Annotated in this window: 58 protein-coding genes and 1 pseudogene (1 of these 59 cut by a window edge); 25 read left to right on the forward strand and 34 right to left on the reverse strand. The window is 73.8% G+C overall.

Features of this window, described 5'->3' with window-relative positions:
• From C5507_RS05085 to gcvP, 7 genes are all read left to right on the forward strand, one after another.
• Window positions 1-805: DUF881 domain-containing protein (locus C5507_RS05085; protein ID WP_249027809.1), on the forward strand; the 805-nt coding region annotated here is incomplete at its 5' end.
• 88 nt (window positions 806-893) lie between these two features.
• Window positions 894-1298, forward strand: a complete 405-nt coding sequence (gcvH, locus tag C5507_RS05090) for a glycine cleavage system protein GcvH (RefSeq protein ID WP_104527458.1) — start codon at window positions 894-896, stop codon at window positions 1296-1298.
• A gap of 262 nt (window positions 1299-1560) precedes the next feature.
• Entirely contained in the window at window positions 1561-2073 is a 513-nt protein-coding gene (gene odhI / locus C5507_RS05095) for an oxoglutarate dehydrogenase inhibitor Odhl (protein ID WP_104527459.1), read from the forward strand.
• Window positions 2074-2078: 5 nt separating this feature from the next.
• The gene (ftsR, locus tag C5507_RS05100; RefSeq protein ID WP_104527604.1) at window positions 2079-2801 is read left to right on the forward strand and encodes a transcriptional regulator FtsR; all 723 of its coding nucleotides are present in this window, start codon (window positions 2079-2081) and stop codon (window positions 2799-2801) included.
• 114 nt (window positions 2802-2915) lie between these two features.
• The gene (locus C5507_RS05105) at window positions 2916-3407 is read left to right on the forward strand and encodes a bifunctional nuclease family protein (protein WP_104527460.1); all 492 of its coding nucleotides are present in this window, start codon (window positions 2916-2918) and stop codon (window positions 3405-3407) included.
• 202 nt (window positions 3408-3609) lie between these two features.
• Entirely contained in the window at window positions 3610-4185 is a 576-nt protein-coding gene (locus C5507_RS05110; RefSeq protein ID WP_104527461.1) for a MerR family transcriptional regulator, read from the forward strand.
• Window positions 4186-4467: 282 nt separating this feature from the next.
• Window positions 4468-7494: an aminomethyl-transferring glycine dehydrogenase gene (gene gcvP, locus C5507_RS05115; protein ID WP_104527462.1), complete on the forward strand. Its 3027-nt coding sequence runs from the start codon at window positions 4468-4470 to the stop codon at window positions 7492-7494.
• A 147-nt stretch (window positions 7495-7641) separates the two neighbouring features.
• On the opposite strand, the gene C5507_RS05120 is transcribed toward gcvP, so the two are convergent.
• A complete protein-coding gene (locus tag C5507_RS05120; protein ID WP_104527605.1) occupies window positions 7642-7845 on the reverse strand; it encodes a DUF5999 family protein in 204 nt (67 codons plus the stop codon).
• A gap of 206 nt (window positions 7846-8051) precedes the next feature.
• Window positions 8052-9014 (reverse strand): type I pantothenate kinase, encoded by a 963-nt coding sequence (gene coaA, locus C5507_RS05125; protein WP_104527463.1) that lies wholly within the window; start codon window positions 9012-9014, stop codon window positions 8052-8054.
• Between the two features lie 114 nt (window positions 9015-9128).
• Between coaA and C5507_RS05130 the strand changes: the two genes are divergently transcribed.
• Window positions 9129-9953, forward strand: coding sequence for a GNAT family N-acetyltransferase (locus C5507_RS05130; RefSeq protein ID WP_104527464.1), 825 nt, complete (start codon window positions 9129-9131; stop codon window positions 9951-9953).
• 16 nt (window positions 9954-9969) lie between these two features.
• Here C5507_RS05130 and C5507_RS05135 read toward each other — a convergent pair whose 3' ends face one another.
• Window positions 9970-10515, reverse strand: a complete 546-nt coding sequence (locus tag C5507_RS05135; protein ID WP_104527465.1) for a YbhB/YbcL family Raf kinase inhibitor-like protein — start codon at window positions 10513-10515, stop codon at window positions 9970-9972.
• Window positions 10516-10686: 171 nt separating this feature from the next.
• Between C5507_RS05135 and C5507_RS05140 the strand changes: the two genes are divergently transcribed.
• Together C5507_RS05140 and C5507_RS05145 are read left to right on the forward strand one after the other, a co-directional pair.
• Window positions 10687-11433 carry a beta-phosphoglucomutase family hydrolase gene (locus tag C5507_RS05140; protein ID WP_104527466.1) on the forward strand — a complete coding sequence of 249 codons (747 nt, stop codon included), beginning with the start codon at window positions 10687-10689 and terminating at the stop codon, window positions 11431-11433.
• A complete protein-coding gene (locus C5507_RS05145; protein ID WP_104527467.1) occupies window positions 11430-13790 on the forward strand; it encodes a glycoside hydrolase family 65 protein in 2361 nt (786 codons plus the stop codon). The genes C5507_RS05140 and C5507_RS05145 overlap by 4 nt, the downstream gene beginning before the upstream one ends.
• A 212-nt stretch (window positions 13791-14002) precedes the next feature.
• On the opposite strand, the gene C5507_RS05150 is transcribed toward C5507_RS05145, so the two are convergent.
• The gene (locus C5507_RS05150; protein ID WP_242611020.1) at window positions 14003-14707 is read right to left on the reverse strand and encodes a M50 family metallopeptidase; all 705 of its coding nucleotides are present in this window, start codon (window positions 14705-14707) and stop codon (window positions 14003-14005) included.
• A gap of 125 nt (window positions 14708-14832) precedes the next feature.
• Between C5507_RS05150 and C5507_RS05155 the strand changes: the two genes are divergently transcribed.
• The gene (locus tag C5507_RS05155) at window positions 14833-15429 is read left to right on the forward strand and encodes an antibiotic biosynthesis monooxygenase (protein ID WP_104527468.1); all 597 of its coding nucleotides are present in this window, start codon (window positions 14833-14835) and stop codon (window positions 15427-15429) included.
• A gap of 82 nt (window positions 15430-15511) precedes the next feature.
• Window positions 15512-15754, forward strand: coding sequence for a dihydrodipicolinate synthase family protein (locus tag C5507_RS05160; protein WP_104527469.1), 243 nt, complete (start codon window positions 15512-15514; stop codon window positions 15752-15754).
• A gap of 6 nt (window positions 15755-15760) precedes the next feature.
• Here C5507_RS05160 and C5507_RS05165 read toward each other — a convergent pair whose 3' ends face one another.
• Together C5507_RS05165 and C5507_RS05170 are read right to left on the reverse strand one after the other, a co-directional pair.
• The gene (locus C5507_RS05165) at window positions 15761-15946 is read right to left on the reverse strand and encodes a hypothetical protein (RefSeq protein ID WP_104527470.1); all 186 of its coding nucleotides are present in this window, start codon (window positions 15944-15946) and stop codon (window positions 15761-15763) included.
• Between the two features lie 258 nt (window positions 15947-16204).
• Window positions 16205-16795, reverse strand: coding sequence for a hypothetical protein (locus C5507_RS05170; RefSeq protein WP_104527471.1), 591 nt, complete (start codon window positions 16793-16795; stop codon window positions 16205-16207).
• 559 nt (window positions 16796-17354) lie between these two features.
• Between C5507_RS05170 and C5507_RS05175 the strand changes: the two genes are divergently transcribed.
• Entirely contained in the window at window positions 17355-17591 is a 237-nt protein-coding gene (locus C5507_RS05175; protein ID WP_104527472.1) for a hypothetical protein, read from the forward strand.
• Between the two features lie 13 nt (window positions 17592-17604).
• Here C5507_RS05175 and C5507_RS05180 read toward each other — a convergent pair whose 3' ends face one another.
• Entirely contained in the window at window positions 17605-18012 is a 408-nt protein-coding gene (locus C5507_RS05180) for a hypothetical protein (RefSeq protein ID WP_242611021.1), read from the reverse strand.
• 140 nt (window positions 18013-18152) lie between these two features.
• Here C5507_RS05180 and C5507_RS05185 point away from each other — a divergent pair, with 140 nt between their 5' ends.
• The 5 genes from C5507_RS05185 to C5507_RS05205 all read left to right on the forward strand — a co-directional run bounded on the left by C5507_RS05185 (window position 18153) and on the right by C5507_RS05205 (window position 22519).
• A complete protein-coding gene (locus tag C5507_RS05185; protein ID WP_207225695.1) occupies window positions 18153-18929 on the forward strand; it encodes a glycerophosphodiester phosphodiesterase family protein in 777 nt (258 codons plus the stop codon).
• A complete protein-coding gene (locus C5507_RS05190) occupies window positions 18914-19816 on the forward strand; it encodes a lysophospholipid acyltransferase family protein (protein WP_242611022.1) in 903 nt (300 codons plus the stop codon). Before C5507_RS05185 ends, C5507_RS05190 begins: the two co-directional genes overlap by 16 nt.
• A gap of 52 nt (window positions 19817-19868) precedes the next feature.
• Window positions 19869-21224: an MFS transporter gene (locus C5507_RS05195; RefSeq protein WP_104527609.1), complete on the forward strand. Its 1356-nt coding sequence runs from the start codon at window positions 19869-19871 to the stop codon at window positions 21222-21224.
• Window positions 21221-21973 carry a thymidine kinase gene (locus tag C5507_RS05200; RefSeq protein WP_104527474.1) on the forward strand — a complete coding sequence of 251 codons (753 nt, stop codon included), beginning with the start codon at window positions 21221-21223 and terminating at the stop codon, window positions 21971-21973. The genes C5507_RS05195 and C5507_RS05200 overlap by 4 nt, the downstream gene beginning before the upstream one ends.
• Window positions 21974-22174: 201 nt before the next feature.
• On the forward strand, window positions 22175-22519 hold the full coding sequence (locus tag C5507_RS05205; RefSeq protein ID WP_104527475.1) for an RNA polymerase-binding protein RbpA: 345 nt from the start codon (window positions 22175-22177) through the stop codon (window positions 22517-22519).
• A gap of 65 nt (window positions 22520-22584) precedes the next feature.
• Here the strand turns inward: C5507_RS05205 and C5507_RS05210 are convergent, their stop codons facing one another.
• The 4 genes from C5507_RS05210 to C5507_RS05225 all read right to left on the reverse strand — a co-directional run bounded on the left by C5507_RS05210 (window position 22585) and on the right by C5507_RS05225 (window position 27592).
• On the reverse strand, window positions 22585-23088 hold the full coding sequence (locus C5507_RS05210) for an FxsA family protein (RefSeq protein ID WP_104527476.1): 504 nt from the start codon (window positions 23086-23088) through the stop codon (window positions 22585-22587).
• 61 nt (window positions 23089-23149) lie between these two features.
• Window positions 23150-23923 (reverse strand): polyprenol monophosphomannose synthase, encoded by a 774-nt coding sequence (locus C5507_RS05215; protein WP_104527477.1) that lies wholly within the window; start codon window positions 23921-23923, stop codon window positions 23150-23152.
• Window positions 23920-25545 carry an apolipoprotein N-acyltransferase gene (gene lnt / locus C5507_RS05220; RefSeq protein ID WP_242611023.1) on the reverse strand — a complete coding sequence of 542 codons (1626 nt, stop codon included), beginning with the start codon at window positions 25543-25545 and terminating at the stop codon, window positions 23920-23922. Before lnt ends, C5507_RS05215 begins: the two co-directional genes overlap by 4 nt.
• A 532-nt stretch (window positions 25546-26077) precedes the next feature.
• Window positions 26078-27592, reverse strand: coding sequence for an amidohydrolase (locus C5507_RS05225; protein WP_104527479.1), 1515 nt, complete (start codon window positions 27590-27592; stop codon window positions 26078-26080).
• 177 nt (window positions 27593-27769) lie between these two features.
• Here C5507_RS05225 and C5507_RS05230 point away from each other — a divergent pair, with 177 nt between their 5' ends.
• Window positions 27770-28330, forward strand: coding sequence for a dihydrofolate reductase family protein (locus C5507_RS05230; protein WP_104527480.1), 561 nt, complete (start codon window positions 27770-27772; stop codon window positions 28328-28330).
• Between the two features lie 38 nt (window positions 28331-28368).
• The gene (locus C5507_RS05235) at window positions 28369-28893 is read left to right on the forward strand and encodes a GNAT family N-acetyltransferase (protein WP_104527481.1); all 525 of its coding nucleotides are present in this window, start codon (window positions 28369-28371) and stop codon (window positions 28891-28893) included.
• 18 nt (window positions 28894-28911) lie between these two features.
• On the opposite strand, the gene C5507_RS05240 is transcribed toward C5507_RS05235, so the two are convergent.
• Together C5507_RS05240 and C5507_RS05245 are read right to left on the reverse strand one after the other, a co-directional pair.
• Window positions 28912-29772 (reverse strand): lysophospholipid acyltransferase family protein, encoded by an 861-nt coding sequence (locus C5507_RS05240; RefSeq protein ID WP_104527482.1) that lies wholly within the window; start codon window positions 29770-29772, stop codon window positions 28912-28914.
• A gap of 73 nt (window positions 29773-29845) precedes the next feature.
• Complete coding sequence (locus C5507_RS05245) at window positions 29846-30997, reverse strand: carboxylate-amine ligase (protein ID WP_104527483.1); 1152 nt, start codon at window positions 30995-30997, stop codon at window positions 29846-29848.
• A 219-nt stretch (window positions 30998-31216) separates the two neighbouring features.
• On the opposite strand from C5507_RS05245, the gene C5507_RS05250 reads away from it, so the two are divergent.
• The gene (locus tag C5507_RS05250) at window positions 31217-32071 is read left to right on the forward strand and encodes a hypothetical protein (RefSeq protein ID WP_104527484.1); all 855 of its coding nucleotides are present in this window, start codon (window positions 31217-31219) and stop codon (window positions 32069-32071) included.
• Window positions 32072-32080: 9 nt separating this feature from the next.
• On the opposite strand, the gene C5507_RS05255 is transcribed toward C5507_RS05250, so the two are convergent.
• Genes C5507_RS05255 through C5507_RS05265 form a run of 3 tightly spaced genes read right to left on the reverse strand, consistent with a single transcriptional unit; the run spans window position 32081 to window position 34847 of the window.
• Window positions 32081-33208 (reverse strand): Rv2578c family radical SAM protein, encoded by a 1128-nt coding sequence (locus tag C5507_RS05255; RefSeq protein ID WP_104527610.1) that lies wholly within the window; start codon window positions 33206-33208, stop codon window positions 32081-32083.
• 45 nt (window positions 33209-33253) lie between these two features.
• On the reverse strand, window positions 33254-33727 hold the full coding sequence (locus tag C5507_RS05260) for an Lrp/AsnC family transcriptional regulator (protein ID WP_104527485.1): 474 nt from the start codon (window positions 33725-33727) through the stop codon (window positions 33254-33256).
• A complete protein-coding gene (locus C5507_RS05265; protein WP_242611024.1) occupies window positions 33702-34847 on the reverse strand; it encodes a M24 family metallopeptidase in 1146 nt (381 codons plus the stop codon). Before C5507_RS05265 ends, C5507_RS05260 begins: the two co-directional genes overlap by 26 nt.
• A gap of 76 nt (window positions 34848-34923) precedes the next feature.
• On the opposite strand from C5507_RS05265, the gene C5507_RS05270 reads away from it, so the two are divergent.
• Complete coding sequence (locus tag C5507_RS05270; protein ID WP_104527612.1) at window positions 34924-35841, forward strand: 5'-3' exonuclease; 918 nt, start codon at window positions 34924-34926, stop codon at window positions 35839-35841.
• A gap of 38 nt (window positions 35842-35879) precedes the next feature.
• Here C5507_RS05270 and C5507_RS22130 read toward each other — a convergent pair whose 3' ends face one another.
• Window positions 35880-36056 carry a hypothetical protein gene (locus tag C5507_RS22130; RefSeq protein ID WP_158657513.1) on the reverse strand — a complete coding sequence of 59 codons (177 nt, stop codon included), beginning with the start codon at window positions 36054-36056 and terminating at the stop codon, window positions 35880-35882.
• A 49-nt stretch (window positions 36057-36105) separates the two neighbouring features.
• Window positions 36106-36489: pseudogene (locus C5507_RS23475) on the reverse strand (hypothetical protein); the annotation flags it as partial.
• 270 nt (window positions 36490-36759) lie between these two features.
• On the opposite strand from C5507_RS23475, the gene C5507_RS05280 reads away from it, so the two are divergent.
• Window positions 36760-38172, forward strand: coding sequence for an HNH endonuclease signature motif containing protein (locus C5507_RS05280; RefSeq protein ID WP_423191802.1), 1413 nt, complete (start codon window positions 36760-36762; stop codon window positions 38170-38172).
• Here the strand turns inward: C5507_RS05280 and C5507_RS22135 are convergent.
• The 8 genes from C5507_RS22135 to C5507_RS05320 form a co-directional block, all read right to left on the reverse strand.
• On the reverse strand, window positions 38151-38516 hold the full coding sequence (locus C5507_RS22135; RefSeq protein WP_158657514.1) for a DUF4333 domain-containing protein: 366 nt from the start codon (window positions 38514-38516) through the stop codon (window positions 38151-38153). The two genes, C5507_RS05280 and C5507_RS22135, sit on opposite strands and share 22 nt — an antisense overlap.
• Before the next feature lie 433 nt (window positions 38517-38949).
• The gene (locus C5507_RS05290) at window positions 38950-41784 is read right to left on the reverse strand and encodes a DEAD/DEAH box helicase (RefSeq protein WP_104527488.1); all 2835 of its coding nucleotides are present in this window, start codon (window positions 41782-41784) and stop codon (window positions 38950-38952) included.
• 114 nt (window positions 41785-41898) lie between these two features.
• A complete protein-coding gene (locus C5507_RS05295; RefSeq protein WP_104527489.1) occupies window positions 41899-42795 on the reverse strand; it encodes a diacylglycerol/lipid kinase family protein in 897 nt (298 codons plus the stop codon).
• Between the two features lie 4 nt (window positions 42796-42799).
• Window positions 42800-43717 (reverse strand): twin-arginine translocase subunit TatC, encoded by a 918-nt coding sequence (gene tatC, locus C5507_RS05300; RefSeq protein ID WP_242611025.1) that lies wholly within the window; start codon window positions 43715-43717, stop codon window positions 42800-42802.
• Between the two features lie 25 nt (window positions 43718-43742).
• Window positions 43743-44075, reverse strand: a complete 333-nt coding sequence (tatA, locus tag C5507_RS05305) for a Sec-independent protein translocase subunit TatA (RefSeq protein ID WP_104527491.1) — start codon at window positions 44073-44075, stop codon at window positions 43743-43745.
• A gap of 88 nt (window positions 44076-44163) precedes the next feature.
• On the reverse strand, window positions 44164-44364 hold the full coding sequence (locus C5507_RS05310; protein WP_104527492.1) for a hypothetical protein: 201 nt from the start codon (window positions 44362-44364) through the stop codon (window positions 44164-44166).
• A gap of 10 nt (window positions 44365-44374) precedes the next feature.
• Window positions 44375-45358 (reverse strand): helix-turn-helix transcriptional regulator, encoded by a 984-nt coding sequence (locus tag C5507_RS05315; protein ID WP_207225696.1) that lies wholly within the window; start codon window positions 45356-45358, stop codon window positions 44375-44377.
• A gap of 73 nt (window positions 45359-45431) precedes the next feature.
• Window positions 45432-46421 (reverse strand): helix-turn-helix transcriptional regulator, encoded by a 990-nt coding sequence (locus C5507_RS05320; RefSeq protein WP_104527493.1) that lies wholly within the window; start codon window positions 46419-46421, stop codon window positions 45432-45434.
• A 76-nt stretch (window positions 46422-46497) separates the two neighbouring features.
• Here C5507_RS05320 and C5507_RS05325 point away from each other — a divergent pair, with 76 nt between their 5' ends.
• On the forward strand, window positions 46498-47658 hold the full coding sequence (locus C5507_RS05325) for a DUF3866 family protein (RefSeq protein ID WP_104527494.1): 1161 nt from the start codon (window positions 46498-46500) through the stop codon (window positions 47656-47658).
• 49 nt (window positions 47659-47707) lie between these two features.
• On the opposite strand, the gene pafA is transcribed toward C5507_RS05325, so the two are convergent.
• From pafA to dop, 7 genes are all read right to left on the reverse strand, one after another.
• On the reverse strand, window positions 47708-49066 hold the full coding sequence (gene pafA / locus C5507_RS05330; RefSeq protein WP_104527495.1) for a Pup--protein ligase: 1359 nt from the start codon (window positions 49064-49066) through the stop codon (window positions 47708-47710).
• A 55-nt stretch (window positions 49067-49121) separates the two neighbouring features.
• Window positions 49122-49439: a hypothetical protein gene (locus tag C5507_RS05335; protein WP_207225697.1), complete on the reverse strand. Its 318-nt coding sequence runs from the start codon at window positions 49437-49439 to the stop codon at window positions 49122-49124.
• 28 nt (window positions 49440-49467) lie between these two features.
• Window positions 49468-50334, reverse strand: a complete 867-nt coding sequence (gene prcA, locus C5507_RS05340; protein ID WP_104527496.1) for a proteasome subunit alpha — start codon at window positions 50332-50334, stop codon at window positions 49468-49470.
• Between the two features lie 3 nt (window positions 50335-50337).
• The gene (gene prcB, locus C5507_RS05345; RefSeq protein ID WP_207225698.1) at window positions 50338-51195 is read right to left on the reverse strand and encodes a proteasome subunit beta; all 858 of its coding nucleotides are present in this window, start codon (window positions 51193-51195) and stop codon (window positions 50338-50340) included.
• Window positions 51196-51369: 174 nt separating this feature from the next.
• The gene (locus C5507_RS05350) at window positions 51370-52032 is read right to left on the reverse strand and encodes an endonuclease VII domain-containing protein (protein WP_104527497.1); all 663 of its coding nucleotides are present in this window, start codon (window positions 52030-52032) and stop codon (window positions 51370-51372) included.
• Between the two features lie 31 nt (window positions 52033-52063).
• Window positions 52064-52273 carry a ubiquitin-like protein Pup gene (locus tag C5507_RS05355; protein ID WP_104527498.1) on the reverse strand — a complete coding sequence of 70 codons (210 nt, stop codon included), beginning with the start codon at window positions 52271-52273 and terminating at the stop codon, window positions 52064-52066.
• Between the two features lie 115 nt (window positions 52274-52388).
• Window positions 52389-53894, reverse strand: coding sequence for a depupylase/deamidase Dop (gene dop / locus C5507_RS05360; RefSeq protein ID WP_104527499.1), 1506 nt, complete (start codon window positions 53892-53894; stop codon window positions 52389-52391).
• Window positions 53895-53992: 98 nt separating this feature from the next.
• Between dop and C5507_RS05365 the strand changes: the two genes are divergently transcribed.
• Complete coding sequence (locus C5507_RS05365) at window positions 53993-54853, forward strand: hypothetical protein (RefSeq protein ID WP_104527500.1); 861 nt, start codon at window positions 53993-53995, stop codon at window positions 54851-54853.
• A 63-nt stretch (window positions 54854-54916) separates the two neighbouring features.
• Here C5507_RS05365 and arc read toward each other — a convergent pair whose 3' ends face one another.
• Window positions 54917-55891: the 3' portion of a proteasome ATPase gene (gene arc, locus C5507_RS05370; RefSeq protein WP_104527501.1), read on the reverse strand. The gene runs 804 nt beyond the window's last position; only the last 975 of its 1779 coding nucleotides appear in the window; its start codon lies off the right edge, out of view — the gene reads right to left on this strand; its stop codon occupies window positions 54917-54919.

A 55891-nucleotide genomic window follows, 5' to 3' on the forward strand; every position in this document is an offset into this window, starting at 1 on the left:
CGAGCCGGCGGTACCCCCGCCGGGGGCGCCGCCGGAGCCGGCCCGGCCCGCGGCGACGGACCCGGCCGAGCCGGCGGTCGCACCGGGGGAGGTCGGACCCGGCCCGCTGCGCACGGCCCGCCGCCGGCGGGACCTGGTCGCTGCCGCGCTCATCGGCGTCCTGTCGCTGCTGCTGGGCTTCGCCCTCGCCGTGCAGGTCCGCAACGCCGACGAGGCCCAGGTGCTGGCCGGCGCGCGCGAGGAGGACCTCGTGCGCATCCTCGACGAGCTCAACCTGCGCGAGGACCGGCTCCGCCAGCAGCTCTCCGAGCAGCGTTCGGCCCTGCAGGAGCTCAACGGGTCCGGCAGCCGCACCGGGACCGCCCTGGAGGAGGCGCGGCAGCGGGCGCAGGAGCTGGGCATCCTCAACGGCACGCTGCCCGCGCAGGGGCCGGGGATGACGCTCGCCATCCGCGATCCCGCCGGCGACGTGCGGGTCACCGACCTGCTCGAGGTGATCCAGGAGCTGCGCGGCGCGGGGGCCGAGACGATGCAGGTCGACGGCGTCCGGATCGGGCTGTCCTCGGCGGTCACGGGGAAGGCCGGGGACCTGCAGGTGGACGGCACGGACCTCAGCTCGCCCTACGAGTTCGTCGTCATCGGAGAGCCCCAGAACATGGCGACCGCCATGAACATCCCCGGTGGGGTCGTGCAGCTGATCGGCGGCCGCGGTGGCAGCGTGCAGATCAGCCAGTCCGACCTGCTGGTGGTGGACGCGTTGCGGCCGCTCGACCGACCTCAATACGCTGCCCCCGACACCGAGTAAGGACCTCGGTGCCCCCCACCTCTCGCTCCGCTCGAGGCGGGCCCCTGCACCGACGCCGTTCCATTCCCTCACGAGGAGACGCCGCCGCATGAGCACGCCCGACGACCGCCGCTACACCGACCAGCACGAGTGGGCGCTGGTCCAGGGCACCGACGGCACGTCGACCGTCGTCCGGATCGGCATCACCCACCACGCGCAGGACGCGCTGGGGGACATCGTCTTCGTCCAGCTGCCCGAGGTCGGCGCCCAGGTGGCGCCGGGGACGGCCATCGGCGAGGTGGAGTCGACCAAGTCCGTGTCGGACTTCTACGCGCCGGTCGCCGGCACCGTCGCCGCGGTCAACGAGCGGCTCGCCGACGCCCCCGAGACCGTCAACTCCGATCCCTACGGCGAGGGCTGGCTGGTCGACATCGCCGTCCCCGGCGAGGGCGGTGACCCGCTGGGTCAGCTGCTCGACGCCGCCGCCTACCAGGCCCTGGTCGACGGTTCGTGACCGGGCAGCCGGGAGGCTGACTCCCGGTCGGCCTCACTATGATCTCGAAAGGGGCGGATCCACCCGGGTCACCTGCGGGAAACCCATCCGCCCCGCACTGCACGTCCGGTTGACCCTCGGGCCGACCGGCTGGTTCCATGACCCACGGTCCGCCGCTCCCGCGGCGGCCGACCACGGAGGGCTGACCGGCCCACCGTCCGCCGGCCGCCCGCGGCCCGTACCGAGGCCCGCGGCGGGCCCCTCGCACCGGAGGAGAAGCAACGTGCACTGCACTCGCTGTGGCCACGAGAACCCCGAGGGCAGTCGCTTCTGCGCGCAGTGCGGCTCGGCTCTCGCTCCCGAGCGCGTCGGCGAGTCGACCAGCGTGATCCCCAAGGTCGGCGGTGACGACTCCGGCGAGCAGCCGGAGGCGACCGAGACCCCGGAGGCGCACGCCGCCGTCGAGTCGCTGCCCGCCGGGTCGGCGCTCCTGGTGGTCAAGCGCGGCCCCAACGCCGGCAGCCGCTTCCTGCTCGACCAGGACGTGACGACCGCAGGGCGCCACCCCGACAGCGACATCTTCCTCGACGACGTCACGGTGAGCCGCCGGCACGTCGAGTTCCACCGCGAGGGCGGTGGCTTCTCGGTGCACGACGTCGGCAGCCTCAACGGCACCTACGTCAACCGTGAGCCGGTGGACGTGGCGAACCTGGCCGGCGGCGACGAGGTGCAGATCGGCAAGTTCCGGCTCGTGTACCTCACCGGCCCGCGCACCGGCGAGCCGGCCGCTCGCTAGTGGGCGTGCCCGAGCGCGACCGCGCGCTCGGGGACGCCGCCGACCAGCACACGCCACGCCTGACCATCGGTGAGGTGCTGGCTGTTCTTCGCGACGACTTCCCCGACGTGACGATCAGCAAGATCCGCTACCTGGAGTCCGAGGACCTGGTCCACCCGCAGCGCACGCCGTCGGGGTACCGGAAGTTCTCGCGGGCCGACGTGAGCCGGCTGCGCTACGTGCTGACCGCGCAGCGGGACCACTACCTGCCGCTGCGGGTCATCAAGGACCACCTGGACGCGCTGGACCGCGGTGAGCCGCTGCCCGGCACGTCGGCCGCCGCCCCGCCACCCCCCGCCTCGACGGGGGAGGGGGAGGAGGCGCCGCTGACCCCGGAGCAGTTCGCCCGGGCCGCCGGTCTCGAGCCCGGGCAGCTGGCCGACTGCGTCCAGTTCGGGCTGCTCTCGACCGACGCCGACGGGCGGCACCCGGCCGGCGACCTGCCCATCGCCCGGGCGGCCGCGGGGCTGGCCCGGCACGGCATCGAGCCCCGCCACCTGCGGGTCTACCGCAGTGCGGTGGAGCGCGAGGCCGGGCTCGTGGAGCAGCTCGTCGCACCGGTCCTGCGGGCCCGGTCCGAGGAGGCGCGCACGCGCGCCACCGAGAAGCTGACCGAACTGGCCGCGCTGTCCGCGCAGTTGCACACGGCGTTGCTCGAGACGCGCCTGCGGGACCTCCTGCGCCCCTGACCGGGCGTACCGTGGAGCCGTCGCCGTCCGATCCCGTCGACGGCCCGACAGTGACCGGCCGCCTGTCCAGACCGTCCCGCCCGACCCCCCGGGCCGCAGCCGAGGAGCCGCACCGTGCAGGAGCTTCGAGTCGTCGGCGTCCGCGTCGAACTGCCGGGCAACCAGCCCATCCTGCTGCTCAAGGAGACGCAGGGTGAGCGCTACCTGCCCATCTGGATCGGCGCCGTCGAGGCAGCCGCCATCGCGTTCGAGCAGCAGGGTGTCCGCCCGGCCCGCCCCATGACGCACGACCTGCTCCGCGAGGTCGTGCGGACGCTGGGCGCGGAGCTGGAGGCGGTCAACATCACCGAGATGCGCGACGGCATCTACATCGCCGAGCTGGTCTTCGGTGACGAGCGCGTGGTCAGCGCCCGGCCTTCCGACGCGGTGGCGCTGGCGGTGCGCACCGGCGCACCGATCTACGGCGCCGACGACCTCCTCGACGAGGTGGGGATCGAGATCCCCGACGAGCAGGAGGACGAGGTCGAGAAGTTCCGCGAGTTCCTCGACCAGATCTCGCCGGAGGACTTCGGAGCCGGTTCCGGCTCCGGTGGCAACCCCACCTGAGCCCAACAGGTTCCTATCGGCAGGTGCGCCCCGGACCATCACTCCAAATGGGGCAGGTGTGGCGACACGCCGCCCCGCTCAGTTGACCGGCCTCCTGGCCCGGCTTACCGTCGGCGGACAACAACGGTGTGACACCTGGGTTCCCGGGCGATGGACCGTCGACCTGCTGCTGACGGTGGCGGGACAGAGGAGGACGCTGGACGTGAGCGACCAGAGCAACGGCTCCCAGGGTCAGCTGTTCAGCGACGCCGCCGTCGGGGCACCGCAGTACGACGAGGTCGACACCGACCTCGTCGGTTACCGCGGCCCGACCGCCTGCGCCGCTGCCGGGATCACCTACCGACAGCTGGACTACTGGGCCCGCACCGGCCTCGTGGCCCCGTCCGTGCGCAGCGCCACGGGCTCGGGCACCCAGCGGCTGTACTCCTTCCGCGACATCCTCGTGCTCAAGGTCGTCAAGCGGCTGCTGGACACCGGGGTCTCGCTGCAGAACATCCGCAAGGCCGTCGACCACCTGCGCCAGCGCGGCGTGAAGGAGCTGGCCAACGTCACGCTCTTCTCCGACGGCGCCACGGTCTACGAGTGCACCTCGGCCGAGGAGGTCGTCGACCTGCTGGCCGGCGGCCAAGGCGTCTTCGGCATTGCCGTCTCGGGCGCGCTCCGGGAGCTGTCCGGCGAGCTGGCCGAGCTGCCCGCCGAGCGCATCGACGGCGGCCAGGTCGTGCCGTCCGACGACGAGCTCTCCATGCGCCGTCGTCGCCGCGCCGCCACCGCCTGAGGTTCGCGGCTCGGGCACGGGTTCCGGCCCCGTGACGCCGGGCCGCACCTGAGCCGCGCTCCTGCGGCAGCACGCCGACGCCCGGTTCCACCTGCGCTCGCTGCGGGTCTCCGACCGTCGTCCCGCCGCTGCCACGGGTCGGTCCCCGCGCCACTCGGACGCCGCCGCCGGCGGGCGGGCCCATGGCCGCCGAGCTGCCCGGCTGACGCCCGGACGGGCGCGCCCCGGGGCGGTCGATCGACGCGGCCGGATACGACAAATGTCGCTGGTAGCGTCGGACGAATGGTGCACCGTGCCGAGGCCGCGGGGGAGGCGACGGGGAAGACCCCTCCGCCGCTCGCCGGGCCGTTGCCTTCCCTGACCTCCCTGGACACAGCCGGATCCTTCGCCGGCCGGCACATCGGGCCCCGCCCCGGCGAGACCGCCGAGATGCTCGCCGTCGTCGGCCATCCGTCGCTGGAGTCGCTGGTCGACGCCTGCGTGCCCGAGGGCGTCCGCGACCGGGAGCCGCTCGCCCTGCCGCCGGCCGAGGACGAGCCGGCGGTCCTGGCCCTGCTGCGGGAGCGGGCGGCCGCCAACGAGGTGTTCACCTCGCTGATCGGTCTGGGCTACTCCGGCACGGTCACCCCGCCGGTGATCCAGCGCAGCGTGCTGGAGAACCCGGCCTGGTACACGGCCTACACGCCCTACCAGCCCGAGATCAGCCAGGGCCGGCTCGAGGCACTGATCAACTTCCAGACCATGGTCGCCGACCTGACCGGCCTGCCCGTCGCCGGCGCCTCCATGCTCGACGAGGCGACCGCCGCGGCCGAGGCGATGACCCTGGTCCGCCGTGCCGGCCGCGCCCGGCCGGACTCGGTCTTCGTCGTGGACGCCGACACCCTGCCGCAGACCCTCGGCGTGCTGCGGACCCGCGCGGAGCCCCTCGGCATCCGGCTGCACGTCACCGACCTGTCCGCGGGCTGGCCGGTCGATCTGCCCGAGGCGGGGGCCTTCGGCGTCCTGCTGTCCTACCCGGGCGCCAGCGGCGCGGTGCGCGACCACCGCGCGCTGGCCGCCGCCGCGCACGAGGCCGGTGCCGCCGTCGTCGTCGCCGCCGACCTGCTGGCACTCACGCTGCTCGAGGCGCCGGGGGAGTGGGGCGCCGACGTCGCCTGCGGCACCAGTCAGCGCTTCGGCGTCCCCCTCGGCTTCGGCGGTCCGCACGCCGGCTACCTGTCGGTCCGCGAGGGCCTGGCCCGGCAGCTGCCCGGGCGGCTGGTCGGCGTCTCGGTCGACGCCGACGGCGACGTCGCCTACCGGCTGGCGCTGCAGACCCGCGAGCAGCACATCCGCCGCGAGAAGGCGACCAGCAACATCTGCACCGCCCAGGTGCTGCTGGCCGTCATGGCCGGCGCCTACGCCGTCTACCACGGGCCCGAGGGGCTGGCGGCGATCGCCGCCCGCGTGCACCGCAGCGCCACCACCCTGGCCGGCTGGCTGACGGCCGGCGGGCTGCGGCTGGTGCACGAGACCTACTTCGACACCATCGCGGTGCGCGTGCCCGGGCGCGCGGCCGAGGTCCTCGCCGAGGCCGCCGCCCGGCGCGTCAACCTGCGCCTGGTGGACGACGACACGGTGGCGGTTGCGTGCGACGAGACCACCACGACGGCGGTCCTGCGCGCCGTCGCGGAGTCCTTCGGCGTCCCTCCCGACGACGCCGTGCCGGACGACGACGGCGCGGACGCGCTGCCGGCGGGGTTGCGGCGCCGCACGCCGTTCCTCACCCACCCGGTCTTCGCCGCGCACCGCTCGGAGACGGCGATGATGCGGTACCTCCGCGCCCTGTCGGACAAGGACCTGGCGCTGGACCGCACCATGATCCCGCTGGGCTCCTGCACCATGAAGCTCAACGCCGCGACGGAGATGGCCGCCGTCACCTGGCCGGAGTTCGCGAACCTGCACCCCTTCGCCCCGGCGGAGCAGACCCGCGGCTACACGCGGCTGATCGACGAGCTGTGCACGGCGCTCGCCGAGGTCACCGGGTACGCGGCGGTCAGCGTGCAGCCCAACGCCGGCTCGCAGGGCGAGTTCGCCGGGCTGCTGGCCATCCGGGGCTACCACCGGTCCCGCGGCGAGGCCGGGCGCGACGTCTGCCTCATCCCGAGCTCGGCGCACGGCACGAACGCCGCCAGCGCGGTCATGGCCGGCATGCGCGTGGTCGTGGTGGCCTGCGACGAGGCGGGCAACGTCGACCTCGCCGACCTGCGCGGCAAGGTCGAGCAGCACGCCGACCGGCTCGCCGCGCTGATGATCACCTATCCGTCGACCCACGGCGTCTTCGAGACCGACATCCAGGAGATCTGTGGCGCGGTGCACGACGCCGGCGGCCAGGTGTACGTCGACGGCGCCAACCTCAACGCCATGGTGGGCCTGGCCCGCCCCGGCCGGTTCGGCTCCGACGTCAGCCACCTCAACCTGCACAAGACGTTCTGCATCCCGCACGGCGGCGGGGGACCGGGCGTCGGCCCGATCGGGGTCCAGGAGCACCTGGTGCCGTTCCTGCCCGGCCACCCGGTGGTCGGGACGGGCAGCGAGGGGCCGGTCGTCTCCGGCGCGCCGTGGGGTTCGGCGGGCATCCTGCCGATCTCCTGGGCCTACCTGCGGCTCATGGGCCCCGACGGCCTGACCAGGGCCACCCAGCACGCCGTCCTCGGGGCCAACTACCTCGCGACCCGGCTGCGGGAGCACTACCCGGTGCTCTACACCGGGGCCGGCGGGCTGGTGGCCCACGAGTGCATCCTCGACATCCGGCCGCTCACCAAGGCCACCGGCATCACCAACGACGACATCGCCAAGCGGCTGATCGACTTCGGCTTCCACGCCCCGACGATGAGCTTTCCGGTCGCGGGGACGCTGATGGTGGAGCCCACCGAGAGCGAGGACAAGGCCGAGCTGGACCGGTTCGTCGAGGCGATGGTGCACATCCGCGGCGAGATCGAGAAGGTGGCCACGGGCGAGTACGACGCCGACGACAACCCGCTGCGCAACGCCCCGCACACGCTGGCGATGCTGGCGGGGGAGTGGGGCCGGCCGTACCCGCGCACGGAGGCGGTCTACCCGGTGCCGGCGCTGCGGGGCCGGGGGTACCTGAGCCCGGTCCGGCGGGTCGACCAGGCCTACGGCGACCGCAACCTGGTCTGCTCGTGCCCGCCGCCGGAGGCTTTCGCCGACACCGGCCCCCAGGAGCCGGAGACCGTGCCCGACCGGGCGCAGGGCGCTCCGGACGACCTGGGCACCGCCGCGGACGTCGTGGGCGCCGGGGTCTGACCCGGCCCGCCGCTGCACGCCGACGCCGAAGACGGTGCGGCGTGCTTCTGCGCCCATGCGCCTGGATGCGGTTGTCCGACGCGCACAACTGCATTCAGGCGCATGGGCGTGCCGTGCAGTGCCTTGCGGTCCTGCCGACCCGAGGACTCAGGCGCTGACGGGCTGGGGGGCGAGCCACACGTGGTGGTCCCCGACGGCGCTGCCGTCGGGGAGCAGCTCGCCGTCGTCGTCGAAGAGGACGACGCCGTTGCACAGCAGCCGCCACCCCTGCTCGGGGTGGCTGCTGACGACGGCGGCGAGGTCGCGGGCCTCGCTCGTGGCCTCGGGGCAGGGCGTGCGGTGGGCGCACATGGCGATCACATCCATTCGGCCGGGAGGAAGCCGGCCAGTCACTAACAGTACGTGGTCGCTTACGCGACACCCATAGTGTCGGCACGTCGAGCGGTCCAGGTCACGTGATCCAGGTCACCTGATCACCCGAAGGGGTCGTCACTTCCTGCCATAGCGGTACGGCGCGGCGCGTGCGCCGCCCGCTCGCCACGGCGTGTCGCGCGGTGTCAGAGCTTGCGGAGCAGCACCCGGCGGACCGAGTGGTCCGCGGCCTTCTGCAGCACCAGGCGGGCGCGGGAGCGCGTGGGAGCGATGTTGTCCCGCAGGTTGGGACCGTTGACCGCCGACCAGATGTCCAGAGCGGTCTCGCGGGCCTGGTCGTCGGTCAGCCCGGCGAAGCGGTGGAAGTAGGCGCCGCTGTCCTGGAACGCCGTCCGCCGCAGGGCCAGGAACCGCTCCACGTACCAGCGCTGGATGTCGGCCTCGGCGGCATCGACGTAGACGGAGAAGTCGAAGAAGTCCGACAGGAACACCTCGGGCGCCGAGCCGTCCTGGCGGCGGCCGGCCTGGAGGACGTTGAGCCCCTCCACGACGAGGATGTCCGGCCGGTCCACGGCCTGCGCGCCGTCGGGCACGATGTCGTAGGACTGGTGGTCGTAGACCGGCGCGAAGACCTCCTCGCGGCCGGACTTCACGTCGGCGAGGAAGCGCAGCAGCGCCCGCCGGTCGTAGCTCTCCGGGAAGCCCTTGCGGCCGAGCAGCCCGCGCTCCTGGAGCGCGCTGTTGGGCAGCAGGAAGCCGTCGGTGGTGACCAGGTCCACGCGGGGTGCGCCGGGGCCGGCGGCCAGGAGCGTCTGCAGCAGGCGGGAGGTCGTGCTCTTGCCGACGGCGACGCTGCCGGCCACGGCGACGACGAAGGGCACCTTGGCCGTGGAGTCCCCGAGGAACTCGCTCTGCGCGGCCCACAGCCGGCGGCTGGCAGCCACGTGCAGGTCGAGGAGCCGGGCCAGCGGCAGGTAGACCGTGGCGACCTCGTCGAGGTCGATCCGGTCGCCGAGGGACGCCAGCTCCTCCAGTTCGGCCTCGTCCAGGGGCAGCCGGGACCCGGCCGCGAGCGCCCGCCACGAGTCCCGGTCGAACACCGCGTAGGGCGAGATGGAGCCGCGCGTCCCAGCCGTCACGGCGACCATCGTGCCGTCTGACCCGCCGGCGGCCTGCGCGCGGGTCACCCGGGCGGGTGTGGCCGGCTGCCGCCGGGCGGTGCGCGGACCCCCGGACGGCGCCGCACGTCTAGGGTTCGGGACGTGCCTTCCCGCCCGGGACTGCTCGAGTGCATCGAGCGCTACTTCGCCGCCGCACCGCTGCCGGACGCCCGCGTCGAGCGTGCCGGCGCGCTCGACGTGCCCATCGCCGATCCGGCCTGGCCCTTCCCGGCCCGGCCCCGCCGCGACGCGGACGAGAACCCGGTGACCGTCGAGGACGTGCGTGCCGCGATCGTCCTGCAGCAGGCCGCCGGCCTGCCCGCCGCGCTGGAGTGGATCCACGAGTGCTCCCCGGAGGTGGCGGCCGCGGCGCGCGCCGCCGGCATGCCGGTGGAGGACCTCCCGCTGCTGGTCGCCGACGACCCCGTCGACCTGGTGCTGCCGGTCGGCGTGCGGCTGTTCCTCGTGGGCGCCGACGACCCCGCACTGCCGCGGTTCCAGCAGATCGCGGCCATCGCGTTCGCCCACCCCGGCGGCGCGGCCGACGTGGGGGACGCGCCCCTGGACACCTCGCCGGAGGCCGCGGCGCGCACCGCCGTCCTGCGCGAGCGGATCGCCGACGGCCGCACCGTGATGATGGTGGCGATGGAGGACGGCGAGCCGGTGGCGGTCGGCTCCCACCAGCCGATCGACATCGACGACGACTCCCAGGTCAGCGAGGTCGTGGGGGTGGCCACGCTGCCCCGCCTGCGCGGCCGCGGACTGGGCGCCGGCCTGGTCTCGGCGCTGGTCGCCCACGCCCGCGAGACGGCCGACCTGGTGTTCCTCGCCGCCGGTGACGACGACGTCGCCCGCGTCTACGAGCGGATCGGCTTCGCCCGGATCGCGACCACCGGGGTCGCGGAGCTGCCGGCGCCCGAGGCCTGAACGCCGGCAGCCCGGCTCACTGCTGCTCGTACGTGAGGACCAGGGTCGCCCGCGCGAGCGTGTGGAAGAAGAGGTTGAAGCCCAGGACGGCCGGGGTGGTGTCGCCGTCGACGTCCAGCCGCTCGGTGTCGACGGCGTGCACGACCACGAAGTACCGGTGCGGCCCGTGGCCGGCCGGGGGAGCGGCGCCTACGTACCCGGCGAACCCGCCGTCGTTGCGCAGCTGCAGCGCCCCCTCGGGCAGCTGCGGGGAGTCCTTGTCACCGGCTCCGGAGGGCAGCTCGGTGACCGAGGCCGGGATGTTGGCGACCGCCCAGTGCCAGAACCCGCTGGCGGTCGGGGCGTCGGGGTCGTAGACCGTGACGGCGAAGCTCTTCGTGCCCTCGGGGAAGCCCGACCAGGACAGCTGCGGTGAGCGGTCCTCGCCGCCGGCGCCCATCACGCCGCTGACGTGCGGCACGGGCAGCACCTGCCCGTCGGTGACGTCGCTGCTCGTGACGTCGAAACCCGGCACCTGGGGCAGGAAGTCGTACGGGTTCGGCGGGGTGGGCCGGTCGGCCATGGTGGTCTCTCCCTCGATCGCTGGGGGAACGGCCTGTCGGGTGCGGTGTGCCGTCCCGTCGCGACCCTAGGCAGCGGCAGCCCCGCGCGCCCGTCGGCCGCCCGCGCCGTGGACACGGGGACGTCGCAGGTCCACCACGTGCGTGTCATCGGTCGCCGGTAGCGTCGCGCCGTGCCCACTCCGCGAGAGCTCGGTCTGCCCGCCGGCGTCCGTGCGTGCCTGTTCGATCTCGACGGCGTCCTCACCCGCACGGCGACCGTGCACATGGCGGCCTGGAAGCGGACCTTCGACGAGTTCCTGCGCGCGACCGATCCGGCGGCGCCGGCGTTCACGCAGGAGGACTACAACCGGTACGTGGACGGCAAACCGCGCGCCGACGGCGTCCGGGACTTCCTGGCGAGCCGGGGCATCACGCTCCCCGAGGGCGCGGCCGGCGACGCCCCGGACGCCGCGACCGTGGCCGGCGTGGCCACCCGCAAGAACGAGCTGGTGCTGCGCGAGCTCGAGGAGCAGGGCGTCGAGGTCTACGAGGGCTCGGTGCGCTACCTGCGCGCGGTCAAGGAGGCCGGGCTGGCCACGGCGGTGGTCACGGCGTCGGCCAACGGCGGTCAGGTGGTGGCCTCCGGCGGCTTCGCCGACCTGATCGACACCCGGGTCGACGGCGTCGTGGCCGGGCGGGAGGGGCTGCGCGGCAAGCCGGCGCCGGACACCTTCCTCGCGGGAGCGCGCGCCCTGGGAGTCGAACCGCGCGAGGCCGCGGTCTTCGAGGACGCCCTGGCCGGCGTCGCCGCGGGCCGCGCCGGGGGTTTCGCCTTCGTGGTGGGGGTCGACCGGGTGGGCCAGGCCGACGGCCTGCGCGCGGCCGGCGCCGACGTCGTCGTGACCGACCTGGACCAGCTGATGGGGGAGGGGCGGTGACCGAGGGGCGCGCGGTCTTCCCGATCGAGCCGTGGTCGCTCACCGAGGTGGGGCTGGACCACGCCTCGCTGGCCGTGCACGAGTCGGTGTTCGCCCTGGCCAACGGGCACATCGGGATGCGCGGCTCGTTCGAGGAGGGGGAACCGGTCGTCGTCCCGGGTACCTACCTCAACGGCTTCTTCGAGGAGCGGCCGCTGCCCTACGCCGAGGCGGGCTACGGCTTCCCCGAGATGGGGCAGACGGTCGTCAACGTCACCGACGGCAAGCTCATCCGGCTGCTGGTCAAGGACTCGCCGCTCGACCTGAACTACGGCGAGATCATCGACCACCGCCGGACGCTGGACCTGCGCGCGGGGGTGCTGCGCCGGTCGACGGAGTGGCGTTCGCCGGGTGGGCGCTGTGTGCGTGTGACCAGCACCCGGCTGGTGTCGCTCGCCCGGCGGTCCATCGCCGCGATCGAGTACCAGGTGGAGGTCACCGACGACCTGGGGGACCTCTACGTCGCCCTGCAGTCGGACCTCCTGGCGAACGAGGACGGCACGGCCGCCGATCAGGACGACCCCCGCGCCGCGGCGGCGCTGGCCTCCCCGCTGCAGTGCGAGCTGGCCGCCGCCCGCGGCCGCCGGGCGGTGCTCGTGCACCGCACCAAGCGCAGCCGGCTGCGGATGGCTGCCGGCATGGACCACGTCATCGACATCCCGGACAGCTGCACCGAGGACATCGAGGCCGTCGGCGACCTGGCGAGGTACTCGCTGGCCGCCCGCATCCCGCCGCGCGGATCGCTGAAGCTGGTCAAGTTCCTGTCCTACGGCTGGTCCTCCCGCCGGTCCGGCCCGGCGCTGCGCGACCAGGTGGAGGCCGCGCTCGCCACGGCGAAGCTGGCCGGCTTCGACCGGCTGCTGCAGGAGCAGCGGGAGCTGCTCGCCCAGCACTGGGACGAGGCCGACGTCGAGATCGAGGGCGACGACGAGCTGCAGCAGGCCGTCCGCGTCGGGATGTTCCACGTCCTGCAGGCCGGTCTGCGCGGCGAGCGGCAGGCGATCCCCGCCAAGGGCCTCACCGGGCCCGGGTACGACGGGCACACGTTCTGGGACACCGAGACCTATGTGCTGCCGGTGCTCACCTACACCGCGCCCTCCGCCGCGCGGGACGCCCTGCGCTGGCGGCACTCCACGCTCCCGCTGGCCCGGGAGCGGGCACGGGAGCTCGGGTTGCACGGCGCGACGTTCCCCTGGCGCACCATCCGGGGCGAGGAGACCTCCGGGTACTGGCCGGCGGGGACGGCGGCCTTCCACATCAACGCCGACATCGCCGACGCCGTGGCCCGGTACGTGCACGCCACCCTCGACGACGACTTCGACCGCGATTTCGGCGCCGAGCTCCTCGTCGAGACGGCTCGGCTGTGGGCCTCCCTCGGGCACTTCGACCCCGAGCACGGCTTCCGCATCGACGGCGTCACCGGGCCCGACGAGTACACCGCCGTCGTGGACAACAACGTCTACACGAACCTGATGGCGCAGCGGAACCTGCGCGAGGCGGCGGCCGCGGTGAGCCGCCAGCCGGAGGTGGCCGCACGCCTCGACGTGACCGGGGACGAGGTCGAGGAGTGGCTGCGGGCCGCCTCGCTCATGGCGGTGCCCTACGACACCCAGCGCGGCGTGCACATGCAGTCCGACGGGTTCACCCACCACGAGGAGTGGGACTTCGAGGGCACGCCGCAGAGCCACTACCCGCTCCTGCTGCACTACCCGTACTTCGAGATCTACCGCAAGCAGGTGGTCAAGCAGGCCGACCTGGTCATGGCCCTGCACCTGCGCGGCGACGCCTTCACCCTCGAGGAGAAGATCGCCGACTTCGCCTACTACGAGGCGCGCACCACCCGGGACTCGTCGCTGTCGGCCAGCCAGCAGGCGGTCGTGGCCGCGGAGACCGGGCACCTGGAACTGGCGCACCAGTACTGGGCCGAGGCGGCACTGACCGACCTGCAGAACCTGCACTCCAACTCCGGGCACGGGCTGCACATCGCCTCGCTGGCCGGCGGGTGGACCGTCGCCGTCGCCGGGTTCGGCGGCCTGCGCGACCACGGCGGCGAGCTGACGTTCGCCCCGCGGCTGCCCAGCCGCATCACCCGGTTGCGCTTCCGGGTCGTGTACCGCGGCCGCAAGCTCACCGTCACCGTGGAACCGGACAAGGCCACCTACCGGCTGGTCGACGGCGACCCGCTGGACATCCGCCACCACGGCCGGCAGGTGGTGGTCGACCACGCCGACCTGGTGCTGGGCATCCCGCCCGCGCCGAAGGTGGACCCGGTGCGGCAGCCCCCCGGCTGCGAACCCCGCCGGCGCTCCCGCCTCTGAGCGACGCGCCCCGCCTACCGCCCGCCTCCGGCTCACCGGCTGTGGGGGTGCGGCACCTGCGCCAGGGGCGCTGCACCTGCGCCAGGGGCGCTGCACGATGCCCGCAGCAGGTGATCCACCCGCACAGCGGTCGGGCAGCCGTCCGCAGCGCACCGCCCCTCTGCACCGTGATCGACCGTTATCCCCAACAACGAACCGACTTTCGCCGGGGTTCAGCCGAGCAGCCACCTCGCGCCCAGACCCAGGGCAGCAACGTCGACGACCAGGAAGACGCCCACCCAGAAGAGGGCGGGGAAGGGCGTGAGCCGGGCCAGCTGGTCGGCGTCGGAGTCGGTGCCCCCACGTCGGCGCCGGGCTGTCTGCAGCTCGAGCACGGCACGGGGCGCGGCCAGCAGCAGGAACCAGGTGGCGAGAGCGGCGAACGCCGCCTGCCCGGCCGGGGGAAGCCACCAGGTGGCGGCGAACACGATGCCGCCGGTGACCAGCACCGACCACAGCCCGTACCAGTTCCGGATCTGCACGAGGAGCAGCGCGAGCAGGACCAGCAGGGCCCAGAGCAACCCGATGGCGTGACCGGCCGACAGCAGGGCGGCGGCGCCCAGCCCGAAGAGGCCGGGGCCGATGTAGCCGGCGGCGCAGGTGAGGACCATGCCCAGGCCGGTCGGCCGGCCGGCGGAGACGGTCAGGCCGGAGGTGTCCGAGTGCAGCCGGATGCCCGACAGCCGCCGCCCGGCCGCGAGCGCGACCAGCCCGTGGGCGCCCTCGTGGGCGATGGTGACGACGTTGCGCGCCGGACGCCACAGCGTGGGGGAGAGGACCAGGACGGCCGCGGCCGCCGCGGTGCCCAGGAGCACCGTGGTCGAGAGGTCCGGCACCGTCGCCGTCACGCGCTCCCAGAACCGGGCGAGGGCCTCCACGCCCGGAGTCTCGCGCACCGACCTGGGCGCGGCGGGGGAGCGGCGGGGTGTCGGCGCCGGAGGGAGGCCGGACTCACACCGCCGCGGGTGACACCTCGATCGGCCGGAGGCCTGATATTGGAGGCATGACGACGTCCGCACCTCTCATCCGGGACGACCTCCCGGTGACGGTGTCCTTCACGCGCCGCGCCGACCCGGCGCACGCCCGGGAGATGACGGCGTGGATCCGCGCCGGTCTCAGCATGGCCGAGAGCTTCCCCGGCTTCCTCGGGGGCGGCTGGGTCCGCTCCCGTCGCGACGCCGACGAGTGGCACATGCTCGCCCGCTTCGCCGACCAGCCGACGCTGGCGGCCTGGGAGGCCTCCTCCGAGCGGCAGTGGTGGCTGCGTTCGGCCCAGGGGCTGGCGGAGGTGACCCGCACCGAGCGGCGCACCGGCATCGAGGGCTGGTTCGACTCCCCGGTGGCCGAGGAGGTCAGCGCCGTCCCGGCCGCAACCGCCCCGCCGAGGTGGAAGCAGGCCGTCACGATCTGGCTGGTCTTCTTCCCGGTGAACCTGCTGGCCACGGTCACCCTGGGTGCGGCGCTGGCGGACCTGCACGTGGTGCTGCGGGTCCTCGCCGTCACCGTGGTGCTCACGCCGGTGATGACCTACCTGCTGCTGCCGTGGATCACCGCGCGCCTGCAGTGGTGGCTGCAGGGCCGGCGGTGGCGCGACCGGTAGGGGGCGACGCCGGGGGACGGTGCGGCGCGTCACCTCGATCGGGGCACGGCCAGGTCGGTCGCGGTGAGGATCGGGGGCGAGCATGACGGGCTTGCACGGCGTCTACCTGCCCGCGCAGGACGTGCGCCGTGCGCGCGGGGCATGGCGGACGGTGGCGCCGATGATCCCGCTGCTCTTCGCCGAGTCCAACCCGATGCCGCTGAAGTACTGCCTCTTGCGGCTCGGGCTGCTCCGCTCACCCGAGTGCCGGTTGCCGCTCACCCAGGTGTCGGCCGGCGTGGCGCGGACCCTCGACGCCGTCGTCGCCGGTCTGGCCCGGCCCTGACGGCTGCTAGTTCCCGGGCTTGACGGCCTTGCCGCGCTCCTTGTCCGCCTCGTCGGCCTGGTACGCGCCCGGCACGACGCCGGCGCCGTCGCCGCCGGGCGTGGCCGGCTTGTCGATCAGGTTTTCCGGCCCGGGCGACGGCGTGCCGCCCGGCTCCTGCTTCTCGTCGGTGTCGGGCCGCTGCTCCGTCATGGCTCCTCCTGGCAGATGGGACTTCTGGACAGCCGCTACCCGTGCGCCACGGGTGGAACCGGGGAACGGGTCACAGCTGCTGCGTCAGGTTCCCCGCGTTGCCGTCGGGGTCTCAGACGTGCGCGACGCGCTGCCCGCAGGGCATGTCGTTCGACGGCCCGGGAGAGCGGCCGCACGGTGCCGGGCACGGAGACCTCCGGGGGAGCAGGGCGAGGTGTACACGGGGAGGGAACCGGCACGGGCGGCGGAAGTGAGCGGTCAGCCCGTGCGGGTGAACAGCCACCGGGCGAAGGCGGCGTCCTGGTAGAGCTCGGTGCGCCACCGGACCGACAGCCGGAAGGAGCCCGGGGGGACGACGAGCAGCGGGCTCGCGTCGGTGGCGGTGTCGTCGTCCAGCTGGTCGGAGTCCGGCGTCGGGCCGGGGGACTCCGGCAGCAGGAAGGCGCCGTCGTCACCGGTGCCGTCCAGTGCCGCGCTGACGAAAGCCAGCCGCCCGCTGGGCACCGGGACCACGTCACCGCCCTGGTCGTCCGTGGCCGGGAAGGCCAGCGCGGCGTCCAGCGTGCCGCGGTAGTCCTCGGCGTCGACCTGGACGACGGCGACGCTGCCGTCGTCGGCGCGGAAGACCTCCAGCCAACCCTCGTCGCCGATCTCGGGGTCGGTGAGCACGAGGCCGGCGGTGCCGGGGCCCACCGCGACGGCGGTGAGCTCGTAGGTCAGCTGCGGTACCAGCGCCTCGTAGGCCTGCCCGGACATGCCGTGCCAGGACGGGAGGAGGTCTGCATCGAGGGCGAGGAACGGCTCGCCGTTGGTCCAGCAGCGACCCACGTAGGTCCACGCGACTGTCATGCGGTCATCCTGCAGGTCACGGGAACTGGGCGACGCCAGGCGACCGGTGCCGGCGTGATCCGAGGAGGGCACCGACGTAGCGCTCGTCCAGACGAGTTGACATAACGTTGATTATCGGCGTCGTGGTCAGGCTTCGGGAAGGGGGTCATGATCTCGGGCTTCTGCGCGCCCCCCGGTCCGGCATCGTCGCGTGGACAGCCGGTGCAGTCCGAGTCGCGTAGCCGTCGTCGTCGACCGCGCCGGGCACCCGCCCACCCGCCCGCTCCCGGCTCTCCGTCGCCCCAGCGGCGTGGCTCGGCACGATCCGGGTCGCCCGACGACTCTCAGGGTCCCCGTCTCACTCCCCCGCATGTCGATCTTGATCCTTGATGATCTTGATAGCGACGTACGTGCAGGACCGGATGTGCACCCGTCGAGCGCCGTTCGGCCGACAGGCGGCGCCAGGGACCCTCCTCCCCCTGTCTCGCTACACCCGTGCACTTACGTAACAGTGACGTAAGTGCACGGGTGTAGCGGGCTTCGACGGGCGGTTGGCAGCCGGTGTTCGTAGGGTCGAGCCATGCAGATCCGACGACCGCTTGCCGCGCTGTTCGCCGCTCTTGCGCTCTTCGGAGGGGGCGCCACGATGACTGCGTGCCAAGCTGCAGGACAGGACCAGAACGACGGGTCGACCGACGACAGCGAGAACACCGGCGGGAGCGACCCGGGCAGCGAGGACCAGGGGAACCTGCCGGACAACAGCAACCCGGAGCAGGACCAGGACGACCTGGACGACGACACGACCGACCCGGACTGACCGGAGGAGCTCGTCAGCTCGAGCGCTCGGTGACCCACAGGCGGTCGAGCCGACCGGTGGAGCGCACCAGATCGGCCAGCGAGCGCTCGAGCTCGGCCTTGGTCGGGCGCTCGCCGAGCATGGTCTGCACGTCCTCCAGTGCGCAGCGCAACTGGAACAGCCGGTCCTGCAACCCGTCGAGATCGGCGCGGGACACCAGCACCACGTCACCGGGCAGGCCGGCCTTCTGGGTGGCCGCACGCTGCTCGTAGGCCCGCTGGCGGCAGGCCTGACCGCAGTACAGCCGGGGCCGACCGACCGAGCCCTGCTCGGGCAGCACCCGCCGGCACCACCCGCAGCGCCGCTGCTCGCCGCTCCCCCGGCTGGGGAGGGGCGGGACGGGGAGGGACGTCGTGCTGCCGGACGCGTGCTGCTGTGCCACGCCTCGGGACGGTAGACGCCGGTGCTGACAGCCGGGGGTGACACGCCACAACGGGCCGGCGGAACCACGACGCCTGGGGTCCTGCACCACCCGCACCGGGGCCTCGAAGGCGCGGGCGGGGCTCCCACTAGCGTGAACACGTGGTTCCCGCGCGGTTCGCCTACCTCGACGCACCGACGCCACTGGCCATGGCCCACCGCGGCGGGGCGATCGAGCACCTGGAGAACACCATGCCGGCCTTCCAGGCCTGCGTGGAGATGGGCTACCGGTACCTGGAGACCGACGTCCAGGTGACCGCGGACGGCGTCCTGGTGGCGTTCCACGACCCGACGCTGGAGCGGGTCACCTCGCAGCCCGGCCGCATCGACGCCCTGAGATGGGCGCAGATCAGCGAGGCGCGGATCGGCGGCCGGGAACCGGTGGTGCGGCTGGAGGACCTCCTGGCCGCCTGGCCGGACGTCCGGTTCAACCTCGACATCAAGGCCGCCGGTGTGCTCGCCCCCCTGGTCCGCCTCGTACGGCGGATGCAGGTGGCCGACCGCATCTGCCTCGGCTCCTTCTCCGACGCGCGGATCGCCGCGGCCCGGCGGCTGTTCGGGCCGTCGGTGTGCACGTCGCTGGGGCCCCGCGGGGTCGCCGCGCTGCGGCTGTCCTCCTACTCCCCCCGGGCGGCGGGCCTGGTTCGCATCCAGGCCGGCTGCGCGCAGGTGCCGCTGCAGCTCGGCGGGCGCGCTCTGGTCGACGAGCGGTTCCTGGCGGCGGCGCACGCGCGGGGCCTGCAGGTGCACGTGTGGACGGTGGACGACCCGGTCGAGGCCGAGGCCATGCTCGACCTCGGGGTGGACGGGATCATGACCGACCGGCCGGCCATGATCCGCGAGCTGCTGGAGAAGCGCGGCCAGTGGGCGGGGCGGTGAGCCTCGGCGGGCGGCTGCGCAGCTGGCACCCGCGCACGCCGCCCCTGCCGCAGGACCTCGCCGACCTGGTCCGGCCCGACGACCCGGAGTGGTTCGCCCGGGAGCTGGCGATCGCGGTGGCGCCACCGTGGTGGCTGTGGCGGCTGCTGCTGCGCCGCTTCTCCTGGCTGGTGAGCATCTTCGGCCGGGTGGAGGTCACCGGCAGCATCCCCGAGGAGCTCCGCCGGGGGCCGCTGCTGCTGGCGGCCAACCACATCGGTGACTTCGACCCGTTCGTCGTCGCCGTCGCCCTCGCCCGGCTGGGCGTCATGCCGCGCATCATGGCGACGGGCGGGATCATGTCCGCCCCCGTGGCCGGCCCGCTGCTGGAGCGCACCGGCGCCATCCGCGTGGAGCGGGGCACCGAGCTCGCGCGGCACGCCGTCCGGGTCACCGAGGTGGCGCTGGTGCACGGTGGGCACGTCGTCGCGTACCCGGAGGGGCGGGTCGGGCTGGCGCCGGACTTCTGGCCCGAGCGGGGGCGCACCGGCATGGCCCGGTTGGCCCTGGGTCTGCGCGTGCCGGTCATCCCGGTCAGCCAGTGGGGCGCCCACGAGGTGCTGCAGTACGGCAACGACTGGGGCAAGCTCCGCACGCTGGTGCGCGCGGTCGTCCGGCGGCCGGTGCTGCGGGTGCACGTCGGCCCGCCGGTCCACTTCGACGACCTGCAGATGGGCCGGGTGGGTGACGCCAACCGCGCCCGCGTCCGTATCGCCGCAGCCCTCACCCGCGGGCTGCGGCCCTTGCGCGTCGGCGAGCTGGACGCGCCGGCGTTCGCCGACCCCACCCGCCCGACCACCGCCGTCGCCGCCTTCCCGGGCGGGGTCGTACCGGAGGACATCCCGTGACCGAACCGCTCCGGTGCTGGACCGGCCGCCGCCGGACTGGGAATCTGCCGCGGTGACCACAGCCCCACCCGCCGCCGACCCGTCGGTGCCGCCGGCCGACCGCGCGCTCCGGCGCGAGCGCTTCGGCTGGTATTCCTACGACTGGGCGATGTCGGTCTTCAACACCTCGGTGACGACCGTCTTCCTGGGCCCGTACCTGACCGCCATCGCCCGGGACGCCGCCGGGCCGGACGAGCGGCTGTCGTTCCTCGGTCTGTCCATCGCGGCCGGCAGCTGGTTCTCCTACGTGCTCTCGGCGTCGGTGGTCCTGCAGGTGCTCGTGCTGCCGCTCACCGGCGCCGTGGCCGACCGCACCGGGCGCAAGCGGGAGATGCTGCTCGGCTTCGCCCTCCTCGGTGCGCTCGCGACGACGTTGCTGTTCTTCGCCGGGGACGGCCGTTGGCTGATGGCGGCACTCCTCTTCGTCCTCGCCAACATCAGCTTCGGCGCGGCCACCGTCGTCTACTACTCGTGGCTGCCCGACCTGGCCGGCCCCGACGACCGGGACAAGGTCTCCAGCCGGGGTTGGGCCTTCGGCTACGTCGGCGGTGCGCTGCTGCTCGCCGTCCACCTCGGCCTGGTGATCGCCGCCGAGGACCTGGGGCTGACCACCGGCGAGGCCGTCCGGATCTGCCTGGCCACCGCCGGCCTGTGGTGGGGTGCGTTCACCCTCTTCTCGGTGTCCCGGCTGCGCAACCGCCCGGTCGCGGCCTCGGCGATGCGGTCCGGCAGCAGCTTCCGGCAGCTGGCCACCACGTTCCGGGAGATGCGGGCCTTCCCGCTGACCCTGTGGTTCCTCGGCGCGTACCTGCTGTTCAACGACGGCGTGCAGACCGTCATCTCGCTGTCGGCCACGTACGCGACCGAGGAGCTGGACCTGGCGCAGGACGTGCTCACCGGCGCGATCCTGATGGTGCAGGTGGTGGCCATCTTCGGCGCGCTGGGGCTCGGTCGCATGGCCGGGCGCTACGGGGCCAAGCGCGTGGTCCTCGGCGCGCTGGTGGCGTGGATCGGCGTGCTGTTCGCGGCGTTCTTCCTGCAGACCGGGGCGGTCGCGCAGTTCTACGCCCTCGCCGCGGTCATCGGTCTCGTGCAGGGCGGCACCCAGGCTCTGTCCCGGTCGCTGTTCAGCCAGCTGATCCCGGCGGGCAAGGAGGCCGAGTACTACGGCTTCTACGAGATCAGCGACCGCGGCACCAGCTGGCTGGGCCCGCTCGCCTTCGGCCTCACGTACCAGCTCACCGGGTCCTACCGGCTCGCGATCGTCAGCCTGGTGATCTTCTTCGTGGGTGGCTTCGTCGCGCTGGCCGCCCTCCCGATGCGCCGCGCCGTCCTCGCGGCCGGCAACACCCCACCGGAGCGCCTGTGAGCACGGCCGACACCGGCCTCCAGACCCCTCCGCCGCTCCCCGCACCGCACGTGGTGCCCGCATCGGGTGACCGGCGCCGGCACCCCGCCCCGGCGCACCTGCGGTTCTTCCACGGGCCGATGGACTGCGGGAAGTCGACGCTGGCGCTGCAGGTCGACCACAACCAGAGCCGGCAGGGCCGCCACGGCCTGCTGGTCACCCAGGGGGACCGCTCGGCCGTACCTCAGGTCAGCTCCCGGGTGGGGCTGTGCCGGTCGGCGACCGAGATCGACGGCGGCACGGACCTGCGGCTGCTGGTCCGCGACCGCTGGGCCGAGGGGCACCGGGTGGACTACCTGATCGTCGACGAGGCCCAGTTCCTCTCCCCCGGGCAGGTCGACCAGCTGGCCGAGCTGGTCGACGAGTCGCACGTCGACGTCTACGCCTTCGGGCTCACCACCGACTTCCGCGCCCGGCTGTTCCCCGGCACGCAGCGCCTGCTCGAGGTGGCCGATGACGTGCAGCGGATCCAGGTCGAGGTGCTCTGCTGGTGCGGCCTGCCCGGGCTGCTCAACGCCCGCGTGGTGGACGGGGTGATGGTGCACTCCGGGGAGACCGTCGTCGTGGCCGACACCGCGCCGGCGGAGCTGCCCGGCGAGCCCTCCGGCTCCTCCCCCGCCGTCCGCTACCAGGTGCTCTGCCGACGGCACCACATGCGCGGCGAACTCGGCCCGACGGCGGCCGGACCCGGGCAGCTGGCACTCCCCTGAGCCCGGGCTTCACCCCTGCGGGGGGCGCCCAGGGGCCGCCGGAGCCCGTTATCTGACCCCATGCGATGATGAGCAGCCGATTCGGCGGAATCTCTCCGCCTTTTTGGTCGTTCATCTCTCTGACTCCCCGGTTTCGTGGGTATGCCCTGCGGCGATCGGACGTCGAGTCCAGACCGACACAAGACGAGAGGACGGTGTGCCATGGGTGAGCGTTCCTTGCGCGGCAGCCGACTGGGCAGCGTCAGCTACGAGACCGAGCGGAACACCGCTCCGATCGAGCGGCAGTACGCGGAGTACCGGTGCGCTTCCGGCCACCTGTTCACGGTTCCGTTCGCGGATGACGCCGAGCTCCCCGACACGTGGGAGTGCAAGTTCGACGGCTCTGCCGCCAAGCTCGTCGGGGGGGCCGAGCCGGCCCCCAAGAAGGTGAAGCCGCCGCGGACCCACTGGGACATGCTCCTCGAGCGTCGCAGCGTCGAGGACCTGGAAGAGGTCCTGGCGGAGCGCCTCGAGGTGCTGCGCGGCCGGCGTACCCGCGCCAGCTGACGCACTGACGACGGAACGGCCCCGGTGGATCTCACCGGGGCCGTTCTGCGTCCGCGCGCGGTCGGTCAGGGGCGCCGGTGCGGATCCCCCAGGACCTCGCCCTCGATCACCGGTCGGCGCTGCCCCGCGTCGTGCTCGCCGGGCACCTGCGCGGTCCGCACGCTCTGCACGCGCACCGTCCCGCGCATGCGGTCGGGCAGCCGCGACAGGACCAGCCGGCCCAGCGCCCGGCGGACCAGGCCGCGCGTGCCGGGCAGCAGGCACAGCAGGCCGACGACGTCGCCGAGAAAGCCGGGCAGCACCATCAGGAGGCCGCCGGCGGCGACGAGGCCCGCGTTCCCCAGCTCGACGGACGGCGACCGGCGGGTCCGGGCACGCTCGCGCAGGTCCGTCAGCGCCCGCGTCCCCTGCCTGGCGAGCAGCACGACGCCCAGGGCACTGGTGGCCAGGGTCGCCAGCACCGTGGCGCCCACGCCGATCCAGGTGGCCACGAGCACGAACACGGCCACTTCGGCGAGGGTGGTCAGCCCGACCACCAGTCGCAGCCGCCGGCGCACCAGGTCAGCCACGTCGGTCTCTCCTCACGGTCGTTCCGCCTCTCCGTCGCGGGGCCGGGTGTGGGGGTCCCGGTCAGCGACGGGTGTCGCCGTCCGGGCCCGGGACGGGAGGGGTCACCCTCCCGGGCAGCCAGCCGGCCAGCCGGTCCTGCACGCCCCACACGGTCACCCGTGCCCATGCCTCTCCAACGATCGAACTGCTCATCTTGCTCCGGCCGTACGCCCGTTCGGTGAAGGTGATGGGCACCTCGGTGACCCGGGCCCCGGCCCGCAGGGCGCGCCAGGCCCAGTCGACCTGGAAGCAGTAGCCCTCGCTGGCCACCTCGTCGAAGGGCAGCCGGTCGATCAGCTCGGCACGGGCGGCCCGGAACCCGCCGGTGGCGTCCTGCAGCGGCAGGCGCAGCGCCCAGCGGGTGTACCTGTTGCCCACGCGGGAGAGCAGCAGACGATGAGCCGGCCAGTCCTCGACGCGGCCACCCTCGACGTACCGGGAGCCCAGCACGAGGTCGGCGTCCTGCAGCGCTGTCAGGAGCCGGGGCAGCTGCTCGGGCGGGTGCGAGCCGTCGGCGTCCATCTCGACGAGCACGTCGTAGCCGCGTTCGCGGGCCCAGCAGAAGCCGGCGACGTAGGCGCGGCCGAGACCGGCCTTTGCCGCGCGGTGCAGCACGTGCACGCGCGGGTCGGCCGCGGCCAGCCGGTCGGCGATGGCGCCGGTGCCGTCGGGTGACCCGTCGTCCACCACGAGGGCGTGCGCGGTGGGCACGCTGTCGTGCAGCCGCTGGAGGATCCGCTCGACGTTCTCGGCCTCGTTGTAGGTGGGGACGATGACCAGCACGCGGTCGCTCACGCGGCGGTCCCCGCCCGGCGCCGGGCACGGTCCCGCCGGACGACCACCAGCACCGCACCGAGTCCGAGCGCGGTCAGCACCCACTCCGGGCCCGAGCCCACCCGGGAGGCGAGCGTCCGGTCGTCCCGCTGTGCGATCTCCTCCACGAAGACGTCGGGGGTGAAGAGCTCGGAGGAGCGCACGACGGTGCCGTCGGGCGCGACGATGGCGGAGATGCCGCTCGTGGCCGCGATGGCGACGGTGCGGCCGTGCTCGACCGCGCGCACGCGGCTCATGGCCAGCTGCTGCTCGCTCTCGTCGGTGTAGCCGAAGGTCGCGTTGTTCGTCTGGACCACGAGCATCCCGGCGTCCGCGACGTCGCGGACGAGGCCGTCGTAGACGACCTCGAAGCAGATCAGGTCGCCCAGCCGGACGCCGCCGACGTCGAGCAGGCCGACCTCGTCGCCGGCGGCGAAGTCGCGGCGGACGAGGTCCACCTGCTCGCTGAAGAGCCGGAAGAACGACCGGTAGGGGATGTACTCGCCGAAGGGCACGGGGTGGCGCTTGACGTAGGTGTCCCCCGGTCCGTCCCGGGGGTCCCAGACGATCGCGGTGTTGCTGACGTACCGGCCCGGCCCGTCGACCACCGCGCCCACGAGGACCGGGACGCCGATGGTCGCCGCCGCCCGGTCGATCTGCCGCGCGGCGTCGGCGTTGGTGTACGGGTCGATGTCGGAGCTGTTCTCCGGCCAGATCACCAGGTCCGGTTGCGGCTGCTCCCCCGCCGCCACCGCTGCGGCGAGCTCGAGGGTCCGCTGCACGTGGTTGTCCAGGACGGCCCGGCGCTGGGCGTTGAAGTCCAGTCCAGCGCGGGGCACGTCCCCCTGGATGACGGCGACGGTGGACGTCGGTCCGCCCTGGGTCAGCGACGGCCCCGGCAGCGGCAGCCAGGCCACGGCTCCCACCAGGGGCACGGCGACCGCGGCGGCCAGGCTACCTGCGGCCGCCCGCAGCGCCCCTCCCCTGCCGGCGCGGAGCACGGCCAGGACGACCGCGGCCAGCAGGGTGCCGGTGAGGGCGACGGCGAAGCCCAGCAGCGGCACCCCGCCGTACGCGGCGAGCGACAGCAGCGGCCCGTCGGTCTGGCTCAGGCCGAGGCGACCCCACGGGAAGCCGCCGAAGGGGGCCCGGCCGCGGAGGGCCTCCTGGGCCACCCACAGCGCCGCCGTCCACACCGGCCAGGCGGGCAGCCGGGTGACGAGGGCGCTGACGCCGCCGAGCAGCGCGAGGTACAGCGCCTGCACGACGGCCAGGGCCAGCCACGGGAACGAGCCGACGTAGATGCCGGTCCAGGAGAGCAGCGGGACGAAGAACGCCAGGCCCATCACCAGGCCGAGCCACAGGCCCGAGCGGACGCCCCGGCCGTGCACCGCGAGGGCCAGGGCCATGGGGCCGAGGACGGCGAGCGGGACGAGGGCGGCGCCGGGGAAGGCGAGCATCATGCCCAGCCCACCGACGGCGGCCAGCAGGGTGCGCCACGGCAGGGTGCGGGCGGCCCGGGGGGTGCCGGGCTCCGGCGTGGCACCGGGTGGCGCCGGGGGTGGCAAGGTGCCCGTCGCCGGCCCGCCAATGCCTGCAGGCACGCGCTTCCTCCTGATGCTGCCGCGCCCGGACGGGGCGGATCCTCCCCGCACCGTTCGGGCGGGGTCCGGACCGCGGTGGTGCGCGGTCCCGACCCAGCATCCCATTCCGGCCCGGATGACGGACGCGTGTACGCCGACGCCCCCGGACGGACCCCTGACCGGAGAGCGCCGGTGGGTGCACCACGGGGGCAGCGCGCCTTCGGGCCGGACGGCCGCTCGCTGGCTGCGAGCGGCGCGACCGTTGTCTGATGGCGCGGGTCCACGCGGGCTCCACCGGGAGGCCCGCCACGCACTCCCCCGGCGGCCCGCCGCTCCTCCTCGGCCCGGTGCGGCGACGGCGGCCCCGGGCCGCTCGGCGCCGGCCAGGAGGACCGGACGCGCCCGCCCGGGAAGCACCAGCGGTGCGACCGGTCAGGAACTCCAGGGACTGTAAGAAGTGTGCACCGGCGGAATCGAGACCTTCGGGGGCTGAGAGTCGGAGTGTGACCAGATCGTTACCCTCTGGCGTCCGGAGCGGGCGCCGAGGCGCCGGTCAGGGCCGTTTCCCCAACGGGACCCCGTCCACGACCAGCCGCCGGCACGCGGGGCGGGCACGGTCAGCCAGGACCGTGGACAGCCCGTCGGTCGTGGCCCACAGCGCCAGGTCGGCCGGCGCTCCCACGGCGAGCGGGCCGGCCGGGTGCTCCGCGCGCACGGCCGACCAGCCGCCGTGGGTGGCGGCGTCGAACGCGTCGAACGGTCGGAGGCCCGAGCCGGGCGTGCGGTGGTCGACCGCGGCGTGCACGCCTCCCCAGGGGTCGAGCGGCGTGACGGGGGCGTCGCTGCCGAGGGCGAGGGTGACGTCGCCGTCGGCCAGGTCGGCGAAGGGGTTCGTGGCGAGGGCCCGCGTCGTGCCCAGTCGTTCGGCGTACATGCCGGCGTCCCCGCCCCAAGCCGCGTCGAACCCGGGCTGGACGCTGGCCACCATCCCCCAGGCGCGCATCCGGGCGATGACGTCGTCGGACACCATCTCCAGGTGCTCCAGCCGGTGCCGGCAGGACCGGACGGCGGCCACCCCCAGCTCGGCGACGACGGTGCCCACCGCGTCGAGCACCTGGTCCACAGCGGCGTCGCCGATGCAGTGGAAGCCGGCCTGGATGCCGGCGGCCGTGCAGTCCCGGACGTGGGCCACGAGAGAGGACGTCTCGAAGCGCAGCGCCCCCGACGTCTCGGGCCGGTCGCTGTAGGGAGCGCTCAGCGCGGCGGTGTGCGACCCCAGGGCGCCGTCGCAGAACAGGTCTCCCCCGGCGCCGGCCAGGCCGAGCTCGCGCACCAGGTCCAGCCCGCCGCGCTCGGACAGCTCGCCCCAGTAGCCCAGCACCCGCGGGCCCGGGCTGCCGTCGCCCAGTGCCAGGACCTCCCGCAGGTCCTCTGCCGACGACACCTCCGGCCCCGCCATCTCGTGCAGGCTCCCGATGCCCAGCGCCACCGCCGCGGCCCTGGTCGCCTCCTGCGCCGCGTGCCGCTGCACGGCGTCGACCGCGCCGTAGGCGGCTTTGCGGGCGGCGTGGTGCGCGTCCAGCCGCAGCCGGCCGTCCGCGGAGAAGCCGGGCAGCCCGCTGATCCCGGGGACGCGGTCCAGGAGCGCCGTGGAGACGGTGGCCGAGTGCACGTCCACGCGCGCCAGGTAGGCCGGGCGGTCGCCCACGGCCGCATCGAGGTCGTGCCTGGTGAGGCCGCGCTGCTCCGGCCAGCCGGTCTCGTCCCAGCCGGTGCCCAGGACGATCCCGCTGCGCGATCGGGCCACGTGCGCACGGACGCCGGCGATGGCATCGGCAACGCTGAGGCTCGAGTGGAGGTCGAGGCCGGTCAGCGCCAGCCCGGTCGCGGTCATGTGCACGTGGGCGTCGACGAAGGCCGGGGTGAGCAGCGCCCCCTCCCCCGCGATCACCCGCGGCGCGGAGGGAGCCTCGGCGGCGTCGCCGAGCCAGGCGATCCGGCCGCCGTCGACGAGGAGCGCCCGGCCGGGGCGGTCGCCGACGGTGACGTCGGTGACGAGCAGGCTCATGCCGGTCCGCCGGGTGCCGACAGTGCGACGTCCCCGATCAGCGTGGTCATCCCCAGCGTCCCTTCCCCGTCCGTCGCCGCCGGTCGGCGGTCCGCGCGAAGAAGATCATGGTGCCCATCCGGGGCGGGCGCCGACCGGGGTTCCCCGGTGGGGCGGGACGGTGCATCCTCGGCGGCCATGGGCCTCGTCGTCGTGCACATGGGGATCTCGATGGACGGCTTCATCGCCGGACCGGACGGCGAGATCGACTGGCACGTGGTCGACGGCGAACTGCACCAGCACATGAACGACGAGTTGCGCGGCGCCGCCGCCTTCTTCGAGGGTCGGGTCGTCTACGAGCTGATGGAGGGCTACTGGCCGACCGCGGACGACGACCCCGGCGCCACCGCCGTCGAGCGTGATTTCGCCGCCGTCTGGCGGGCCACACCCAAGGTGGTCTTCTCCCGCACCCTGCAGCGGGTGGGGCCGAACGCGGAGCTGGTGCGGGACGTCGTCCCCGAGGAGGTGCGGGCCCGGGTGGCGCGGCTGGACGGACCGGTGGTCGTGGGTGGTGCCGTCCTCGCCGCCGCGTTCGCCGAGCACGACCTGGTGGACGAGTACCGGCTCTACGTGCACCCGGTGCTGATCGGCCGCGGCCGGCCCATGTTCCCGCCGACGGACCGCCGCACCTCGCTGCGGCTGCTGGGGACGCGGGCCTTCGGCAACGGGGTCGTGCTGCTGCGCTACGGACGCGCCTGACCATGTTTGCCGTGCGGGCGCGGCGGTAGGCATCCGCGATGGCCGGGGACGTGCTGCTGTGCACCGAACGGCTGCGGCTGCGCGCCTGGACCACCTCTCCCGCCGACCTGGCACGTCTGGGCGATCTCTACGGTCGTGAGGAGGTCACCCGCTGGCTCGGTGGCCCGCCCACGGTGCCGGTGCCCGAGCTGGTGACCCGCTGGCAGGTGATCCACGAGACCGACGAGCGTTTCGGGTGCTGGGCGGTCGAGCGGCCGGACGGGGTGCCCGGCGGCACCCTGCTGCTCAAGCCGCTCCCCCACGGGGTCGGCGAGGTCGAGGTCGGCTGGCACCTCCACCCCGACTCGTGGGGGCACGGATACGCGACCGAGGCGGCCCGGGCGGTGATCGACCGCGCCTTCGGGCAGGGGCTGCCGGAGGTCTACGCCGTCGTCCGACCGGGCAACGAGCCGTCGATGGGCGTGTGCCGGCGGCTGGGCATGGCGCCGCTGGGCCGGATGTGCCGGTGGTACGGCGTCGAGCTGGAGGCCTTCCGGCTCATGGCGCCGGTGGTCGTCGACTGAGGCCGGCTGATCGACGCCTCAGCGGCGGCGGAGGCGGTCTCTCACCCGGGCCAGCGGCGACTTCTTCCGCTTCCGCACCTCCTGGCCGGCGGCGCGCACGGCGTCGGCGGTGGCGGCTTCGGCCGGGGTGGGCGCGGTGCCGCCGAGGTGGGCGGGCTGCCACCAGCGCTCGTCGTCGGTCGCCGGCTGGTCGGGGTAGGTGCGCTGCGCCTCGTCGAGCAGCGCCTCCATGGCCGCGCGGGTGCGCCGCAGCAGCACCTGGACCTTCTCCCCCGGCTCGGGGATGATCGACTCGCCGACGATGACGGTGACGGGGATGCCGCGGCGCAGCTCCACCTTGTGGTTCTTGGTGGCCACGCGGTGCCCGCCCCAGACCGCGGCCGGGAGGATCGGGACGCCGGCGTCGATGGCCATGCGCGCGGCGCCCGCCTTGAGGTCCTTCACCGTGAAGCTGGTGCTGATCGTCGCCTCGGGGAAGATGCCCACGATCTCGCCGTCCTTGAGCGCGCGGACGGCGGTCTCGAAGGCGGCCGTGCCGACCCTGCGGTCGACCGGGATGTGCCGCATGGCGCGCATGAACCGCCCGGAGAATCCGTGGTCGAACACCGCCTTCTTCGCCATGAAGCGCACCAGGCGGTGCTGCGGCAGCGCGGCCAGGCCCAGGAAGGTGAAGTCGAAGAAGCTGACGTGGTTGCTGCAGATGATCGCGCCGCCCGTGGGGGGCACGTGCTCCGAGCCGCGGACGTCGAACCGGAAGCGGAACAGCCGGAAGACGACGAGCGCGATCCGGATGATGATCCGGTAGGGCTTGTCCTTCGGGTCCGGCGAGGCGCCGTACAGACCCGGCCGGACCACGTCTTGCCAGCTCGCCGTGTACATGCGCGGAATCTAGCCGGTGCCCCAGGAGGCCGCCTTCCCGGTGCGTCACCCCGGGTGCCCGGACGTGCCGGGGTCAGACGGTGCGCTCGCCGTGGGTCACGGCGACGGCGGCGCGGACCACCGCCGTGAGCTCCCCGGTCTCCTGGTGCACGCGGCGCTGCAGGTCGGCGCCGGTACCCCGGGCGAGCAGTGCCGCCACGCCGTCGCCGACGAGCTGCTCGTCGCCGGCGTCAGCCAGCGCCGGACCGACGTGCTCGAGCAGGTCGCCGAGGACGTCGGCGGCCGGGGCGGGGCGACCGGTGCGCGGGTGGACGAGGTCGCCGCCGAGTCCGGACCGGCCGGCGCGCCAGGCGGCCAGCCGGAGCACCTCGGGCCGCATGTCCGGAACGGCGCCGCCGGCACGGGCGTCCCGTGCCGCCGTCTCCACCAGTCCGCGCACCAGTCCGGCGAGGGTGACGGCGTCCTCGACCCGCAGGACGACGTCGGCCGTGCGCACCTCGACGGTCGGCCACTTGGCCGACAGGCGGGCATCGAAATAGACCATGCCGGTGTCCAGGACCGTTCCGGTGGCCAGCACGTCGTCGACCAGCCGGTGGTAGTCCGCCGCACCGGCGAACGGGCCGTTCGGGCCGGCGGAGGGCCACCGGTGCCACACCTGCGAGCGGAAGCTGGCGTAGGCGGTGTCGTTGCCGCGCCAGAAGGGGCTGTTCGTGCTGATCGCCGTCAGCACGGGCAGCCAGATCCGGATCCGGTTGAGGACGTCCACGCCCTCGTCGTCGTCCTCGACCGACACGTGCACGTGGCAGCCGCAGGTGAGCACGTCGCGGGCGGTCTGCCCGAAGGCGGCCTCCAGGCGGGCGTACCGCTCCCCCGCGGTCGGGACGGGCTCGACGGCCACAGGCGAGGTGGCCAGGGCCGCGACGCGGGCTCCCACGGCGGCCGCCGCGGCATCGGCGCGGCCACGCCAGTGCCGCAGCTCCCGGCACACCTCGTCGAGGGTCGTGCAGACGGCGGTTCCGAGCTCCAGCTGCTGGGCCTTCAGCTCCGGCATCAGGTGGGCGGTGTCGGGAGTGCCGGCCTCTCCGCGCTCGGCGCGGTCGTGCTGCTGGACGTCCTCCCCCTCGCCCGCGCGTGCCGCGACGGCCAGGGCCTCCGGTCCCTTGGGCGCCGGGCGGCCGGTTCCGTCCACGACCAGCAGCTCTTCCTCGACACCCACGGTTCGCACGAACCCATCATCTGCAGCCGGCGCCGGGACAGCAGCGCCGGAGGGGGCCCGGCACCCCCATGGAGGGGTGCCGTCCGTCATGCCGCCGTCGGCACCCGAGCCCGCCCTGGGCCCCCGTCGTTGCCGCCCGGCGCCCGTAGGGTGCCGGTGACGTCGATCTCGGCAGGTGACCACAAGCAAAAGTCGCATTGTTGTTGGGGATAACGGTAGTATTCGGTCATGGCACGTGCCTGGCAGCAGCCGCTGCCCGACATGCCGGCCCCTCCTCCGTCTGCGGCCTGGGGCCGGATCGCACCGCCGTCCGGCTACGAACCGCAGTGGCGCCGGCTGGTCGACGCCGCGCTCGAGCTCGACCTCGGTCCCGACGACCTGGCGGCGGGCGGGTTGGACGCCGTGGCGCAGGCGCGCGAGTGGAAGCCCGCCACCGTGGCGCTGTACAGCAAGGTGGCCCGCTACGGGGGGCTCGCGCTGCCGTTGCCGGCGACACCGGAGCCGGATCCGGTCGCGCTCGACCTCCGCCCGCTCACCCTGGTGCGGGGCGAGGACCCGGAACACCTCCGGTCGGTCGCCTGGTGCGCCCTGGCGCTCGGCTGGCCGGCCCCGGTGGGCGTGTTCCGGTCGCTGCGCCGGGACCAGGTCCGGGTCACCTCCCGCCGGCTCCTCATCTCGACCGACGACGGCGAGTGGGCGGTGCCGGGCGCGCTGACGGCCTGGCACGCGTGGGAGGCCTGCCGGAACCGCTTCCCCGCCCTGGCCGCGAGCCCGTGGGTGCTGCCGGCGCTGCGCCGCGGCCCGGGCCTGGACTCCCGCATCGGCGGCCGGCTGTCGTCCCAGGCGCTGCAGGCGACGTTCACCAAGCATGCGCGCAGCACGGTGGGGCACCTGCGCGCCACCGTCACCCCCTCGCGCCGGGAGGCGGTGGAGCAGCTCGCGGTGGACTACCGCCGGCTGTCCTATGACACCTACCGGCGGCTGGCCCTGGCGGCCGGCGCTCCCCCGGTCACGGCCCGCGGGGTGGTGCGGGCTGCCCGCACGGTCTCCCGGTCCGCACGCGCCGGCCGCCTCGCCGGCTGACGGAGCACCTCACAGCAGGCTCAGCTGCTCGGGGATGTCCTTCGGCGGGGCCGGCCGCCGGGTGCCCGGCGGTTCCACCCCGGGCAGACCACGGGTCGGCAGGCTGCCGTTCGGGAAGCCGATCTCCTCGTCCCCGGGTACGCCGGTGGCGATCGGCCCGTCGGCCTGCCGCGCTGCACCGCTCGATCGGCGGTCCAGACCGTGGCGGGTCAGCAGCGGGGCCACCCGCCGGGAGAGCCAGGCGCGGTACTCGGCCGGGACGTAGGCCCGACGGGCGTAGAGCCGCTCGTAGCGCGGCACCAGCGCGGGGTGCGCGCCGGCCAGCCAGGCCATGAACCACTCGCGGGCGCCGGGGCGCAGGTGCAGCGGGATGACGGTGACGCCGGTGGCCCCGGCGGCGGCGATCGCGCCGAGGGCGGCGTCCAGGCTCGCCTCGTCGTCGGTGAGGCCCGGCAGGACGGGCGCCAGGAAGACCCCGCACGGCAGACCGGCGTCGGTGAGCGCCCGGACCAGGTCCAGGCGGGCGCGGGGCGAGGGCACGCCCGGCTCCAGGGCGGCGTGCAGATCGTCGTCCCAGATCGCCATGGAGATGCCGAGGCCGACCGGTACCTGCTGCGCGGCCTGCGCGAGCAGCGGGACGTCCCGGCGCAGCAGGGTGCCCTTCGTCAGGACCGAGAACGGGGTGCCGGAGTCCGCCAGTGCCTCGATGACGCCGGGCATCAGCCGGTAGCGACCCTCGGCGCGCTGGTACGGGTCGGTGTTGGTGCCGAGCGCGACGTGCTCGCGCTGCCACGACGGGCGGGTCAGTTCCTTGCGCAGCACGTCGACGAGATTGGTCTTCACCACGACCTGGGTGTCGAAGTCCCTGCCGGAGTCGAAGTCCAGCCACTCGTGGGTCCGACGCGCATAGCAGTAGGCGCAGGCATGACTGCAGCCACGGTACGGATTGATCGTGTACGGGAACGGCATGGACGAATCGCCCGGCACGGCGTTGAGCGCGCTCTTCGCGCGCACCTCGTGGAACGTCAGGCCCGGGAATTCCGGCACCTGCACGCTGCGCAGCAGACCGCGGATCGACGGCATGCCCGGCAGCGCCGAGGTGTCCTCGACGTCGAGCCGCTGCGCTTCCCACCGCATGGACACCATGCGAACACGCGTTCGAACGGTTGTCCACCCCGGCGGTCAGATCGGCGGGCGGTCCTCGTAGGAGGTGGAGAGGACGACCGTCGTCCGGGTGGTGACGTGGGCCGCCGACCGGATCTCCTTGAGCAGCGCCTCCAGGGCGTCCGGCGAGGCCACCCGCACCTTGAGGATGTAGCTCTCCACGCCGGCCACCGCGTGGCACTCCTCGATCGCGTCGAGGTGCGCCAGCAGGGCCGGCGCGTCGTCGGTCTGCGAGTCGGTCGGCGTGATCGACACGAAGGCGGTCAGCGGCAGCCCGAGCTGCTTGGCGTCCAGCGTCGCCCGGTAGCCGGTGATCAGCCCGCGCTGCTCGAGCCGGCGCACCCGCTGGTGCACCGCCGACACCGACAGGCCCACCCGCTCGGCGAGCTCGGTGTAGCTGGCCCGCCCGTCGCGGGCCAGCGTCGCCATCAGCGCCCGGTCGACGTCGACCGCGGCCGCCCCGGACTCAGCCGGGGAGTTCGACGAGCTCACGGGGGCCGTTGTTCAGGACGCGGACGCCGTCGTCGGTGCAGACCACGATGTCCTCGATGCGGGCGCCGCAGCGGCCGGGCAGGTAGATGCCCGGCTCGACGGAGAACGCCATGCCGGGTTCCAGCGGCAGGTCGTTGCCCGCCACGATGTAGGGCGCCTCGTGGGTGTCGAGGCCGATGCCGTGGCCGGTGCGGTGGATGAAGTACTCGCCGTACCCGGCGTCGGCGATGACATCGCGCGCCGCGGCGTCGATCTGCTCGGCGGTGACGCCGGGGCGCACGGCCGCCGTCGCGGCCTGCTGGGCGGCGTGCAGCACGCCGTACCACTCGGCGACCTCGGCCGGGGCGCTGCCGCCGACCACGTAGGTGCGGGTGCAGTCCGACCGGTAGCCGGTCGCCGTCTCCCCGCCGATGTCGACGACGACGAGGTCGCCGGCCTCCACCGTGCGGGACGACAGCTCGTGGTGCGGGCTGGCCCCGTTGGGGCCGGACCCGACGATGGTGAAGTCCACCCCGACGTGCCCGTCGGCGAGGATCGCCGCCGCGATGTCGGCCCCGACCTCGGCCTCGGTGCGGCCGACCCGCAGCCACTCCCCCATCCGCGCGTGCACCCGGTCGATGGCCGCGCCGGCCAGCGCCAGCTCCTCCACCTCGGCGGGCGTCTTGACCATGCGCAGCCGGTCCACGACGGGAGCGGCCAGCTCCAGCGTGGAGCCGGGAAGTGCACGCTGGACGCCGAGCGCGTGCTCCGCCCAGGTCCGCGAGCCGACGGCCACCCGTCTGGGCGACCCGCCCAGCCGCGCGGTCGCTGCACCGGCGAGGACGGCGAAGGCGTCGTCCGTCTCGTCCCAGGCCAGCAGGTCCAGGCCGAGGGCGCCGGCCGGGCTGGCGTCGACCATCGGCGCCTCCAGCCGGGGCACGACGAGGAAGGGCTCGCCGGCGCGCGGCACGGCCAGCGCCGTCAGGCGTTCCATCGCGTGGGCGTCGTACCCGCACAGGTAGCGCAGGTCGGCGCCGGGGGTGAGCACGAGGAGGTCGACGCCCAGCTCCGCGGCGATCGAGCGGGCCGCGTGCACGCGATCGACGGTGACCAGCGGGGCGGAGGCGGTCGGGGTTCCCACAGCGGCAGACTAGCCAGCCACCCCGGGATTCCCCGCACGCGTCGCCGGACCGCTACCGTCCGCCGTCGTGAGCACCATGCTGCTGGACGCCGCGTCGCTGTACTTCCGGGCCTTCTACGGGGTCCCGACCAGCGTCACGACGCCGGACGGCCGGCCGGTCAACGCCGTCCGCGGCTTCCTGGACATGACCGCCCGGCTGGTCACCACGCACGGCCCCGACCGGTTCGTGGCCTGCTGGGACGACGACTGGCGCCCGGCCTTCCGGGTCGAGGCGCTGCCCTCCTACAAGGCGCACCGGGTCGCGCCCGAGGGCGGCGAGGAGACGCCCGACGAGCTGGGCCCGCAGGTGCCGATCCTGGTCGAGGTGCTCGCGGCGGCCGGGATCGCCCGGGTCGGGGCGCCCGGGTACGAGGCCGACGACGTCATCGGCACGCTCGCCACCCGCGCCCGCGGGCCGGTCGACGTCGTCACCGGTGACCGGGACCTGTTCCAGCTGGTCGACGACGCCCGCGGCGTGCGGATCCTCTACACCGCCCGAGGCATCTCCGACCTGGAATTCGTCGACGAGGCCGCCGTCGCCGCCAAGTACGGCATCCCGGGCCGGGCCTACGCCGACTTCGCGGTGCTGCGCGGCGACCCCAGCGACGGGCTGCCCGGGGTGACGGGCGTCGGCGCGAAGACGGCGGCCGCCCTGATCAACGAGTTCGGCGACCTCTCCGGCATCCGGGCCGCGGTGGCACGCACCGTCGTGCCGAAGCCGCCGCTGACCGCGGCGGTGCTCAAGAGGCTGCACGCGGCCGCCGACTACCTCGACGCCGCGCCCGTCGTCGTCGCCGTCGCCACGGACATCGACATGCCCGCGGTCGAGGGCGCCCTCCCCCGCTCGCCGGCCGACCCCGATGCACTCGCCGAGCTGGCCGAGCGGCACGGCCTGCAGTCCTCGCTCAGCCGCCTGGGCGCGGCGCTCGGCTGGCCGGCCGACGCGCTGGGCTGATCCGGGGTCAGGGCTCGCTCCAGGTGCAGCGGGCGCCGTCAGGCCACCGTTGACTCGACGACGACGGCGCGACGGCGGACGTCGGCGAGCACCGCGACGATCCCCTCCACCTGCGCCAGATCGTCGCGCTCCCGTAGCTGGCGGGTGTACTCCTCGTCCTGGAGCCGGAACTTCTCGGCCAACTTCTGGACGTCGGCGTGGGTGAGCGGGGCCATGGACGGCGGTGTTGCCGAGCTTGCGGATCAGCGTGAGCTTGTTCGTGATGCCGAGCGGGACCTTGCGGGCGAAGGCGGGATCCGCGATGCGTGCGGCGACGTCGTCGCGGTACGGGACCGGCAGCCTGTCGACGGCGTAGATGTGGGCGACGAGCTGCTCGACCGCTCGGCGGGCGTAGAAGCAGGCGGAGCGTGGGTCGGTGGCGAGATAGGACGCGGCGCGCACGCAGTCGGCGTGGACCGCCGGCCATTCAGCACGCAGAAACCCGAAGTTGCTCGATGCGCCTACCACGATCCCCGTCGACCAGCGGCCGCGGACGTCGGTGCGTGGCCGAGTTGTCACTCCAGGAGATCTGTGCGTGCCGGGGTGCTGGCCGCGGAGCTTCGCTCGCCCGGCAGGGCGAGATCGAATGGCGCAGGTGGCCGCTTCCACCGATGGGATAACGAGGCGCTGACCAGCGCATTCCGGTTGTCGGCGGAGGACGGCCGCGGTAAAATTCGAACATCCGTTCGAATTAGTGGCGATCGAGAGGAGAGTGCCATGGGTCTGGACGACGGCTTCGTCCCGTTCCCGGATGCTGGCACCTTCCGGCTCGGCGGCTCGACTCCGGCGCCTGCTCCGCCCCGGGCGGCCGACCGGGAGGCGACCTCGGCTCGGGGCGCGGAGGCGACGGCCGCGGGCGAGGCGGCCCGGCAGCTGTCGATGGAACTGCCCGACGACGTCGCGGCCGTCCTGGCCGGCGCGCTCGAGCTGGCCGGTGCGGATCTGCTCGACGGCTCACCTGCCACCCAGGCGTCGGTGTTGCTGGCCCGGGTCCGCGGGTTGACCCAGCTGCAGAACGTCATCGAGGCCGCTGTGGCCCGGACCGTTCGGGCCGCCGAGTGCGCCCAGGCCGCGGATTTCGACGGGCACAAGACGATCAAGAGCTGGATGTCGGGGCACCTGAACGTCTCCCCCGCCACTGCCGCCCGGGTGACGAGAGCCGGACGGACATTGGAGCAGCTGCCGCGGTGGTCCGAGGCCGCCTGTGCCGGCCGGGTCACCCCCGATCAGACCGCGGTCGTGGCCAGGGTCGCCACCCCGGCGCGACTGGCCGCCGCGGCCGAGCTCGGCGTGGAACTGCACGGAGACGACGGGGTCGACGCGACGCTCCTGGCCTGCGCAACCGGCGATCATCCCGAGACGCTGCCTGCCGTCGTCGCGCGCATGCTGGACTGGATCGACCCCGACGGGCCGGAGCCCGACCCCACCCGTCGGCGGGAGCTGCACCTCTCCCCCTCGGCCGGCGCCGAGGGCGGCGGAACCATCCACGGCCGCCTCGACGCCGCCGGCTACGAAAAGGTTGCGACCGCACTCACCGCCTACCAGCAGGCGGGCCGGGCCGCTGAGGACGACCGCAGCCACGCTCAGCAGATGGCCGACGCCCTCGTCCAACTGGCTTACAACGGCTTGGCCGCCGCCGACACCCCGATGCTGCGCAAGCACCACGCGCAGGTCGCGGCCACCATCTCCGCTGGGGACCTGCTCGATCCCGACGTGATCGCGGGCGCCGCACGCCTCGGGTCGGGCCAGCGGGTGTCCAACGAGGTGGCCCGCCAGTTGGCCTGCGACTCGATCATCACCCGGGTGCTCTTCGGTCCCGACGGCATGCCGCTGAACATCGGCCGTTCACAGCGACTCGTGCCCGCACCCATCCGCAAGGCGGCCGACGCCCGTGACGGCGGTTGCACCTTCGCCGGCTGCTCGGCTCCGACCTGGTGGTGCGACGCCCATCATGTTCAGGAGTGGATCGCCGACCACGGTGAGACGTCGGTGGCCAACACAGCGTTGCTCTGCGAGCGCCACCACACCAAGGTCCACCACGGCTTCTCCATCGCCTGGGATCCGGTCGAGAAACGGTGGCGCACCTACCGTGAAGACGGCACCGAGATCATTGTCGGCTACCCACACGGAGAACCGGCTTCCCTCGATCGTCGACTTGACCTGCCCCCGGAGAACCGTCACGCCCGGCACGCTATCCCGACGAGCGATCCATCCCCGGAAGGCGGCTGCGGGTCGCTGGGCGGCGTTGCCGGACTCACTTCAGCCGAGGCTCACGGCTCCGACCAGGTGTAGCGCGCCTCCTCGGGGTCGGTGATCTCGATCCGGAGGGTGACCTCCTCCTCGTCCTCGGTGACGCCGGTGCAGTCGTAGGTGGCGCCGTCGTCGACGGTCATCTCCTCGGCGCACTCCAGGTCCACGGCGACGCCCTCGCGCTGCTCGAACTGATCGGCGACGTCCTGCTCGACGGCGGACCGGGAGAGCACCGTCGACCCGCCGGTGGTGGCCAGGAGGACGGAGACGACCGCGACGGCCGCCAGGAGCAGCAGGCCCAGGACCAGGCCGCGCCGCGACCTCCGGGCCGGCTGCGGGGCGCCGTAGCCCGGATGGCCGTAGCCGGGCACGCCGTAGCCGGGCACGCCGTGCTGGGACGGCCCCGGCTGCCAGGGACCGGGCTGATGCGGCCCGTACTGGTGCTGTCCGGGCTGGGGTGCCCCGTACGGCGGCTGTCCGTACTGGGGCTGTCCGGGCTGGGGTGCCCCGTACGGCGGCGGTCCGGCCTGGGGCGGCCCGGCCTGGGGCGGCCCGTACGGAGGCCGGCCCGAAGGCGGCGGCCAGCTGCCGAACGGGGGCTGCCCGTAGGGCTGGGTCCCCCCGGGAGGCGCGTTCCACGGCTCGGGTGACGGCGCGGCACCCTCGGGACGCCCACCCCGCGGGTCGCCCTCGCGGAAGTCGTCGTCCTGCGGCGGGTTGGTCATCGTCTCTCCCGGAGCCGTGCCGAACCCGGCCACCGGCCGGGCGCGACGAATTCTGCCGCACCGGGCCGCCCCATCCGGGACGGCGACGCGCTGGTCAGCCGCCGACCGCCACCGCGACCACGCCGCGACGGACCCGGTCCACCGCCGCGCGGGCCGTGCGGGCGACCGCGTCGTCGGCGACCTTCGCCAGCTGGTCCAGCAGGTCGATGAGCTGCCGGGCCCAGCGCACGAAGTCGCCGCCTGAGAGCTCGGTGCCGGCCTGCTCGGCGCCGGCGAGCACCCGGTCCAGGCTCTGCCCGTCGGCCCACCGGTAGGCGGCCCACGCGAAGCCGAGATCGAGGTCCCGGCTGGCCGGGACGCCGTGGTCGAGCTCGACGTCCTGCAGCCGCGAGCGGATCCCTCGCATCACGCCGATGGCGGCGGCCACCTTGCCGGCGGGGACGGCCGGCAGGCTGGGCGTGTCCCGGCGGGCCTCGAACACCAGCGTGGAGACGGCGGCGGCCAGCTCGACCGGGTTCAGGCCCCGCCACGCCCCGGCCCGCAGGCACTCGGCCACCAGCAGGTCCGACTCCGACCAGATCCGGGCAAGCCGGCGCCCGTCGTCGGTCACGACCGGCGCGTCGTCCACGGCGCCGAGCTCCTCGGTCTCCGCCGGCACCAGCGGCACGACCTCGGGCACCAGGTAGCCCAGTTCCTCCAGCACGTCGCAGGTGCGGTCGAACTGGCGGGTCAGCGATCCGGTGCGCTCGGCCATCGTGCGCTGGAGGGCGTCCGCCTCGTGCACCGCGCGCAGCCACCGCTCGGCCACCCGCACCCGCTCCTCCCGGTCGGGGAGCTGGTGCACCGGGTGGTTGCGCAGCGCCGCGCGCAGGTCGGCCAGCACCGGGTCGTCGGCGGCCGCCGAGCGGTTCTTGACCCGCCGGGCGCCCAGGTCGTGCTCGACGCGGGCGTTGCGCAGCGTGGAGGCGAGGTCGCGGCGGGCGTGCGGGCTGCGGTGGTTGAAGTTCTTCGGCACCTTCACCCGCGCCAGCGCCGTCACCGGGCCCGGGAAGTCCACCGAGCCCAGCCGGCCGGCCCACTTGTCCTCGGTGAGCACCAGCGGCCGCGGATCGGCGAGGTCGGTGATGCCCGGGTCCAGGACGACGGCCAGGCCCTGCCGGCGGCCCGTGGGCACGCGGATCACGTCGCCGGGGCGCAGCGCGGCCAGCGCGTCGGCGGCCTCCATCCGGCGCTTGGCCTGCGAGTCGCGGGAGAGCTCCTTCTCCCGGTCGGAGATCTCCCGGCGCAACCGGGCGTACGCCCCGACGTCGCCGCGGTCGGACCGCATCTCGAGGGCGTTCCGCTCGGCGTCCTGCTCGTGCCGCGCCGCGGCCCGGGCGAGCCCCACGACGGAGCGGTCGGCCTGGAACTGGGCGAAGGAGCTGGCCAGCAGCTCCCGCGCCCGGGCCCGGCCGAAGGAGCCGACCAGGTTGACCGCCATGTTGTAGCTGGGCCGGAAGGACGACCGCAGCGGGTAGGTGCGGGTGCTGGCCAGCCCGGCCACCACGCTCGGGTCCATGCCCGGGGCCCAGATGACGACGGCGTGCCCCTCGACGTCGATCCCGCGGCGCCCGGCGCGGCCGGTCAGCTGGGTGTACTCCCCCGGAGTGACGTCGACGTGCGCCTCGCCGTTCCACTTCACCAGACGCTCGAGGACGACCGTGCGCGCCGGCATGTTGATGCCCAGCGCCAGGGTCTCGGTGGCGAACACGGCCTTGACCAGGCCGCGGACGAAGCACTCCTCGACGGTCTCCTTGAACGCCGGGACCAGTCCGGCGTGGTGCGCGGCCAGCCCGGCCAGCAACCCCTCGCGCCACTCCCAGAAACCGAGGACGTGCAGGTCCTCCTCCGGCAGCGAGCCGGTCCGCTCGTCGATGATCGCGGCGATCTCGGCGCGCTCGGCCTCGTCGGTGAGCCGCAGACCGGACAGCAGGCACTGGTGGACGGCGGCGTCGCAGCCGTTGCGGCTGAACACGAAGGTGATCGCCGGCAGCAGGCCCGCGCCGTCCAGCCGCTCGATGACGTCGGACCGCGCCGGCGGCCGGTACCGCGGCCGGTGCCCGGAGTCACGTCGCCGGTCCCCGCCCCAGCCCTCGATCCGCCGCTCGTGCTCGCGGACGTGGCGCACCAGCTCCGGATCGACGACGGAGGCGCCGCGCTCCCGGGTGGACAAGGGGCGGGGGCTCTGCCCGTGCTCCCCGGCGTGGGCCGCCGGGCGCAGCGAGAAGAGGTCGAAGACCCGGTTGCCGACGAGCATGTGCTGCCACAGCGGGATCGGGCGGATCTCGCTGACCACGACCTCGGTGTCGCCGCGGACGGTGACCAGCCAGTCGCCGAACTCCTCCGCGTTGCTCACGGTCGCCGACAGCGAGACGAGCGTGACCGACTCGGGCAGGTGGATGATCACCTCCTCCCACACCGCGCCGCGGAAGCGGTCGGCGAGGTAGTGCACCTCGTCCATGACCACGTAGCCGAGGCCGGCGATCGCCGGCGACTCGGCGTAGAGCATGTTGCGCAGCACCTCGGTGGTCATCACGACCACCGGGGCGTCGCCGTTGATGGCGTTGTCGCCGGTGAGCAGCCCCACCCGCTCGGCGCCGTAGCGCTCGACCAGGTCGTTGTACTTCTGGTTGGACAGCGCCTTGATCGGCGTCGTGTAGAACGCCTTCCGCCCCTCGGCGAGGGCCTTGTGCACGGCGAACTCGCCCACCACCGTCTTGCCGGCGCCCGTCGGCGCGCAGACCAGCACGCCGGAGCCCTGCTCCAGGGCCTCGCAGGCCTCCACCTGGAACGGGTCCAGGGCGAAGCCGAGCTCGGCGGTGAAGTCGGCCAGCGTGGGGTGGGAGGTCCGCCGCCGGGCAGCGGCGTACCGCTCAGCGGGGCTGGACATGACGTCCACGTTAGGCGCGCGCCGGGGCGTTGGCGCGCCGCCACGATCAGGCTCCCTGATCATCGGGTGTCCCCCCTCAGCGTCTGCGACGAGGGAGGACGCGCCGTGATCAGGTCACCTGATCGTGGCCCCGTCGGTGCCGGCGACGCGCACCGCGCCGGGCACGCACTCGCTGGTCGCCGGCAGCGGCGCGACGGGCTCGCCGTCGGCGTAGGTGGTCACGCCGGCGCAGCTCAGCTCCACGCGGGTGGCCCGGTACACGCTCACCGCGGGGTGCTGGACGTGCGTGCCGTCGGCCAGCCGTGGCCTGGTGCGGATCAGGTCCAGCCTGCGCCCCGCCGCCACGACGGTGACGTCGAACAGCCCGTCCCCGAGGTCGGCCCCCGGGCAGATCTTGAGCCCGCCGCCGTACCAGGGGGTGTTGCCGACGGCGACCATCGTGGCGGCCAGCGTGCGCGCCTCGCCGTCCAGCGACAGCGTCATCTCGAGGGGCCGCAGCCGGGCGAGCTCGACGAGGACGGCGACGTCGTACCGGCGGCGCCCGCGCGGCCAGCGCAACCGGTTGGCGCGGTCGGTGACGGCGGAGTCGAAGCCGCAGCACAGCACGGTGGCCCACCAGCGGTTCCCGGTCCGGCCGGCGTCCATGGCCCGGCTGCGGCCGGCGAGGAGGTCGGCGGCGGCGCTGCGCGCGGCCTGCAGGGGATCCGTCGGCACGCCGAGGGCCAGCGCCAGGTCGTTGCCGGTGCCGGCGGGGACCACGACCAGCGGCGTCGGCGTGCCCGCCACCGCCTGCAGCGCCGCGTGCGCGGTCCCGTCGCCACCGACGGCGACCACCGCCCCGGTGCCCTCGCGCACCGCGACCTCGGCCTGGCGCTCGGCGTCGGCCCCGGTGGTGGCGGGCAGGACGTGCGGGGTGAGCCCGGCCGACCGCAGGGCGGCGACGACCGCCCCGGCCCGCGCGCGGGCACGGCCCCGCCCGGCGGCGGGGCTGATGAGGACGCTGACGTCCACGCGGTCAGCCGCGGGGGGACGTCGGCGCGCGGTCCACCGGTTCGTCGAGCGACGACGGGTGGGCGTCCAGCGGCGAGGCCTCGTCGTCGGACAGGCCGTGGAAGTGCTCGGCGGCGTCCCGGCGCGCCCGGCGCCGGTCGACGAAACGCGCCACCTGGATGGCGAGCTCGAACAGCAGGATCATCGGCCCGGCCATGAGCAGCATGGTGAACGGGTCCTGCGTGGGGGTGACGAAGGCGGCGAACACGATGGTCAGGAAGAAGATCCAGCGCCGGCTGCGGCTGAGCACCTCGTGGCTCAGGACGCCGGCCAGGTTGAGCGCGACGGCGATCAGCGGCACCTCGAAGCTCACACCGAACGCGACCAGCAGCGACAGCACGAAGCCGATGTAGTCCTGCGCGGTCAGTGCGATCACCACGCCGTCGCCGGCCAGGGAGAGCAGCAGCTCCAGACCGGCGGAGAGCGAGACGTAGGCGAGCACGGCCCCGAGCGCGAACAGGGTGCTGGAGACGGCGACGAAGGCGATGCCGTAGCGCTTCTCGTTGGTCTTGAGCCCGGGCGTGACGAAGGCCCAGAGCTGGTACAGCCAGAACGGCCCCGACAGCACCGCGCCGGCCAGGAACGCCACCTTGAGCCGGATGAAGACACCGCCGAAGACGTCGGTGATCAGCAGTCCGCAGCCGCCGGCGTCGTCCCCGCCGTAGCGCAGGTCCTCCGGCAGGCCGCAGTAGGGGGCCCGGATGAACTCGCCGAGCCCGTGCTCGTACCACCAGAACGCCACGGCGGTGGCCACCAGCAGTGCGAGCAGCGCCTTGCCGATGCGGTTGCGCAGCTCGGTGAGGTGGGCGACCAGGCTCATCGTCGCCTGGGCGTCACGCGGCGGCCGCCGACGGCGCCGTGCGCCCCGGGTCGCCTCGCTCACCGCCGTGCTGCCTGGTGCGCGGGGGTCAGCGCGGGCCGTCGGCCGCGCGCGCCTGCTCGGCGCGGGCCCGCAGCTCCGCGGCACGCAGCTCGGCCTGGCGGGCCTCCTCGTGCAGTTCCGCGGTCGGGTCACCGGACGCCGGCGCGGCGGCGGGGGTGACGATCTCGCCCCGGAGGGGCGTGGTGCGGGCGGCGTCCTTGGTGCGGACGTCGTCCTCCTTCATCCCCTTCATCTCGCCCTTGAAGATGCGCAGGGACCGGCCGAGCGACCGCGAGGCGTCCGGCAGCTTCTTGTAGCCGAACAGCAGCAGGATGGCCAGGATGATCAGGCCGATCTCCAGCGGGCCGAGTCCGCCCATGGCACGTCCTCCAAGAGTTGATGGCACCCGAATGCTACGCCGGGAAGCGTTCGGCTCCCCGCTGCCGGGCGGTTCGGTCGACTGCTGTTCAGCGCTCGTTCATGTGGCCGCGCGTGCGCTCGGCCGCGGCGGTGGTGGCCTGCACCTGCTCCAGCACCGGGCGCAGGTCCCGCGCCCCGGCCTCCAGCTCCGCGCGGAGCCGGCCCAGCCCGCCGAGCACCCCGTGCAGGAGCACGGCGAGCACGACGAGGGCGACGACGGCCACGGCGAGGGCGATCCAGAGCAGCACGGGCTCGACCCTAGCGGCCCGCGCCCGGCGTTCCGCCGTAGCGGGCGAGCGCGGTCCGGGCCTCGGCGGCGACCTGGGTGGCGATCTCGACCGGCTCGTCGACGACCGCGTCGCCGCCCAAGGAGGCGACCAGCCGGCGGGCCCAGGCCAGGTCGGCGGTGCGCACGGTGACGGCGAGGCCGCCGGGTGGGTCCTCGACCGGGGTGATGTCCTCCACCGGGTAGTAGTCGGCCACCCAGCGGGCGGCGCGGGCCAGTCGCAGGCGCACCGCGGGGGCCTCGGGCCCGGGCCGGTAGACGCCGTCGTCGACGTTGCGGGTCTCCGCCTGCGGAGGCGGGGCGGCCGGCTCGTCGAGCACCGCCACGTCGTCGACCCGGTCGAGGCGGAACAGCCGGACGCCCTCGGCCCGCCGGCACCAGGCCTCGAGGTACCAGCGGCCCTCGACCAGGAGCAGCTGCATCGGGTCGACCGTCCGCTCGGTCCGCTCGTCGCGGGTGGGCACGTAGTAGTGCAGGTGCAGCGCCCGGCCCTTCTCCAGGGCGTTGCGGACGACGGCCAGGGTCTCCTCGCGGGCGTCGACGCTGACCGCGACGGGGGTGACCCGCTCGGCGGCGTCGCCGGCGGCGGCAGAGACCTTCGCCAGCGCCCGGCTGACCGCGTCGCGTTCGGCGAGCCCGGGCAGCTCCAGGAGGGTGCGCAGGGCGACGACGAGGGCGACCGCCTCGTCGGTGGTCAGCCGCAGCGGGCGCACCATGCCGGCGCTGAAGGTCACGCGGACCCGGTCGCCCTCGAAGGAGACGTCGATGAGGTCCCCGGGCCCGTAGCCGGGCAGACCGCACATCCACAGCAGCTCGAGGTCGCTGCGCACCTGCCGCTCGGTCACGCCGAAGTCGCGGGCGGCCTCGGCCAGGCCCACGCCGTCGGGCCGGGCGGTCAGGTAGGGCACGAGGGCCAGCAGCCGGGTCATGCGGTCGGTGGTGGCGGACGCGCTCACGCGGCCTCCTCGCTGTCGCTCGTCATCCGCGTGAGCATGGCTGCTGTGCTGATCGGTGAGCTCGCACGCTCGCTCACGTCGTCTCCCCCAGGGCGGCCAGGCGGGTCAGCCGGGCGATCACGGCGTCGCGCATCTCGGTGGGCGCCTCGACGACCACGTCGGCCCCGTAGGCGGCGAGCTCGTCGGCCAGCGCCCACGGCTCGGTGGTGCGCAGCTGGAGCCGGTCCTCGACACCGCCGGCACCGTCGTCGGCCGGGCCGAGCGAGGTGGCGCGCCGGCGCAGCCCGACCGCCGCGCCGGGCCGCGCGCGGACCAGGACGAGGTGCTCCTCTCCCCCGGCCTGTCCGGCCACCACGGCAGTGAGGTCCAGGTCGGCAGGCGGCTCGAACGCACCGGCCGGGCCGGTCGGCTTCGGCGTCCCGACCACGCGGGACAGCCGGAACACCCGGTCGGCCTGGCGGTCGAGGTCGAAGCCGACGAGGTACCAGCGGCCGTGCCAGGCGACGACGCCCCACGGCTGCACGTGCCGGCGCGCCGCGGAGTCCTCGTCGGGCCTGCGGTAGTCGAACTGCAGCTGCCGGCGGTCGCGGGCCGCGGCGTAGGTGGGCTCGAAGGCGGCCTCGCCCCGGTCCAGGCGCGGCTGGATGGGCAGCGAGCGGGAGGTGTCGACGTCGACCCCCGCGGCCTTCAGCTTCACCAGGGCGCTCTGCGCGGCGCCGGCCAGCTGCGCGGACTCCCACAGCCGCACCGCGAGACCGATCGCGGCGGCCTCCTCGCCGGTCAGGTGGATCTCCGGCAGCTCGTAGTCGGCGCGGGCGATGCGGTAGCCGTCCTCGGTGTCGAAGGCGCTGGTGCGGCCGGTCTCCAGCGGGACGCCCATCTCGCGGAGCTCGGCCTTGTCCCGCTCGAACATCCGCTTGAACGCCTCGTCGGCGCGGTCGGACCCGTCATCGGCCTCGTAGCCGGGGACGGTGGCGCGGATGCGGGCCGCGGTCACGTACTGCCTGGTGCTCAGCAGGGCGATGACCAGGTTGACCAGTCGTTCCGCCCGCTTGGCCGCCATGCCCCACAGGCTAGTCAGGCACCGGTCGGGTCGCTGCCGCCCGGCCGGGCGCCGGGACCCTCGATAGCCTGCCGGTATGAGCTCTGCCGCCTCCGTACCCGCCTCCCGCATCCGCTGGCGCCGCGGGAAGGTGACGGGAACCGGCCGGGCATGGCGCGACGCGCTGGAGCTGACCGTCGAGGTCCCCGACGAGGGCGAGGTACCGGCGCTGGCCCACCCGTCGCTGGTCGGCGTCCCGGAGGTGGGCGACGACGTCCTGCTCAATACGACGGCGCTGGCGCAGAACCTCGGCACCGGCGGGTACGCGCTCGTCGTCGCCGTCCCCGACCGGCTGCCGCCGGACCCGGAGACGACCGGTCACCTGGTCAAGGCGCGCTACACGCCGCTGCAGGTGACCGTGCAGGGCGTCGACGAGCAGGACACCGAGCACCACGCGGCGATCGCCGACGCCGACGACCTGGGCGGCATGCCGGTCGTGGTGGCCGACCTGCACTCGGCGCTGCCGGCGGTCCTCATCGGGATGCTGGCCACCGACCCCGACCTGAAGGTCGCCTATGTGATGACCGACGGCGGGGCGCTGCCCGCCGCGTTCTCCCGCACGGTGACCGCGCTCAAGTCGTCGCTGGCCGGGGTGGTCACGGTCGGGCAGGCCTACGGCGGCGACCTCGAGGCCGTCACCCTGCACACCGGGCTGCTGGCCGCCAAGCACGTGCTGGGTGCCGATCTGGCCATCGTCACCCAGGGCCCGGGCAACCTGGGCACCGGCACCCCGTGGGGCTTCTCCGGCGTGGCCGCCGGCGAGGCGTGCAACGCCGTCAGCGTGCTCGGCGGCCTGCCGGTCGGCGCCCTGAGGATCTCCGACGCCGATCCGCGCCCCCGGCACCGCGGGGTCTCCCACCACTCGCTCACCGCGTTCGGCCGGGTGGCGCTCGCCGGGGTCACGCTGGTCGCGCCGCGCGGGCTGTCCTCCGAGCTCGGCGGCCAGGTGGACGAGGACCTGGCGAGCCAGCCGGAGCGCAACGTCGTCGTCTGGGTGGACACCGACGGGCTCGACATCGCCCTGGGCCTGTCCCCCGTGCCGCTGCGCACGATGGGCCGCGGCTATCCCGAGGAGCGGGCGTACTTCCTGGCCGCCGCGGCCGCGGGCCGGTACGCCGCCCTGCAGGTGCCCGTGGCCGGGGAGGCCGCGGAGGCCGACGACGCCGAGGCGCCCGTCGAGCCGGCCACCGCCGACTGACCCGCTTTTCCGCGGAAAGTCACCTGGTGACTTTCCGCGGAAAAGCAGGTCACATGCTCGCGATGAGCTTCTCCACGCGCTCGTCGACGGCCTTGAACGGGTCCTTGCACAGCACGGTGCGCTGCGCCTGGTCGTTGAGCTTCAGGTGCACCCAGTCGACGGTGAAGTCGCGGCGCTTCTCCTGGGCCTTGCGGATGAACTCGCCGCGCAGCTTGGCGCGGGTGGTCTGCGGCGGAACGTTCTTGGCCTCGAAGATGCGCGGCTCGTGCGCCACGCGCTCGACCTGGCCGGCCCGCTCCAGCAGGTAGTACAGGCCACGGGTCCGGCTGATGTCGTGGTAGGCCAGGTCCATCTGGGCGATGCGCGGGGAGCTCAGCTCCAGACCGCGCTTGGCCCGGTAGCGCTCCAGCAGGCTGTACTTGATCGCCCAGTCGATCTCGCGGTCGATGAGGCCCAGGTCCTCGCTGTCGACGGCCTTGAGCACCCGCCCCCACAGCTCCAGCATCTGCCGGTGCACCGGGGAGCAGCCCTCGCGGTCGACGAACTCCATGGCCCGGCTGTGGTATTCGGCCTGGATCTCCAGCGCCGACATCTCGCGGCCGCCTGCCAGCCGGACCTTGCGGCGGCCGGTGATGTCGTGGCTGATCTCCCGGATGGCCCGGATGGGGTTCTCCAGCGTCATGTCCCGGATCGGGACGCCCGCCTCGATCATGCGCAGCACCAGGTCGGTCATGGTGACCTTGAGCAGCGTCGTCGTCTCGCTCATGTTGGAGTCGCCGACGATGACGTGCAGCCGCCGGTAGCGCTCGGCGTCGGCGTGCGGCTCGTCCCGGGTGTTGATGATCGGGCGGCTGCGGGTGGTGGCGCTGGAGACGCCCTCCCAGATGTGCTCGGCGCGCTGGCTGACGCAGTACAGGGCACCCCGCGGGGTCTGCAGCACCTTGCCGGCGCCGACGACGATCTGCCGGCTGACGAGGAACGGGATGAGGACGTCGGCCAGCCGGGCGAACTCGCCGTGCCGGCCGACGAGGTAGTTCTCGTGGCAGCCGTAGCTGTTGCCGGCGGAGTCGGTGTTGTTCTTGAACAGGTAGATGTCGCCGGTGACGCCCTCCTCGGCCAGCCGCTGCTCTGCATCGACCAGGAGGCCCTCGAGGATCCGCTCGCCTGCCTTGTCGTGGACGACGAGCTCGGTCAGGTCGTCGCACTCGGCGGTGGCGTACTCGGGGTGGCTGCCGACGTCGAGGTACAGCCGGGAGCCGTTGCGCAGGAAGACGTTGGAGCTGCGCCCCCACGACACCACGCGCCGGAACAGGTAGCGGGCCACCTCGTCGGGCGACAGCCGGCGCTGGCCCTTGAAGGTGCACGTGACGCCGTACTCGGTCTCGATCCCGAAGATCCGTCGGTCCACGCTCCGAGACTAGGCGCCGAATGCGACACCGGCCCACCGCCGGACCGGCGGGCCGCTACCGCTTCGCGTCGAGCCGTTGCAGCAGCAGAAGGACCCGCTGCCCCCCACCGCTCGCCCGCTCGCGGCGGGATCCTGCAGCGGGCCGGTCGCCGTACGGGAAGGCGTGGCGCTTCTTGGTCTCCTCGTCGGCCCCCGGGTCGACGGCGAGGTGCCAGGCGGCGTAGCCGGTCCAGCCGTGCTCCTCGATCTGCTCGTTGCCGTCGTCGGCGGAGGGAGCGGCGTCGGACCACTCCGTCCGGTCGTCGTAGGTGCCCGCGTCGATCAGCGTCCGGGCCTGCGTGACGGCGTCGTCGACGACCTGGTGGTCCGGCATGCCCGCTCCGCCACCCCGTCGCGCGGCGTCAGCCCTCGCCGCCGTCCTCGGCGTGTTCGTCGTACCCGGTACCGCCCGCGGTGTCCGGTGCGGCCGGGTCCCCGAGCCCGGCCGGCGTGCCGGGGGCGGGGTGGCTCGGCGTGTGGGCGTGCGTCTCGGGAGCGGCGGCGGTCGTGGGAGCACCGTCGCCGAGGAGGGTGTGCAGGGCGGCACCGACGACGCGGCGGAACGCCCGCTTGGGACGGCGGCGGTCGAGCACCGCCACCTCCAGCTGCTCGGCGCTGAGCCGGGCGTGACCGCCCTGCTGCGAACCCGCCGTGGCAGGGCTGACGGCGGACAGGGCGTCCACGCCGACCTTGAGCGCGTCGGCCAGCCCCATGCCCGAGTGGAAGTTCTCGCGGAGGTGCCCGGTCACGGCGTCGGCCTGACCGCCCATGACGACGAAGTCCGGCTCGTCGACCACGGAGCCGTCGAAGGTGAGCCGGTACAGCTGGTCGCGCTCGGGGGTCTCCCCGACCTCGGCGACGCAGAGCTCGACCTCGTAGGGCTTCATCTGCTCGGTGAAGATCGCACCGAGGGTCTGCGCGTAGGCGTTCGCCACGATCCGGCCGGTGACGTCACGGCGGTTGTAGGAGTAGCCGCGGACGTCGGCGAGGCGCACCCCGGCGACCCGGAGGCTCTCGAACTCGCTGTAGCGGCCGACGGCGGCGAAGCCGATCCGGTCGTAGATCTCGCCGATCTTGTGCAGCGTGGAGCTGGGGTTCTCGGCGATGAGCAGGACGCCGTCGGCGTAGGTGAGGACGGCGACGCTGCGACCGCGGGAGATGCCCTTGCGGGCGTACTCCGAGCGGTCGCGCATGACCTGCTCGGCGGAGGCGTAGTACGGCATGGTCATGGCTCAGGCCTCCCGCGGCATGTTCTGGCGGTCCGCGGCCGCACGCTGGGTGACGATCCGGTCCGCGACCGCGGCGACCTCGGCGTCGGTGAGCCGGACGGCGCCCTCGGCGTCCACCCGGTAGACGATCGGGTAGAGCCGGCGCACGGGGTCGGGGCCACCGGTGGCCGAGTCGTCGTCGGCGGCGTCGTACAGGGCCTCGACGACGGTGCGGGTGGCCTCGTCGGCAGGGAGACCGGAGCGCCAGGTCTTCTTCAGCGAGTTCTTCGCGAACAGCGAGCCGGAGCCCACGGCGGCGTAGCCCCGCTCCTCGTAGTTCCCGCCGGTGACGTCGTAGCTGAAGATGCGCCCGGGGCTGGTGCCCGGGGCGGCGTCGAGGTCGAAGCCGGCGAACAGCGGGACGACGGCCAGGCCCTGCAGGGCGGCGCCGAGATTGCCGCGGATCATCTGCGCGAGGCGGTTGGCCTTGCCGTCGAGGCTCATCGTGAGCCCCTCGATCTTCTCGTAGTGCTCGAGCTCGACCTGGTAGAGCTTCACCATCTCGATCGCGATGCCCGCGGCGCCGGCGATGCCGATGACGCTGTAGGAGTCGGCCGGGTAGACCTTCTCGATGTCGCGGCTGGAGATCAGGTTGCCCATGGTGGCGCGGCGGTCACCGCCCATGAGAACGCCGCCGTCGAAGGTGACCGCGACGATCGTGGTGCCGTGCGGGGCGATGTCACCCACGGGGAGCTGCGGGACGGGACGCCGGCCAGGCAGCAGCTCGGGAGCCGCCGTCGACAGGAAGTCGGTGAACGAGGAACCCACCCGGTCCAGGTACGCGGGCGGGAACCCGCTCCGGCCAGCTGACGACTCGTTCACGCGGTCACCTCGCCGGCGCTCGGCGCCCGCGTGCCCGATCTTGCTGTGCTGCCTGCTGAGCTCGCCAGCTCGCTCAAAGATCCGCCTCTCCCACCCGCTCGCGCCGGCGTGGATCGCTGTCCTGCCGAGTGCCGCGCGTGCTGCTCGCGCGCGGACCCGGACGTCGCTGCGACCCTACCGGCGACCACTGACGTCGGCTGGCCCGTCCGGGTCCTCGGCGCACGCGGCCTGCAGGGTCGCCATGCCCTGCTGCTGCATGTGGTGCTCGACGTAGAAGGCCGCCATGCGCAGCAGCCAGGGATCGTCCCGGAACTGACCGAGACCGCCGTTGCAGTTGAAACAGAGCAAGGCTCGGACAGCGCCGGTGCCATGATCATGATCAACATGCTTGGCGGGCGCTGCGCGGCAGATCGCGCAGACCCCTTGCTGGGTTGCCAGCATGAGATCGGCCTCGGCGGCCGTCAGCCCGTATCGGCGGGTGAGGTGGTAGGTGCGGGCCCCGCCGACCTTCTCACGTGAATTGCGACCCCTGGCGTTGTGGCACGGAAGGCAATAGGTGGCATGCCCGGTACGCGACGTGCGCGTCCGCGGGAACTGCTCGAGGCTCTTGACCTCACCGCAGTCCGGACACCACTTGGCACCTTCCGGCACGACGAGGTCCGGCGGCGCCGAACGGTTCTGGCGCGGTTGTACGCGCCGAGCCTCACGACTCTTCGCTGAGCGCTCGGCCAGGTGCGCGCGGCAGTAGAAAGCGAGCTTGTCGCGCGATCTCTTGTTCTGACTGAAGTCAGATACAGGGCGGTGTGCCCCGCAATCGCGACAGAACTTGGTGTCCATCGATCACCTCTTCAGGAGAAGATGATCTTGGTCACTCCCCCCCTTTTTGTACGTATGCACGCACGAAGTCTTCGCTGTTCTCCTCGAGCACCCCGTCGATCTCGTCCAGGAGCGAGTCGACGTCCTCGGTCATCTCCTTGTGCCGCTCGGCGACCTCGCTGTCGACCGAGGCCTCGACCTCGTCGGTCTCCTCGCGCGAGCGCGTCGCCTTCTGCTGCCCGCCGGTGTCCCTGGTGGCCATGCTGCCCTCCGGTCCTTTCAGTGGCTGGTGCTGCCTGGAAAGTACCCGCCGGGACCGACATCCGGCGTCCGCCGACCGGGTGCCGTGGACGGGCGGCCGCCCTGTGGACGACGGGTCAGGGGCCGGTGATCGTGTCGACGAGCTCCTGCGCCGTCGCCGACGCCTCGAACAGCGCTCCCACGTGCTCCCGTGTGCCCCGCAGCGGCTCCAGCGTCGGGATGCGGACCAGGTTCTCCCGGCCCAGGTCGAAGACCACGGAGTCCCAGGACGCCGCCGCCACCTGGGTCGGGAAGCGCCGCAGGCACTCGCCGCGGAAGAACGCCCGGGTGTCGGCCGGCGGGCTGACCATCGCGCGGGTGACGTCGGTGTCGGAGAGCAGCCGCCGCATGGCGCCGCGGGCGACCAGCCGGTTGTACAGCCCCTTGTCCGGCCGGACGTCGGAGTACTGCAGGTCCACCAGCTTCAGCCGCGAGTCGCCCCAGCCCAGGCCGTCGCGCGACCGGTAGCCCTCGAGCAGCCGCAGCTTCGCCGGCCAGTCCAGCTGGTCGGCCAGCCGCATCGGGTCGGCCGCCAGGTCGTCCAGGACGGCCGCCCAGCGGTGCAGCACGTCGGTGGTCTGCTCGTCGCCCTCGCCACGGTCCTCGACGAAGCGGGCGGCGGCCTCCAGGTAGATCCGCTGCAGCTCGATCGCGGTCATCCGCCGGCCGTCCCGCAGCCGCACCCGGTGGGTCAGCGACGGGTCGTGGCTCACCGCCTGGAGCTCCTGCACCGGGTCCTCGACGGCCAGGGCCCCCGGCAGGGCCCGCGCCTCGATCATCGCGAGCACGAGCGACGTCGTCCCGACCTTGAGGTAGGTGGACAGCTCCGCCAGGTTCGCGTCGCCGATGATCACGTGCAGCCGCCGGTACTTGTCGGCGTCGGCGTGCGGCTCGTCCCGGGTGTTGATGATCGGCCGCTTGAGCGTCGTCTCCAGGCCGACCTCGACCTCGAAGAAGTCCGCCCGCTGGGAGAGCTGGAACCCCTCGGTGCGGCTCTCCGTCCCGATCCCCACCTTGCCCGAGCCGGCGAACACCTGGCGGGTCACGAAGAACGGCACCAGCCCGCGGATGATGTCGATGAACGGCGTCCGCCGGTCCATGAGGTAGTTCTCGTGCGACCCGTAGGAGGCACCCTTGCCGTCGGTGTTGTTCTTGTAGAGCTGGATGGGCTGCGTGCCGGGGATCTGCGCCGCGCGCCGGGCGGCCTCGGCCATGACCCGCTCCCCCGCCTTGTCCCAGAGCACGATGTCGCGCGGGCTGGTGACCTCCGGCGTCGAGTACTCCGGGTGCGCGTGGTCGACGTACAGGCGGGCCCCGTTGGTCAGGATGACGTTGGCCATCCCGTGGTCGTCGTCCAGGTCGTTGTGGTCCAGCGCTTGCGCGGGCGTGAGGTCGAAGCCCCGCGCGTCACGCAGCGGGGACTCCTCCTCGAAGTCCCACCGCGGACGACGCGGCGTCGGCGCGTCCGCCACGGCCCAGGCGTTGACCACGAGGCTCGACAGGGTCGTCGGGTTCGCGCTCGGCTGCCCCGGGACCGAGATCCCGTACTCCACCTCGGTGCCCATGACCCGCCGAACGCTCATGGCCCAACCCTAGGCGGCTCCCCGTGGGAGCCGTCGCCGCCGCCCGGACCGCCGGACCGGTCGGAGCGGGCCCCGGTCGGCGTCGGCAGGATGGCGGCGTGGACGCACCGCCCCTCGGGCTCTTCCTGGACGTCGACGGCCCGGTGAGCAGCCCGGCGACGCGGACCGTCCCAGGGCCCCTGCTCGACGACCTGCACGCGCTGCTGGCGCGCGGGATCCCCGTCGTCCTGAACACCGGGCGGTCCACCGACTTCGTCGTGGCCCGGGTGTTCACCCCGCTGGCGGCCCGTGGTCTTCCTGCCGCCGCCCGGCTGCACGCCGTCTGCGAGAAGGGCGGCACCTGGCTCTCGGCGGGCGCCGAGGGGCCGGGCGTGGTGCACGCCGACCCCGCCCTCGCGGTTCCGCCGGTGTGCCACGAGCTGCTGGAGACGCTGGTCGCCGAGTACGGCGATGCGATGTTCGTCGACCGGTCCAAGCGCACGATGGCCACGGTCGAGGCGCGCACCGACGTGCCGCCGGGCGTCTACGCCCGGCGCCAGCGGGCGTTCGACACCGATCTGCTGGCGGTTATGAGAGCCGCCGGCATCGGGGTCCGGCTGCGCGACGAATCCTTTCCCGACGCCGACGGCGGCACGCCGTGGCGGATCGATCCGTCGATCATCGCCACGGACGTCGAATCGAGCGCCGCGGGCAAGGCGCTGGGCGCCCGCCGGGGTCTGGCGCTGCTCACCGGCGACGGTCCGCTCCCCCGCACCTGGCACACGGTCGGCGACTCGCGGACCGACTACGCGATGGCCGACGAACTGCACGCGCGCGGCGACGCGGTGACCCACGTCGACGTCGGCCCGGCCCCCGCGCTCGCCGACCGGCCGTACGCCGTCACGGCGGTGCCCGGACTGGTCCACGAGGCGGCCGGTGGGGCCCACCTGCGCGCCGTCCTCGCGTCGCTCGCCGCCTGAACGACGCCGGCGGCCCGGTCCCCGCGAGCAGGGGCCGGGCCGCCGGTCGGACACGTGCTCCGGCTACAGGTACTGGCCGGTGTTGGTCGCGGTGTCGATGGCGCGGCCGGCCTCGTTGCCCTTGCCGCTGATGAGCGTGCGGATGTAGACGATCCGCTCGCCCTTCTTGCCCGAGATCCGCGCCCAGTCGTCGGGGTTGGTCGTGTTCGGCAGGTCCTCGTTCTCCTTGAACTCGTCCACGCAGGCCTGCATCAGGTGGCCGACCCGCAGACCCGAGGCGCCGGTCTCCAGGTGCTCCTTGATCGCCATCTTCTTGGCGCGGTCGACGATGTTCTGCAGCATGGCGCCGGAGTTGAAGTCCTTGAAGTACAGGACCTCCTTGTCACCGTTGGCGTAGGTGACCTCGAGGAAGCGGTTCTCCTCGGTCTCGGTGTACATGCGCTCGACCGTGCGCTGGATCATCCCGGCGATCGTGGCTTCGCGGCTGCCGCCGTTCTCGGCGAGGTCGTCGGGGTTGATCGGCAGCGACGTCGTCAGGTACTTGCTGAAGATGTCCCGCGCGGCCTCGGCGTCCGGGCGCTCGATCTTGATCTTCACGTCGAGCCGGCCGGGCCGCAGGATCGCCGGGTCGATCATGTCCTCGCGGTTGGAGGCGCCGATGACGATGACGTTCTCCAGCCCCTCGACGCCGTCGATCTCGCTCAGCAGCTGCGGGACGATCGTCGACTCGACGTCGGAGGACACGCCCGATCCGCGGGTGCGGAAGATCGAGTCCATCTCGTCGAAGAAGACGATGACCGGCGTGCCCTCGCTGGCCTTCTCGCGCGCCCGCTGGAACACCAGGCGGATGTGCCGCTCGGTCTCGCCCACGTACTTGTTGAGCAGCTCCGGGCCCTTGATGTTGAGGAAGTAGGACTTCCCCTGGCTCGTGTCGCCGTCGCCGCGGACGGCGGCGACCTTCTTCGCCAGCGAGTTCGCCACCGCCTTGGCGATCAGCGTCTTGCCGCAGCCGGGAGGGCCGTACAGCAGGATGCCCTT

This window comes from Blastococcus saxobsidens (assembly GCF_002938435.1).
GTDB classification, from domain to species: domain Bacteria; phylum Actinomycetota; class Actinomycetes; order Mycobacteriales; family Geodermatophilaceae; genus Blastococcus; species Blastococcus saxobsidens.

Bases quoted from the DNA above. Each gene is read 5' to 3' on its own strand.
- C5507_RS05175 (WP_104527472.1), top strand. From the start codon at position 17,355: ATGCAGATCCGACGACCGCTTGCCGCGCTGTTCGCCGCTCTTGCGCTC.
- C5507_RS05165 (WP_104527470.1), bottom strand. From the start codon at position 15,946: ATGACGGAGCAGCGGCCCGACACCGACGAGAAGCAGGAGCCGGGCGGC.
- C5507_RS05325 (WP_104527494.1), top strand. From the start codon at position 46,498: ATGAGCTCTGCCGCCTCCGTACCCGCCTCCCGCATCCGCTGGCGCCGC.
- tatA (WP_104527491.1), bottom strand. From the start codon at position 44,075: ATGGGCGGACTCGGCCCGCTGGAGATCGGCCTGATCATCCTGGCCATC.
- C5507_RS05280 (WP_423191802.1), top strand. From the start codon at position 36,760: ATGGAACTGCCCGACGACGTCGCGGCCGTCCTGGCCGGCGCGCTCGAG.
- C5507_RS05160 (WP_104527469.1), top strand. From the start codon at position 15,512: ATGACGGGCTTGCACGGCGTCTACCTGCCCGCGCAGGACGTGCGCCGT.
- C5507_RS05270 (WP_104527612.1), top strand. From the start codon at position 34,924: ATGCTGCTGGACGCCGCGTCGCTGTACTTCCGGGCCTTCTACGGGGTC.
- C5507_RS05320 (WP_104527493.1), bottom strand. From the start codon at position 46,421: ATGGCGGCCAAGCGGGCGGAACGACTGGTCAACCTGGTCATCGCCCTG.
- C5507_RS05205 (WP_104527475.1), top strand. From the start codon at position 22,175: ATGGGTGAGCGTTCCTTGCGCGGCAGCCGACTGGGCAGCGTCAGCTAC.
- gcvP (WP_104527462.1), top strand. From the start codon at position 4,468: ATGGTGCACCGTGCCGAGGCCGCGGGGGAGGCGACGGGGAAGACCCCT.
- C5507_RS05225 (WP_104527479.1), bottom strand. From the start codon at position 27,592: ATGAGCCTGCTCGTCACCGACGTCACCGTCGGCGACCGCCCCGGCCGG.
- C5507_RS05135 (WP_104527465.1), bottom strand. From the start codon at position 10,515: ATGGCCGACCGGCCCACCCCGCCGAACCCGTACGACTTCCTGCCCCAG.
- C5507_RS05350 (WP_104527497.1), bottom strand. From the start codon at position 52,032: ATGGACACCAAGTTCTGTCGCGATTGCGGGGCACACCGCCCTGTATCT.
- C5507_RS05255 (WP_104527610.1), bottom strand. From the start codon at position 33,208: ATGCGGTGGGAAGCGCAGCGGCTCGACGTCGAGGACACCTCGGCGCTG.
- C5507_RS05355 (WP_104527498.1), bottom strand. From the start codon at position 52,273: ATGGCCACCAGGGACACCGGCGGGCAGCAGAAGGCGACGCGCTCGCGC.
- C5507_RS05170 (WP_104527471.1), bottom strand. From the start codon at position 16,795: ATGACAGTCGCGTGGACCTACGTGGGTCGCTGCTGGACCAACGGCGAG.
- C5507_RS05120 (WP_104527605.1), bottom strand. From the start codon at position 7,845: ATGTGCGCCCACCGCACGCCCTGCCCCGAGGCCACGAGCGAGGCCCGC.
- C5507_RS05250 (WP_104527484.1), top strand. From the start codon at position 31,217: ATGGCACGTGCCTGGCAGCAGCCGCTGCCCGACATGCCGGCCCCTCCT.
- coaA (WP_104527463.1), bottom strand. From the start codon at position 9,014: ATGGTCGCCGTGACGGCTGGGACGCGCGGCTCCATCTCGCCCTACGCG.
- C5507_RS05240 (WP_104527482.1), bottom strand. From the start codon at position 29,772: ATGTACACGGCGAGCTGGCAAGACGTGGTCCGGCCGGGTCTGTACGGC.
- C5507_RS05335 (WP_207225697.1), bottom strand. From the start codon at position 49,439: ATGCCGGACCACCAGGTCGTCGACGACGCCGTCACGCAGGCCCGGACG.
- dop (WP_104527499.1), bottom strand. From the start codon at position 53,894: ATGAGCGTTCGGCGGGTCATGGGCACCGAGGTGGAGTACGGGATCTCG.
- prcA (WP_104527496.1), bottom strand. From the start codon at position 50,334: ATGACCATGCCGTACTACGCCTCCGCCGAGCAGGTCATGCGCGACCGC.
- C5507_RS05290 (WP_104527488.1), bottom strand. From the start codon at position 41,784: ATGTCCAGCCCCGCTGAGCGGTACGCCGCTGCCCGGCGGCGGACCTCC.
- C5507_RS05155 (WP_104527468.1), top strand. From the start codon at position 14,833: ATGACGACGTCCGCACCTCTCATCCGGGACGACCTCCCGGTGACGGTG.
- C5507_RS22130 (WP_158657513.1), bottom strand. From the start codon at position 36,056: ATGGCCCCGCTCACCCACGCCGACGTCCAGAAGTTGGCCGAGAAGTTC.
- C5507_RS05235 (WP_104527481.1), top strand. From the start codon at position 28,369: ATGGCCGGGGACGTGCTGCTGTGCACCGAACGGCTGCGGCTGCGCGCC.
- gcvH (WP_104527458.1), top strand. From the start codon at position 894: ATGAGCACGCCCGACGACCGCCGCTACACCGACCAGCACGAGTGGGCG.
- C5507_RS05230 (WP_104527480.1), top strand. From the start codon at position 27,770: ATGGGCCTCGTCGTCGTGCACATGGGGATCTCGATGGACGGCTTCATC.